Below are 57,391 nucleotides of genomic sequence, written 5' to 3'. Positions count from 1 at the left end.
GCATCTCCGTCATGTCCGTTTCGTCGTGTCCATTGAACACAGCTCTCGAACAGTCCTCGACTGGTTTGACCTGAGTCGCCTCGCTAAATTGACTAGTCATCGTGCTCGAACTCCTAAAGCTCAACCGGTATCGTCATGGCAGCTGCTTGGTGCCATCCTGTCCAATGCGCTAGCGGGCCCGGCAGAGCCAGCGAGCCGAACGCCCGCCAGCTCTGCTCAAGCGATGCATGCACTAAAGCGCTGCCACGGTGTCCTTCCCGGCTTGCACCTCGACCTCTTCTTCATCTTTTCGGTGCATGAGCCGGTACAGCAGAGGCAGCACCAGCAGCGTCAGCGCGGTCGAGGAAAGGATCCCGCCGATGACGACGGTCGCGAGCGGGCGCTGCACTTCTGCCCCGGTGCCGGTGGCCAGTGCCATTGGCACGAAGCCGAGCGAGGCGACGAGGGCAGTCATCAAGACTGGCCGCAGGCGGGTCAGCGCGCCCTGGACGATCGCATCGTCGAGCGGCATACCCTCCTCGCGCAGAGACCGGATGAAGGAAATCATCACCAAGCCGTTCAGGACTGCGACACCGGACAGGGCAATGAAGCCGACCGCCGCCGTGATCGACAGTGGAATGCCGCGCAGCGTCAGTGCGACGATGCCCCCGGTCAGTGCGAAAGGAATGCCGGTGAATACCAGCAATCCATCCTTCAGGTTGCCGAACATGACGAACAGCAGCGTGAGCACGAGGAACAGTGCCAGCGGCACGACCACTTTCAGACGCTGGGTCGCCGACTGCAGCTGCTCGAAAGTGCCGCCCCAGCTGGTCCAGTAGCCGGCCGGGATCTTGACCGACTTGGCGATCGCTGCCTGCGCCTCAGGGACGAAGCTGCCGACATCCCGGCCGCGCACGTTGGCACTGACGACGATGCGGCGCTTGCCGTTCTCGCGGCTGACCTGGTTGGGGCCAGGTGCGAACACCAGTTCAGCGACCTCGCCGAGCGGAACGTAGGAGGCTGTGCCGCTCTCGCCCAACGGCAGCGCGATCGGCAGGCGGCGCAATGCATCGATGTCGCTACGCAGCTCTTCGGGCAGGCGCACCAGGATGTCGAAACGGCGGTCGCCCTCGAACATGGTGCCGGCCTGGCGTCCGCCCGTCGCTGTAGCGAGGGCCGCTTGCACATCGGCGATGTTCAGGCCGTAGCGAGCCGTCTTTTCCCGATCGATATTCACCGACAGCATCGGCAAGCCGCCGGTCTGCTCGACCTTGACCTCGGCCGCACCAGGGATCTTCTGTAGTACTTCGGCAATCTGCTGTCCAGTCTTCGCCAGCACGTCCATGTCATCGCCGAAGACCTTGACCGCAACGTCGCTTCGCACGCCAGAGATCAGTTCGTTGAAACGCAACTGGATGGGCTGCGAGAACTCGAAGGCATTACCCACGTATTTCTCGGATTCTTTCTGGATCGCTTCGACAAGCGCGGCATGGGTCTTCTTCGGCGCCGGCCATTGCGATTCGGGCTTGAGCATGATGTAGCCGTCCGAAATGTTCTGCGGCATAGGGTCGGAGGCGATCTCGGCTGTGCCCGTACGCGCGAATATGCGGTCGATCTCCGGGAACTTCGCCTTCAGGCCAGTCTCGAGTTTCTCCTGCATGGCCAGCGATTCGGAAAGGCTGGTCGCCGGAATACGCAAGGCCTGGATCGCCAGGTCGCCCTCGTTCAGATTGGGGATGAACTCGCTCCCGAGGCGCGCGGCGAGCAGGCCGGACAGGACCACCAGCACGGCGCTGGATGCAAGCACGACTGAGCCATTACGCAGCACCTTGTCCAGCACCGGCGCATACCAGTCCTTGGCCTTGCTCATCAGGAGATTTTCCTTCTCCGCGACGCGCTTGCCAATGAACAGTGCAACCGCGGCCGGCACGAAGGTCATCGAAAGGATCATCGCGCCGGCCAGTGCCAGCACCACGGCGAAAGCCATCGGATGGAACATTTTTCCTTCGACGCCGGCCAACGCAAAGATCGGCAGGTAGACCACCATGATGATCAGCTGGCCGAACAGCAGCGGACGGCGCGCCTCGCGGGCTGCCGCGAACACCTCATGGAAGCGTTCGTTCAAGGTCAGCTCGCGCTTGTGGTGCTCCTGCGCATGCGCCAGGCGCCGCACACAGTTCTCGACGATAACGACCGCACCGTCGATGATGATGCCGAAGTCGAGCGCTCCGAGACTCATCAGGTTGGCACTGATCTTGTAGGTCACCATGCCCGAGAATGTGAACAGCATCGACAGTGGAATGACCAGCGCCGTGATGATCGCCGCGCGGATGTTCCCAAGGAACAGGAACAGGATCACGATGACCAGAATCGCGCCTTCCATCAGGTTCTTTTTCACGGTGGCGATAGCTTTGTCGACCAGGACGGTACGGTCGTAGACCGGCACTGCCTTGACGCCCGGCGGCAGTGTCTTGTTAATCTCCGCCATCTTGTCGGCCGCGGCCTGTGCCACCACGCGGCTGTTCTCGCCGATCAGCATGAAGACCGTGCCCAGCACCACTTCCTTGCCGTTGGCCGTTGCCGCACCGGTGCGCAGCTCGCGCCCCAGACCGACGGTCGCGACATCGCGCACACGGATCGGCACGCCCCGCACATTGCTGACGATGGTGTTGCGGATGTCGTCCAGGGTACGAACCTGGCCCGGTGCGCGGACCAGGAACTGTTCACCGCGGCGCTCGACATAGCCGGCGCCAACGTTGCCGTTGTTCCGCTCGATCGCTTCGACCACCGTGTTCATGGTCAAGCCATACGAACTGAGCTTGGCCGGGTCTGGCGTGACGTGATACTCCTTCGAGAAACCACCGATCGAATTGATTTCGGTGACGCCGGGAACCTGGCGCAGCTGAGGCTTGATGATCCAGTCCTGGACCTCGCGCAAGTCGGTCGGCGTGTAGGGCGTGCCGTCCGGCTTTTTGGCGCCGGGCGCGCTTTCGACCGTCCACAGGTAAATCTCACCCAAGCCAGTCGAAATCGGCCCCATGTTCGGCGTGACGCCTTCCGGCAAGCCTTCTTTCGCTTCCTGGATCCGCTGGTTGACCAGTTGGCGAGCGAAAAAGACATCGGTGCCGTCCTTGAAGATGACGGTCACCTGCGACAGACCATAACGCGACAGCGAGCGGGTCTGTTCCAGGCCAGGCAGCCCGGCCATGACGGTTTCGATCGGATAGGTGACGCGCTGCTCGACCTCGAGCGGCGAGTAGCCCTGGGCTGACGTATTGATCTGGACCTGGACGTTGGTAATGTCAGGGACCGCGTCGATCGGCAGCCGCTGGTAGTTGTAGACGCCGATGGCAGCCATTGCAAACACGGCCAACATGACGATCCATCGATGCTCGATGGCGGAGCGTATGATTCGTTCAAACATGGTTGTGCTCCTCAATCCTCGTGCTCGGCGCTGCCTTTACCCTGCTCCGCCTTCAGGACAAAGCTACCGGTGGTGGCATACACCGTCCCAGCGGACAAACCCTGCAGGATTTCCACGTGGTCCTTATCGGTCGCACCGACGACAACCGGTTGAGCCTTGAAGCCCTCCGGTGCCTGGATGAACACAACCGGCTTGTCCTCCACCGTCTGTAGCGCATCGCTTTGCACGGTGACGGCGGCGCGCTTGGCGCTCTGCACCAGCGACACATTGACGAACAGGCCGGGGCGCCACGCGAGCGACGGGTTCATGAGCTCGATGCGGGCGGTTGCGGAGCGGGTCTGTTCTCCGACCAGGGCGCCGACGTAGGTCACCTTGCCGGTCGCGCTAAGGTCGGCAGCGGCCGCCTTGACGGTGGCGGTTTCGCCGACCCGCACGACGTTAAAGTCCTTAGGCGTGACGACGACGTCGACCCATACATGCGACAGGTCCGACAGCAGGAACACGTTGGCGTCTTCCTTCAAGGCTTCGCCCAGGCTGATGTGCTTTTCGACGATGACGCCGTCGAAAGGTGCACGCAATTCATAGCGGTTCAGCGGGCCCTTGCCGGACCCGACGCCCAGCGCGCTCAGCTTGGATTGCGCATTGTTCGCCGCGATCCGCGCCTCTTCATAGGCCTGTTGCGCCTGCAGGTAATCCTGTTGCGCCGAGATCTTGTCTTCCCACAGTTTCTTTTCACGCGCGTAGGTAGTGCGCGCCAAGTCCAGGCGCGTCCTTGCCGCGTTCAACGTGCTGCGCAGTTCTGCCAACTCGGGACTGGAGATCACAGCCAGCACCTGGCCCTTCTTGACTGTCTGGCCGAGCTCCGCTTGCACCGAATCAGCGATCCCGGGGACGCGCGGCACAATGTGCGCGGTGCGATCCTGGTCGAAGCGGACTTCTCCAGGCAACTGTACGGACGCTTCGATCGTCTCCGGAGCGGCCGTTGCAAGCTTGATCCCCGCCTGCTGGATTTGCTGTGGCGTCAGTCGTACGAGCCCTTCCTCGCCCGCATGGTGCTCGCCCCCTTCTTTTGGTGCGGTTTTGCCGGCTACTGCCTGCGGTACTTCCTTCTTGCTTTCGGCGCCGGCAGCCTCGCCTGGCTCCTTCTTCCAGAACAGGATGGCGGCACCGAGTACCATGCCGACGGCGACGATCGCCACCACGGTCTTGGTCGATTTGTTTTGATTGATGGACTTCATTTGGATGTTCTTTCAGTGGAATTCACGCCGGCGTCCGCGACCGGGACGTAACGTTCAATGTCTGCGATCGAGCGGTAGCGGTCGGAGAGCGCGCGCAGGTACTGGGTCTTGGTCTGGAACAGCGTGCGCTGGGCGTCGAGTACGTCGGTAAACGCAAATTTCCCCATCTCGAAACCAGTCACCGCAGCGTCGTAAGCGCTTTGGGCCGCTGGCAGTACCTGGTCGCGCAGGGTGACTGTTTGCGTCGACGCCACCTCGGCGCGCTGGTAGGCATCGGCGAGCACCTGGGTGAGGCGTAGCTGTTCGACCTCGAGGTCGTCGCGGGCCTGGTCGGCACGGCGCAGCGCCGAGAGGATGTTGCCCTGGTTGCGATTGAATAGCGGCAGCGGCAACGACAGGCCGATCACGCCTTGGGTGCGGCCGAGCTCACGCTCGCGCTGAGAGCCGACCGTGACCGTCACGTCCGGAATGCGCTGCGCCCGCTCAAGCTTGACCTGAGCGTCACGCCCTGCTACCGCCGACTGCGCACGGCGCAGTTGCGGCGAGCTCGCCAGCCGTTCCGACAGCTCAGGCCAGGCAGGCAAGCGCCCGAAGGTGTCGGGCACCTGCAGCGGCTGGTCGAGCGGACGTGGGCTGGCCCACAGGGCGGTCAGCCGGCGCTTGGCCAGTGCCAGGTCGGCCTCGGCCTGGGCCAGTTCCAGCCGCACCGCAGCCTCGGCGACGCTCGAGCGGGTCTGCTCGACCGGCGAGATCTTGCCCGCAGTGACGCGCCTGCTGGTGACATCGGTGGATTTATGGGCTAGTTCAAGAGACGCCTGGGCCAGTGTGAGCCGCTCCTGCGCTGTCAGCGCGTCCATATAAGCGGTAATCACATCGGCGCGCAGTTCTGCTCGTTTCGCATTCACGTCGTCGATGGCGACGTTGCGCTCCTGTTCGGCCGCCGCAATGCGTGCGGCGCGTTTGCCACCCAACTCGATCACCTGATTGATCTGGGTCGTTTCGGTGCGCGTGTTGCGATCCGTTCCTTCGGAGAGGACAGACAGCTCTGGGTTTGGACGAGCGCCCGCTTGTTGTACCGCACCGTCGGCGATACCGATCGATCGTGTAGCGGACCGCAAGGCCGGGTTGGCGGATAGGGCCAGCTGAATCGCTTGATCCAGCGTGAGCGGTAAAGCCGAGACGGCCACTTGGGGTGCCGCTACAACAGGCGTAGAGATACTTTGCTGCCCGATAGCATGGGCAGCCGGAAACGCGGCCTGCAGCAGCAGGACCGTCGCTCCCAGCACAATGTGCTTGGATTGCATGATGACTCCGAAGACTATTAAGGGAAAATAGCCGGCGGCAGCCCCCACGCACCGTCAACGGTGCGCGGAAATGCGTTTCAGATGGAAAGTCGCAAAAAGGTCAGCCGCAGGATCAGGCGCGGCCGGTCCACTTGGGACGATATGGAGGGGAAGGAACTACGGAATCGGGAGAAACAAGCGCGGTGGCGACCGCGTCGCTGGCGTTCTCCATCTTGAAACAAGACTCAGCAAGATCCGGCGCTGCGAGCGCAATGTGCACGTAAGCGCAGTGAGCGTCGTGCGCAGTGACCTTCTTGGTCAGGGGAGACTTGTCCTTGGCAGCCAGTGACAACTCGTCGGCACTGCTGTTGTGCTGGTGATGACCAAAGTGATTCGACGCTCGGCCGGCCTCGTGCATGCAATAGGCACTGACGACGTTCCAGGTGAACTGGAAAGTCATCACTGCTAGCAAGATGAGAACGAAACGGCGGGCCATGGTCCGGTGAGTATATCTCATTATGAACCAAGGGACACGGTAAATCGCTGTTTGCGCAACGTCCAGATCCTCGCTCGCAGGCCTTCCCCCAAAGGGGACACCAATCGTCCGTGTATGTTGAGATGCCCTACGTTGGGACGACAAAACCCCGGACCCTGAGCCTAACACATTGCTATTCGGGGAGCAGCTCAGCCAAATCTCGGCACCCGCAATGGACTGCCTCTGAAAGACTAGCTTGTTCGGTAGGGTGCGCACCGGAAATTTACTACCGTCGCTGGGTCTTTCTGCGCGACCTATAGGTTCAATGTGCTCTAGAGCAAGCAAAATACCGCGACAGAGTCGATGCGTGTCCCTTGCGCCGTACTTACTGCGACGCCTGTAGAGTCTGGAACATCCAGTCATGCTTGATGTCTATTCACGTGTTCCTTCCCTGTAGGACGCACAAATGGCCCGCCGAACGAGAATGACAGAAAAAAAGCTGATCAACATGCTCAGTGCCGGTTATGGACAAGGGCATGGCGAAAACTATCGTCCATGGTTGAAAAATACTCGATCAGCAATTAGCAAGATCGGCACACAGTCTTCCGGAAGAGTACTTTATGGCCTGAAGCGTTCATGTGACTTCAAGTCTCGCCAGGAAAAGAAAATCGCCCGAGCTCTTCTGTGGCTTGGAGCAGTGGACGTTCGGGAACAGTTCCCGCTCTGGCCCTGGCCACATACTCACCCGCTCGTTGGGGCGCCCGGGGCCGAACAGCTTGTCCTTCCTGATGCTCCAGGACTGTTGGAGCTAGCCGAAAAGGCTGCCATTCCGCATGGAGTTTTCGTCGGCACCCGCCTCCCCTATGTCGCAACGACGGATTTTATGGTCACGGTACAGAGGAAACAGGTACCCGACTTGATTGCCATCGCTTGCAAAGACCGCGAAATTGTACTGAACGACGATCGGCTATCGAGGCCACTAGAGCGGCTTGAACTGGAACGGCTGTACAGCAACTATATAAAAATTCGACATGTAGTCGTCGATAGCGAAGTGTTCGGTAACGAACTGCTCGCAAACTTGGACTGGCTGATGCCTGATGAACACGTAGTGGCCGAACTCATCAAGGATCCGCATTTAGGCGAATTTCATGATCGTTTAAATGAAAAAGCATTTTCTATTTCTATCGATGAAGCTATCGAGGACGCCCGACAGCATCTCGGGTGGACCAGGAAGCTCGGTTGCTCTGCCTTTCGCTACTTTACGTGGATGCAAGAGCTCGATATAGACCTGACACAGCCCTTGTTGATGACGCAGCCCGCCCTGACGGGAGGAACACGCATTCGATCACTCTTGCAACGTGAATTATTTGGAGAGGTTGACCATGCAGGCCCATGAGACCTCAACTGCGGACAAGACTAACGCCAGCGGACACGAAGTGTGCGTCGGGCAGAACATGAATGAGCAGCTACGAATCGGAGACGTGTACGCGTCAACTGGCTCGGATAGCATGATCGAGCGCCCAACATTTCGGATTATTCACAAAAATCCGGCACACAACACGGCATGGGTCATTCGGCTTCCAGTAGTAGGAGATGGGGGCCGACACGTTAGGGCGCCAACCTCGCTTGCATACAGCGATCTCGTAAAACTGCTGATCGATAAAAAAATTACCAAGATCGAGCTCACCCCACCTGCAATTGTCATGTTGAGCGACGCAGAGATCCGCGCTAGATACTCAAATAAAGACGGATCTTGTCCGATCATTGACCGAAGAGACCAAAGATACGCGATACTTGAACGATTAGTAAAATCGCACTCAACCGGAGAGATACTGGAGTGCGGCTTAGCCACTGTATGGGTCAACGAACAAGCGAAACTGACCAAGAGATCCCGAGCGAAACTCTACGACGACCTGCATAGCTACTGGGCAGGAAATTCCTCAAAAAATGCTCTCATCCCTGATTATTGGCGCTCTGGGGGACCTGGTAAGGAGCGCAGCCAAAAAACGAAACTGGGCAGACCGAACGCAAAAGCGAGAGTTGACGTCAATGCAAACAAAGGGTACTTCCTGTCTGACGATGACAAGGAGAAGCTTAGCTACGGTTGGCGATACTTTCTAAGCGAAGGAAGGACCAGACCGCAGGCATATCTTGAAACCATGGGGGTTTTCTACAGCGAACGATGGGAAGTCCAGAACGGCATACAGATGCCTATCCTTTTGCATAGCGATCTTCGGCCAACCCCTGCGCAATTCGAACGATGGGGACCGGCAGGCGATCCACGTCTAACTGCCTCGAGAATACAACTAGGCGAAATAGATTGGGCGAAAAAATATCGCGGAATCTCGGGCAGTGCTGGAGACGGATTGACCGCGGTCGGAATGCAGGCAGTTTGTGACACAACCACGAATGACGCATACTTAAAATCGGTGACATCGCGCCTTAAAACCGTGGGCCCAGTTAACCGACTTTTGATTACTGAAAGCAGAAGTAATCTTATTATCGGCCTGCATTGCGGCTTCGACGCTCCCTCTGCGCGAACTTTTCTCTTAGCGGTAGCACATGGGGCTTCGAGCAAAGTTGATTTTTGCGCACGGTTCGGCGTAACGATCACTGAAGATGAGTGGCCTGCCTGCGCCGCCCGCACCTATCTGGGCGACAATGGCGAATATCGGAATGAACTGAGCCGGCAAGCACTTGACCAGTTCGGCGCTAGTATCGATAACATTCCTAGCGGTCAGCCACAATTTAACGGCGTGGCTGAATCTAAGCACCATCTTCTGCATGCCCGACTCGATCATCAACTGGACGGCACAACCCTTGGCCAGCCACGTCGGCGCGGGAAACCTCATCCAGCAATCAATGCTTGCGTCAATTATTTTGAATACATGCGTGAACTGATCCGCGAGATCTTGTATCACAACAACGAGGAACAGGTCCCACATCTTCTAAATTCCGAAATGCGACGTGCACAGGTAGTACCGACTCGGATTTCAATCTACCGCTGGCTTATTGAACGAGGTTATGTAGTCGATTTTGTTCCCGACGTCGTCACACTTCGTGCGCATCTTTACCCTTCCGTACCAGCGACGCTGACCGAGTCGGGGGTATACCTGCTTCGAGAAGATCGTGGCGAGCGGAGTGAACGAATCCCGAATGCAAGATATATGGCAGATTGCCTTGTTGAATCGGGACTTCTCGAGCAAGCGCGACGCAAAGGGCACCGCAAAATTACAGTTCGATCCGATCCAACAGATCCGCGGTCTGTGTGGTTTCAGATGGAGCGAGGCTTGGCAGAACTAAGAAATATCCATCCTGATCCGATCTTGTACAACCAAGCCACTATCGCGGATCTAGTTGCTATGAAGGATGAGGACAAGATTATAGAACTGGAAAACCGTGGGCTGGACGAGCAGAAGCGCATGGCTATCGTCACGAATCGACAAGCAATGCTTAGTCAGGCGCAGGCCGAAAAGCAGGGCGAATTGAAATCACTAGCTAAGCCAATGAGCAAGGCTGATCACTATCGTGACATCGGTAAAAACAGGCAGGACGAAGCAGCATTGTTAGCGACGCAACTGTCCCACTCTGCTTCTCAGGAAACACCGTCAAGCTCTTTGCCGGAGATAGAACCTAAAAAAGCACGAAACAAGTCCGTCAACGCGAATGATCGGGCACAACATGTGGACTTGGTTGACGAACCAGATGACGAAATCGTGAATCCAGCGCTCAAAGCACTAAGACGATTTATGCGGGGACAGAATGACCAATAATGAAAACGGTATAGCAACTGCAAGCCCGTTGGACTCCATCTACGGCGAAAACCCACTCCTTGATCCTTTAGGACCGAGGATCTCATTCCAACATCTTCCGCATCGGCTCATAAACCGGCCACTCGAAGGCTGTGAACTTGCGCGCTTAGACGCTTCAGCCAGGGAGGAACTGCTTGTCCTATACGAGCAAAATTTTGTACCTACTACTAGCGGCATTAATATTGTCGCTGCTCTCCAAAACCTTCATCGGGAACATTATTGGCATCGACATCCTGCCAATCCAAAAGCCCGGAGGGATCGATTTCAAATTGCACAGTTCACCAAATCGAAGGATTTCGACTCCGCCTCGGTGCCCTGGTTAAGTACCTCTGCACGTGGCATGATTATCAAAGGCATAACTGGAACAGGAAAGAGCGCAATTACTAATCGCTATACCGATTTGCTCAGCCAGCAGATATGCGAACATGCGAACGGAGTGATACCAGGATTTGAATATGTTAGGCAATTATCATGGATTAAAGTAGATATGAGCAACGACGGAAGCAGAGACGGCTTCTTAACATCCATTCTCATGGAGGTGGACAGACTTATTGATACAAATTACGCGAAACAATACTCCGGAAGGTTTTCAATCGATAAATTAGCCATCGTCGTCGGAGTTATATTAAGCACTCATCTTTGCGGCATGTTAATTATAGAGGAAGTCCAAGAAAAGAATTTCAACAACTCGAAATGGCGTAGCCAGTTGACAACCTTCTTCCTACGTATTCTCAACTTCGGGATTCCAATAGTTTTAATAGGAAACCCATTGGGCTTTACCGAACTGGAGAAATCGTCCCAGAATATAAGAAGACTGTCGAGTGGAGGGGTTTTTGAAATGCTTCCATCTTTGAACGGCGCAGATGACGATTTTCAAAATATTGTCGAGCATACCCTCTCGTTCAATATCATGGAGCGTCAAAATGAGCAAGCACATGAATATTTCCGGGACGTCGCGTTTTGCTATAGTGGTGGCATAACGGACTTTGTAGTACGTCTGAACACAGAAAGTCAGCTTATTGCTCTGAGGTCCGGAAAGAGCGAGGTGCTTCCCAAACACATTAATGCTGCCTTTTTGAGCTCTCGAATGGTTGCAAACCATCCGTTAATCAATGGACTGGTCAACCGAGATCCAAACATTCTTCGTACTTGCAACGATGTACCCGTCGAGCGCTTTCTAGAGATATGGCTGACTGAAAAGCAACCCTACGAAACGACTGGAACGAAGTCCGGGGCGATTCCGGATCAGTCTCCAGAAGGAACAAAAATAAGCCCTGGCGCCGGCAACATCGAGGATAAAAGCTCTTCAAAGATTGAGCGCTCCGCTCCCCCACTAAGCGAGCACCCGGTAGCTAAGCGTCTAAAAGCTGAGCAAACCCGTAAAACTAACAGACAAAAGAAAGCTGTTGAGAAGAAAGAGAAGTTGGGGCCAGACGATATCCGAGGAGATGGAGTCGGTGCTACTTTAATAGCAGGCTTGAAAGATCTGCTCAACCCAAAGAAATTAACTTAATTCATCTTACTCTTAGAGGGCCTCGCGGGGCATACGTATATAATACCCGCGCGCTTCAACCAGTATCTTGCAACGTCGTAAGGTAGATCGAGATCCCTTGCCGCTTGGGCTAGAGACTTTCCACCTGCCGCAACAAGCATTAGTAGTGCATCGACTCGGGGATCGGCGCGCGGATCAGTGGAAGGCACCATTGCAGACTTACATGAAACCTCGACCATTTCACTGTAGCAGTCCCAAAAATTAGGCCAATCTTCAAACAACAAAGCTTTTACCAGAAAGTGCTTCGCCGGATGCAAATGTGATCGTGGATTGCGAAGCAGTTTCGCGAGAAATCCACCGCTGCTTCCGTTCACAGATTCGATAAAACTAAATTCCGGAATGGCTCTAAGCTCTGCTGCTTGCCTTAAGAATTCTTGTCGCACATATCTGAAGCGGACATTTCCAGACCTCGTAAGCCACCCTGCTGCCTTTGCTCCACATAGGTAACTTTGCCTTAACGAATGTGGCTCAAGTTCTAAATTAGCGCAAGATAGAATTCCAGCTGCGAATTCGGCCAAACGTGTAAGCAATAGTGATTGATTGCTTAGCTGAACGGGAAGATATTTCCATTCATCGTCGCCTATAGTATGTGGCAGAACCCATTGCAACTTGTTGAGCGTCCTCGATTTTCCTGTCGACCGCATAAGCAGTTCATTATGCTTTGGACAAATCCAGACGGCAGGATGCTGATGAAGCAGATGCCAGTAGGCACCGCCATACGTATTAATTTCTTCCCGCATGCATGCAACACATGCTTTAAGCGGATGCGCGGCACCAATGCGACTTGATGGCAGACCAAGACGGAATTTTAAACGATCGATTCCTGCCCCCGCCAATGCTTCGACGCCGGCGTTAATTCTTTTTTCCGGCTGATAAGGAGCGTAAAATTTTAGTAAAGTTCGGTTATGAGATAGATAGGAGACATTCCCGAGCAGCCCTCTGGTCCGTGCTTCGAACGTGGACAAATGAGCTGGAAAATCGTGCAGCATAGCTGCATCACGCACTCCAAATAGTTGACAGCTAGTGGTCGATGCCAGTCGGTTTCCGCTCATGGAATGGAATCTGGCGCAGAGGCTATATAAAGTTTCACCCGGGAGAAACATCGGTAGAAACGATAACACTTCACCTTTTAATTCTTCAGATTTGTTCATGTTGCGCCGAATAAGTCTTATTGAAATCACGCCATAATATGTGGATTCACCAGCTTGCATTTGCGATAACTCAAAGTGGCTATACAGGATTTCATTTGGAACTCCTGTGTAAATTTGAGGAAAGATTTTTATCAAGCACAGTCTGAAATACAACTAGCGGGCGCCGGGCCTTAACACTAATGGAGTCACAATGTCCATTCCCTCACCTTATTCTGAACGGAAAGTTCTACCTTTTTTCCCCAGTGCTCCAGACGAAGCGTTGATCTTCTCGCGCTGTATCGCGTACCACCTATTGGCCTGCAATCGCTCCGTCCGCGCAAGCAAAATTATTTTGTTTGATAACGAGTACGCACGTTCCGTTGACCCGTTTGGCGCGAACCTTGGAAAGCTCATGCAGGTGTTGCCGCAAGAAGGTTTTGCGGTAGATCGTCTTTTCGAACATGCTACTCTGTTTGGGTTTTATAGCGCCCCCTTGTCGCCCGAACGAAAAAGACTTTGGCGAGACAACCAGCTTTCGGGCGATGCTCGTCTTATAAATAAGTTCATGACAGGCAGTTCCGGACAGAAGATCCGTCTAATTAAGGAGCACCTAAATTTTTGCAAGATGTGTAGACGCGACGATGAAATATCGTATGGGATAGCGCATTGGAGAACAGTACATCAGCTTCCTGGCGTGACCCACTGCCCGCTACATTTTATTCCACTTTGCGGTCTGTGCGCAAAATGTAGGCTCCCCACTGCCGCCGAAGACTCGTGGCATCCACCTAGCGAAACATGTCCTCATTGCGGGAGCTCTGCTTTTCTTGAGGACGATATGCCTCAACTGTCTGTACACTTGCGATTTGTTGAGTTATGCAATTTGGCTGCCCGTGGAATCCCAGCCGGACTCGCGAGCGCGGACCGAAAGCAGTTGTATTCTCAGTTTTATCAAAGGGCAGGCCGGTCAATAGATCAGCGCGTAGAAAAGCTGATCGAGGTTCTTTTAAAGCGTTGGGAGGTAGACAGCCTTGATTGCCTCCAATCTCTTCTGCAGGTAATGATAACTAGGAAGTTCTTGGCGCAGGCAATCACTTCTCAAGACACTACTCAGAGTCCTGGCGGACATTTAGCAGTTATCGCCGCGCTGGAAGCTGAAGGATATACACGCAAGAAGCGAAACGGGAAAAAACTCAAGCATGACGACCCGCCCACTCAAATTCTCTCAGACGAATGTCAGGCAATACTGGACGAGCTAGCGTGTAATGCATGCGCACTACTAAAAGCTATCGAACGAGTTTGTGATGTCCAAGGACTTCCGGCGAGGATTGGCACTATGCTAATAGACGGGACCCAAAACGATGCAACGCGGCAATTTCGAATAGATCAGTACCGAGGTGCCAGGCTACTAGTTGCGTTGGACGGCATCGACTTCAAGGCAGAAGGGATAGTTTTCTCATCCAATCTCAACGAGTCTGAATTCAATTTCTCTACCCTTCGTAGTGCCATGAAGTGGCATAAAGTGAGAAACGCTCACAGAGCTTCCATTCAGGATCTCTTGCTGCAGGGACAGTTGCAGCTCGGCGATTCTCGGGAAGCAATACTTCGATCTGTTATATGGAGCGGCAAAAATGACCCTGTGTGGCTTGGAAAGCTATTTAGCGCAGACGATCCGTTCAGCGAGAAAGCTAGAACAATGTGCCGAAAAAGTATCATCGATGCAATAAGGAATGGTTGCAGGATCCCGAGTTCGGTTCGACGCAGCGCCCCAATAGCGTTCGAATTATGTCGACTATTCGACGCATGCTGGCTTAATTCGACGATACCCCCCACGAAATACGAAGGACTATCGTTTGCAGACCGGCGAGCGCGTTGCCGAAGAATGATCACCATCGCTCTTGAAGCCGGGATCACAGATCGAGCAAACATGCCTAAGCGCGCAAAAAGATGGTGTCTTGAGAATGACCGCGAATGGCTGGAGCAGACCGTACCATGCAAATCCACGGGAAGACCTCTGCGGAAGCTCTGACTCTCTATGCTACCGATGCTCTCCTGTTTGTTCATTTTCAAGGAAACACCGCAGTGCTTCGAATGCTCGACGTTCAGCGTCTTGAGCACTTGTCACTCGAGATGGATCGGGAGCGGTCGAAAGTTTAAGAAAACCTGCTCAACCTCCCGCCTGGCAGCAAGCCAATCCTGAAGCAGTGTTCACGACTTTATTGTCCTGTTTGAGCTTCTATCCCGGTGTAACAGGCGACCTGCGCGCGCTCGGCCCCATCCGTGACTCGGACACGGCTCCCTTTCGCAGCGCAGCCCGTGTTCCCAACTTTATTATTTTCCGTGCCGGTCTGCAGATGCCTCAGGATGCATCTGTTCCGATCTTTATGATGTGCGAACGAGTGCAATTGATCCATCGTTCCTAGCGACTTTGTTCCGAACTTTATTAACGCGAAACAGTCGACACGACGACGGCCCGCTTCGGCGGGCCGTTGCCGTTTACGACCGGTGCAAATCAACGACAGCATCGATGTGTTTGAGTTGACCAAAGCCAATAAAGAAGGGATTCGCTCCTGACCGCATGTACCTTGGCGTTAAATACGCACACCTTTCCTTAGCGAGGAGATTCCGTGGACACGAAGCGATTCCTGATGGCCCTGTGCATCGGCGCAAGCGCCTGCGCCCTGACCGGCTGCGCCACGCCGCCCCACAAGACGGTGCTGACGACCGACAAGATTTATCCGGCAATCGGCCCTTATTCCCAGATGGTCGGATACGGCAATCTCATCTATATATCGGGCATCATTTCGCTGAACAGGACCGGCACCGCGATCGAGGGTACGACCATCGAAGAGCAGACGAAGCATGTGCTCGACTACATCGGCGCCGGGCTGGCCTCGCAGGGCCTGACTTATGACGACGTCCTGAACAGCACCGTCTACATGAAGGACCTGAACGAGTTCACGGCGATGAACGGCGTGTACGGCCAGTATTTCAGGAAGGATCCGCCGGCCCGCGCCACCATCGAAGTGGCGCGCCTGCCGCGCGACGCGAAAATCGAAATCGCCGTCGTCGCGGGGCGCCGCTAGCCCCGGGCCGCTGGCTGTTGCGGATTGTTGACTGTCAGTCACAAATACGCAACAGCCGGACCGGTCAATTGTCATGAAACTGTATCGGTTTGTCGATCTGCGCCAGCAATTGTGCCTCTTTGATATTTGCTCTTATACAATGAGAGATCAAGGAGAACTCACTCAATGTATCGCGTACTGTTGGTCGAAGACGATCCGCGTCTGGCGGAACTGGTCACGGAATACCTGTCCGGCTATGAATTTTCGGTTGATCTCGCCACGCGTGGCGACACGGCGCTCGAGCATTTCAAGCAGAGCGCGCCCGACATCGTCGTGCTCGACCTGATGTTGCCCGGCATGGACGGCATGGTCGTGTGCCGCCAGATCCGCGAACATTCCGACGTGCCGATCCTGATCCTGACGGCGCGCGAAGACACCTACGACGAAGTATCGGGCCTGGAACAGGGCGCGGACGACTTCGTCAACAAGCCGGTCCAGCCGCGGGTGCTGCTGGCCCGCCTGCGCGCCCTGCTGCGCCGCACCCAGGCCAAGGCGCTGGACACGCGGATGCTGGAGTTCGGCGGCTTGCGCATCATGACCAAGGACCGCAGCGTCACCTGGCGCGGCCAGCCTTGCGTGCTCAGCAATACCGAATACAAGCTGCTGCTGGTGCTGGCCGAGGCGGCCGGCCGGGTGCTGTCGCGCGACGAGCTGCTCAAGAAGATGCGCGGCATCGAGTTCGACGGCCTGGACCGCAGCATCGACAACTGCATCTCGAAGCTGCGCAAGAAGTTCGACGACAACTTGTCGGAAAAGATCAAGACCGTGTGGGGCGAGGGTTACCTGTTCTCGCCCTCGGCCTGGAATTGAAGGGGCTCACAAAAGCCGCAGGACAAGGCGCATGGTCGGAATTCAGCGGCCTCCCGAGACGTCGATGAAGCTGCCAGTCGTATAGGACGCTTCATCGGACAGCAGCCACAGGATCGCCCGCGCCACTTCTTCCGCTTCTCCTCCCCGCCCCATCGGCACCGACGATTTCAGGCGTTCGATGCGTCCCGGCTCGCCGCCGCTGGCGTGCATGTCCGTGTCGATCAGGCCGGGCCGCACGCCGTTCACGCGGATGCCCTCGTTCGCCGTTTCCTTCGCCAGCCCGATCGTCAGCGCGTCCAGCGCCGCCTTGGACGCCGCATAGTCGACGTATTCCCCGGCCGCGCCCAGCACGCCGGCGCGCGAAGAGACGTTGACGATCGCGCCGCCGCTGCCGCCGTGCCGCGTCGACATGCGCAGCACGGCTTCGCGCGCGCACAGGAAGCTGCCGGTGACGTTGGTGGCCAGGATGCGGCCGATGCGCGCCGCGTCCATCTGCTCGACCCGCATCTGGCGGGCCAGGATGCCGGCGTTGTTGACGAGGGCGTCGAGCCGGCCCCAGCGCGCGTCGACCTCGGCGAACATGCGCAGCACCTCGTCTTCCCGGGAGACGTCGGCCTGCACGGCGAAGGCGCGGCCGCCGGCGCTTTCGATGGCGCGCACGACCTGCGCGGCCGCATCGGCATCGCTGCGGTAGTTGACGGCGACCTGGTAGCCGCGCGCGGCGGCCAGCAGCGCGCAGGCGGCGCCGATGCCACGGCTGGCGCCGGTGATGAGGATGGTTTTAGTCATGCGCGCAAGAATAGCGCGCCTAGTCGAAGATGGGAAGAATCGCCAGCGGCGCATTGAAGGTGACGACCTGGCCGCGCTCGACGCCGGTCCCGAAACGCCAGATGACGGCGGGGAAGCCTTCGTCGGCATCGCCGGTCGTCAGCGGCAGCACCTGCTCGGGGACGTCCGGCCGGCGCAGGCGCGCCCCGCCCTCGGCCCGCTTCAGGAACACGAAACGCACGGCGGCGCACTGGCGCGCGCGCTGGGAGGCGTCGACGTAGCGCAGGAAGGCCAGCGCCTGGGTGCAGGCGGCGCGCAGGTCGGCCACGTCGTACATGCCGTCGGCGCGTACCGCGATCGACACCTGCGGGCGCATCGTGAAGCCGCCCTTGCGGCTCAGCGACAGCACGGCGTTCTCGTCGTAGGCGGCCTTCTGCAGCGGGAACACGGTGCGTCCCAGCGGATCGAGCGGCAGGCTCAGCTGGGTGGTCTTCCCGGACAGCAGGAGCTGCAGCCCTTCGGCCAGGGCGCCGCGCTCCCTGGGCAGCACCTGCAGCTGGCTCACCAGCAGGTTCTTGGGGCCGCCGTATTTCTCGAACGCGACCATCGCCCGGTAGGCATCCCGGTAACTCACGGCATCCCCGTCGCGCGCCTGTGCGCCGGCCGAACCGGCCGCCAGCAGCAGGGCAAGGGATACGATGAATTGTCGGGCAGGACGCATCGTCAGAATCGATAAGCGAAGGCGGTCGAAACCGTCAGGTTGGTGGACCGCTCGGTCAGCGGGCTATGGCGGGCGTCGCCCAGCAGGCGTTTGGCCTGCAGGTTCGAGGTCAGCATCCAGGAAGGGGTCAGGGTCCAGTGCCAGCGTGCGCCAAGCTGGACGTCCTGCACGCCGCCGCCCGGCGCGTAGGCGCCGAAGCGGCTGCGCCTGGCTTCCTCTTCGGTGACGCCGAAATACGTTGCGTTGTACTGGCGGTTGACGATGCCCACGCCTGCGCTCAGCGACACCCGATGGCGCTCGCCGTCGGCCAGGGCCAGGCGCTGGACGCCCAGCTCCAGGCGCGCGCCGTCATGGTCCCTGCCCGCGCCGGCCAGCAGGCTGGAGGTCAGGCGCCATTGCGGACTCAGGTACCGATTGTAGAAGGCCCCGGCTTGCAGGCGCGCACCGATCTCATCCATCCCGCCCAGGCCTGTCGGCGCCGTGCGCAAATTCTCGCCGGCGATCGGCAAGGGGCCGACGAAGCCGAAACCGCCGATCTCCCTGCCGCTGCCGGTGGCGTCACGGCCGGGCTTGACCGCCAGCAGCGGGCCGTACTCGACGGTCGGTGAATTCGACAGGTGCATGCCCGCGCTCATCCCGGAAATGAAGACCCCGTTGCTCCATTCGACCTGCAGCACCGGCAAGGCCGACACCTTGCGGCTGCCCGTTCCTTCGTAGCGTGGCGCCGACTGCACGCCCAGGCCCACGTACATGTCGCGGCTGCCGTCGGGCATCGGATTGACGGCCGGCGTCTGGGCGCGCGCGATGCCGCCGGCCAGCGAACCGGCCAGTGCGCCAGCACCCAGGACGAAGGAAAGAAACTTGTTCATATGCAGAGCCAAAGATTCGGGAAGACAACATTCTACGTGCTTGCCGCCCGTCCTCCTCTCTCCGACGAATAAAAAAAGCCCGCCTTCACTCGCGCATCAGGCGGGCCAAACGGAAAAACCTGATTTCTGCTCATCGTACGCAGGGTTGGCAAGCAAATCTCCCTCGACATGTCGGCCTTTTGTCTTCAATTTGTAAAACATCAACCTTATGATGCTTGCTCCTATACAATCCCGCCTATGAGCAAGTCGAACCATTTACGCGTAACCGGTAGTTACCCCGCTGGGGCGGCGGCGTGAACCGTCTGTTCTTCCGCTTCTTCATCCTGGTCATGCTGTCGATCACGGCAGCGACCTTCGTCGTCTATTTCCTGTTCGCGCGCCTGTTCGGCGATCCGCTGGACGACATCGCGCGGCGCCAGGCGTCGGCCCAGATCTTCCTGCTCGAACAATACGTGGACCAGGCGCCCGCCGACGAATGGCTCGGGCGCCTGAACAAGGTGCGCGAGGTATCCAAGGTGCATTTCGACCTGATCCCGCTGGACCAGGCCCGCAGTGCCCTGCCGCGCGGCACGCTGGCAGCCTTCGAGCGCGGCGAGATCGTGCTCGACCCGGCCCGCAAGACCTTCCTGCGGCGGGTCGACCTCGGCGGCGGGCGCTACATCGGCAGCAACGAGGAGGCGATCCGCGCCTCCAGCCTGCCGATCGACCTCGGCCAGGCGCTCCTGATGGAAGTGCTGCGCTACGTGGTGGTGGCGCTGGCGCTGCTGGTGCCGATCGCGCTGTGGTCGCGCTCGCACTGGCAGGGCCTGCAGATGCTGTCGCGGGTGGCGGACGAATTCGGCGCCGGCAAGCTGTCGGCGCGCGCCGCCATGAAGCCGTCGGATGCGGCCTATCCGCTGGCCGGACGCATCAATGCGATGGCCGGGCGCATCCAGGGTTTATTGGAATCGCAGAAGAACCTGCTGCACTCGGTGTCGCACGAATTGCGCACCCCGATCGCGCGCCTGGAATTCGCGCTCGAACTGCTCGCGGACCAGGCCGGCGACCCCAGATTGGCCAAGCGCATCGATGCGATGCACGGCGACCTGGCCGAGCTGAACGAACTGGTGAACGAATTGCTCTCGATGAGCAAACTGGACAACGTCTCCGCGCCGCAGCGCGCCCTGTTCGAGGTCGAGCCGGTGCTGCGCGAATGCGCCGACGGCTTGCATCCACGCCCGGCCAACCTGCACGTCGAACTCGGCGCCATGCTGGGCAGCGTCGACGGCGACCGCCGCCTGCTGGCGCGCGCGGTCGGCAACCTGCTGCGCAATGCCCAGAAATATGCGGCGCAGACGGTGGCGCTGAGCGCGCGCCGCCGCGGCGACCTGCTCGAGATCCTGATCGACGACGATGGTCCCGGCATTCCCGAGGAGGAGCGGGAGCGCATCTTCGAACCATTCTACCGGCTCGACCGCAGCCGCGACCGCGCCACCGGCGGTTTCGGCCTCGGGCTGTCGATCGCGCGCAAGGCGGTCGGACTGCACGGCGGCACCCTGCACGTGGAGCGTTCTCCGCTGGGCGGGGCGCGCTTTGCCATCAGCCTGCCGGACGGCGTCATCGCAGCCTAGAGGGGCTGGCAAAGCCCCATGGCGGCGATGCCAGCCCCTCTAATTCACTGGTTATTTCGACGCCGCCGCCTTGTCGACCAGGGCGTCGGCCACCTGCAGCGTGGCCCTGAACAGCTCCTGCGGGTTGTGCGTCTTCAGGGTGGCATTGGCCATCGACGGCGAGGTCATGTAGCGGCCGTCGACGACCAGGGTCGGCACCGAGTCGACCCCGTACGTACTGATCAGCTTGCTTAGCTGGCGCATGCGGGCCTGCACGCCGAAGGAGTTCCAGGCATTCAGGAAGGTCGCGCGCTCGATCCCGTTCTTCGAGACCCAGTCGATGATGGCCTCGTCCCTGTTCAGGCGGATGCGCTGCCGGTGCACGGCATCGAACACCTTGCCGTGCATCTCGTCGAGCTTGCCCAGCGCTTCCAGGGTCACGAACAGGTGGGCTTCCGGATCGTTCGGGCCGGTGAACGGCATGTGGATGCGGCGCACCTGGATGCGGTCGCCCTGCTTCCTGACCCATTCCTCGAAGCCCGGCTCGAGGCCGTTGCACACCGGGCAGTGGTACATGAAGAACTCGATCACCTCGACCTTCTTGCCGGCCGCCTGCACCGGCTGGGGCTGGGCGAGGGTCGTGTAGTCGACGCCGTTCTGCGGGCTGGCCGGCGAAGCGAAGGCGGGAGCGGCGGTGGCAGTGACGAGCAGGCAGGCAGCGGCGGCAAGGCGCAGTAGACGCATGGGCAATTCCTCGTGACGGGTTGACGGACAAGGCCTAGCTTAGCATTCTTTGCGGGAAAGATTGCCTTAAAGGAAACTCAGGGGCAAAAAAAATCCCGCCGGCGTGGCGGGATGCTGTCCTGATGCTTCAGCGGCGGCGGTGGGGCTCGGGCGGCGCTTCCGGCTTCACGTGGCTCACGCCGTACCACAGGTGTTCCCACCAGTGCTCGCGCGAACGCACGGTCAGCAGGCAACGCTGGTCGATCTCTCCTTTGAACAGCGGGTCCGCACACTTGTTCGTCATCAGGGCGTAACGCTGGTTTTCGGCATTCACCAACGTGATGCAGAGCCAGAAGACCATACCGACGAGCACCGCCACGATGCCCCAGGCCCAGTGGAGGTAATAACTGGTGTCGGTCAAGTCCTCGTCTTCCGGCTTGGACTTGTCGTAGATCTTCAGGATCTTGCCTTCTGCATCGCTCATTTCGTCTTGGCAGCCTTTGCAACCAGCGCGTCCATCACCTGCAGGGTGGCCTGGAACAGCTGCGGTTCATTATTCGTCTTGACCGAATTGTAAACCGTGGCCGGCGAGGTCTGGTACTTGCCGTCGATAACGACGGTCGGCACGCCATCGACCTTGTACTCATTGACGATCTGCGGCAGGCGGCGCAGCTTGGTCATCACGCCGAACGAGTTCCAGGCGTTGGTGAAGGTTGCGCGGTCGATGCCGTTCTTCGAGACCCAGTCGATGATCGCAGCGTCCTGGTTCAGGCGGATGCGGTCCACGTGCACGGCCTTGAACACCTTGGCGTGCATCTCGTCGACCTTGCCCAGCGCTTCCAGGGTCAGGTACAGGTGCGCTTCCGGATCGTTGGGGCCGGTGAACGGCAGGTGCACGCGCTTCAGGACGATGTTGTCACCCTGCTTTTTGACCCACTGTTCGAACTGCGGTTCCAGCGCGTTGCAGTGCGGGCAGTGGTACATGAAGAACTCGATCACCTCGACCTTCTTGCCGGCAGCCTGCACCGGCTGCGGCTGAGCGAGCGTCACGTATTCGACGCCGTTCTTCGGATCGGTCGGCGAGGCAAAAGCGGTGCTGGCGACGAGGCTGGCGGCAAGCAGGGCAAAACGCAGGGAACGCATAAGAATCCTTCTCGAATTGGTTGTGCAAACGACCGCGAGATTACCACTTTTTCGCCGGCCAACCTTAGTCACGGCTTATTTTTTGCAATGCTTACCGCTTGTTACACCGGTACCACCCAAGAGTTAACACTGGGGTCAGACTCCCGATTTTGGAAAAAGCCAGTAGGACATTTCCAAAAACCGGAGTCTGACCCCGGTTTGATTTGGATTAGAAGTCGTAGCGGGCCGAGAGCTTGAGCTGGCGGCCGTCGCTCGGGTAGATGCCCGAGCGGCAGCCGAAGGCGTTGCTGAAGTAATGGCGGTCGGCCAGGTTCAGGCCCGCGGCTGCGAGCTCCCATGGGCCCAGCTTGACGGCGTAGCGCGCGTCGAAGGTCACGTAGGACGGCATGCGCGCGGCGCAGCTGTTGTCGAAGTCGCTGCCGTAACGCTGGCGGTCGACCCATTGCGCGCCGAAATCGGCGCTCTGGCCATTGCCTGGCAGCCAGGCCAGGCGCGCCGTGACCACGTTCTTCGGCACCAGCACCATCTCGCGGCCGGCGTTCGGGCCTTCGGTGAAGGTGGCGTTCACGTGCTGCAAATGGGCGGTGGCGCGCCAGCCCGGCGCCAGCCGGGCCTCGGCATCGATTTCGACGCCTTCGCGGCGCGTCGGGTCGAGGTTGGTGTTGGCGAAGGCGGTCGGGTCGTAGAAGATTTCGTTGTCCAGCTTGTGGCGGAACACGCGCGCCGTGACCTTGCGCGCTTCATCGCCCCAGCTCGCGCCCAGCTCCAGGTCATGCGAGGTCTGCACCTTCAGCAGGCTGAGGCTGGTGCGGAAGCTGTTCTCGTCGACGTTGGCCACGCGGTAGCTCTGCCCTGCGCGCGCGCTCAGGGTCAGTTGCGGCAGCACGCGGTAGCTGCCCTGGGCTTCCCAGGCGTTCCGGGCCTGCGAACCGTTGTCCGGCGTGCCACCCATGATCGCGTCGACGTAGTCCTTGTCGAAGATTTCGCGGCGTGCGCCCAGGGCCACGCGCCCGTCGTGGGCCGGGTCGAAGCGCAGCTCGTCGCGCACGTAAAAGGCCTTCGATTTCTGGCTGGCGTCGGCCAGCGAATAATCCGCGGTGGTCTTGCGCTTCCAGTCGATCACGTCGATGCCGGTGACCAGCTCGTTCAGCATGCCGGCGCCCACGTCACGCAACCAGCGCGCGCGCGGCGAGAACTGGGTCTGGCGGCCCTTGTACTTGGTCACCGATGCGCTGGGGCCGAAGAAGTAGTTCGATTCCGCATCGCGCTCGCGGTGCGACAGCTCGGCCGCCAGGTCGACCGCACCCAGGCGGTATTCGGCGAAGGCGTTCACGCGGTCGGTGTCGAGCGAGCCGAAGTCGTTCGGGGTCTGGGTCTGGCGCGGGTTGGCCTCGAACTGGGCCAGGGTCAGGGAGCCCGGCAGGCGCGAGTCCTGGCGCGCGCTCTCCACCCGCACGCCGGCGCGGCCGCCCGTGTACGCGAGCTGCACGCCGGCCGCGACGCTGTCCTGTTTGAAGGCATTGTTGGCGCGGTAGTTGTCGTTGTCCTGGCGCGCCACGGCGACGTCGGCGCTGATGGCGCCCGCGGTGTGCGACAGGGAAGCGCGCAGGTCGCGCTCCTTGAATTGGCCGGCTTCGGCGAAGATGGAGCCATGCGTGCCCGGCTGGCTGCGCAGCGCCTCCTTGCGGGTCACGATCTGGATCACGCCGCCGGTCGCGCCCTCGCCGTACAGCACGCTGCTGCCGCCGCGCACGATCTCGATGCGCTCGACGGTGTCGATCGGGATGGTCGACAGCACCGCACTGGCCAGTTCGTTCTCGTTCAGGCGCACGCCGTCGACCATGATCACCATGTTCTGCGCGCCGTTGGCGCCGAAGCCGCGCAGGTCGAGTGCGAAGTCGGGCGAGGAGTCCAGGCTCTGGCGGCCGAACACGCCGCCGATCTTGCGGATGGCCTGGTTGACGTCGTTCACGCCGGCCTGTCGGATCTCGTCGCGGGTGATGACGGTGGCGCCGATCGGCTCGAGGGTGTCGGCGCTGGGAAAGCGGGCCCCGGTGATCACGACGGTCGCGGGGGCGGCCTCGTCGGCATGAACGGCGAAAGGAATGGATACGGCAATGGCGCAGGCCAGCGCGAGCGGCTTCTTGGAATTCATCGATGGATTAAAGTTCGATCGTTAGGCCGGCGCGCGTCCCCGCACACCGGCTCGTCACGGAAGCGCGGCAATGCGCCCGCTTCCCCCTGTCCTGGCCGGTATCCGGGCTCGCAAGACAGACTGCTCCACCTTCCTACGCGCAGGGCGCGCAGTGGTCATCGAAGCAGCCAGCCGCCATGAAGGCGGCGCTTGTTTACCGTTGCGGGGGCAGCACACGTTGGCGCGGCGCCGGGGGCACCTGCGCTCCGTGTTTCCCGTTTAACTGCACGCGCAGACCACGCGTGCGGGCACCAGAACCCGTGAATTATAAACCCAATAAGCAACATTCCCGGTCCATTTGTCGCCATGTGTGAGTTTTCTGACAGTGTTTTCGAATATAGTGTGAACACAAATACAACTTAACGAAATTCAATCCTTAGGGGACCTTTGCATGAGATTGAGTTCCACCGTACTGCGCACGGGCGCGCTCGCCGCCCTGCTGGCGGCAGGGGTCGCGGTTACCGCCGACCTGCTCGCCGAACCGGGTGGCCCGGCCGCCGCGCCGGCGCCGTCCCTCGACGGCATCGCCCTGGCGGCGCCGAACGCCGCCGCGGTGAGCGTTCCCAGCAGCCCGAACGCCTGGGGCGGCGCCCGCACCGGGCTCGAAGCGACGCTGTCCGACCGCGTCGTCCACTACGACATCGACGCCACGCTCGACCCAGTGAAGCACACGGTGACGGGCCGCGAAAAACTCACCTGGCGCAACCGGAGCAGCGTGCCGGTGAAGAGCGTCTACGTGCACCTGTACATGAATGCCTTCGAAGGCACGGGCAGCACCTTCTTTACCGAGAAGCGCGAGCGCGACTCCGGCTTCCGCTCCGGCGTCGAGATCAAGGATGGCGAATGGGGCCACATCGCCCTGCGCAGCGTCACCCAGGGCGAGGCCGCCGTGCCCTGGACCTTCGTCCATCCGGACAAGGGCCCGGCGACGGACCACACCGTGGTGCGCTTCGACCTGCCGGCGGCAGTGGCGCCCGGCGCCTCGACCACCTTCGACATCGACTTCCACACCCAGCTGCCGCGCGTGATGGCGCGCACCGGTTACTTCGGCACCTTCCACCTGGTCGGCCAGTGGTATCCGAAGATCGGCGTGCTGGAACTGCCGGGCGAACGCGGGGCCACGGCGCCGCGCTGGAACGCCCACGAATTCCACCTGAACTCCGAGTTCTACGCCGACTTCGGCAGCTTCGACGTCAGGCTGACGGTGCCGAAGGAGTACACGGTCGGCGCCACCGGCGAACCGCAGGGCGCTCCGCTCGAGAAGAACGGCATGCTGACCCACCGCTACGTGCAGGGCGACGTCCACGACTTCGCCTGGACCGCCGACAAGCGCAGCGCGAAACCGATGGTCGAGACCTGGACCGGCCCGGGCAGCCCGAACGTCACCGTCACCGTGCTGTATCCGCCCGAGTACGCGGCCAGCGCGGCGCCGGCCATGAAGGCGGCCAGGGATTCGCTGACCTACTTCTCGAACACGCTCGGCCCCTATCCCTACAAGACGCTGACCGTGGTGATCCCGCCGCACAACGCCGAGGAAGCGGGCGGCATGGAATACCCGACCTTCTTCACCGCCGAGGGCTATGCGCGGGTCGAGCCGGGCACCGCCACCCAGTACCTGCTCGACTTCGTCACCATCCACGAATTCGGGCACGGCTACTTCTACGGCCTGCTGGCGAATAACGAGTTCGAAGAGCCGATGCTGGACGAAGGCCTGAACGAATACTGGGACCTGCGCATGGTCCGCGAGCGCGGCCAGCAGGTGTTCGCCGGCACCCCGCTCACCCGCAGGCTCGGCTTCGCCCCGGCCTTCGATGCCTTCGCCGCCGAACGCACGGGCACCCCGCGCGCCGATCCCGCCGACGCGCCCGGCCAGAACGCCTACGACCGCCTGCAGGGCATCGGCCCGGTCTACAGCCGCACCGCGACCATGATGCGCGACCTCGAAGCGCGCATCGGCAAGGAGCCAATCGAACGCGCCTTCAAGGAATACTACCGGCGCTGGAAGTTCCGCCATCCGAGCACCGCCGACCTGCGCGAGACCCTGGCCGACGTCACCGGCCAGCGCGCCGCGGTCGAAGCCGTGTTCGCCCAGCAGGTCTATGCGGCGACCAGGGTCGACGACCGCATCGCCGACTTCAGCAGCCGCGAACAGCTGCCGCTGCCGGGCACGCGCCAGGCGGGCAGCGACTGGGTCGAGGACAAGCAGGCCGACCTCGACAAGCGCATCGAGAAGGACCGCGACGCCTGGAAGAAGGCGAACCCCAAAGCGAAGGAAGGGCTAGGCCCCTACCCCTTCCGCACCGAAGTGCTGGTGCGCCGCTACGGCGCCGCGGTGCCGCAGGTGCTGACCGTGAAGTTCGCCGACGGCAGCGCCGAGACCGTGCGCTGGGACGCCAACGAGAGCTGGCACAAGTTCAGCTGGACCAGGCCGGCGCGCGCCGTCTCGGCCGAACTCGACCCGCAGCGCCAGCACTACCTCGACGTCAGCAAGCTGGACGACAGCCGGACACTCCAGCCCGACGCCAGCGCCTCGCGCCGCTGGGGCATGGACGTCGCCGCCTTCATCGAATACCTCCTCACCCTGATCGCGACCGTATGATGAGCACCGACCAGACCCTCGACTCTCCTTCCCTGGCGCCGCAGAACAGCAGCGTGCGCCGCCGCAGCGGCCTGCGTCCGCTGTCCGGCGCCATGCGCGCCGCCCTGCAATGGCGCCTGATGCTGTGGTGGGCCGTGCTGCTGCTCCTGCCGACCCTCGCCGCCAGCCTGCCGGTATGGCAGATGCTGGGCGCGAACCTCGACCATTCCATCCATGCGCCCCAGCTGGCGGAGAAGCTCGACATGCTCGCCATCGCCGACCTGATGGGCAGCGCGCGCGAGCGCTTCGCCCCCGCCATCGGCAGCGGCGGCATCGTCGCGCTGGCGCTGACCCTGCTGCTGTCGCCGCTGCTGGCCGGGATGACCATCTACGCCGCGCGCGCCCCCAAACGCCCCGGCATGATCGACCTGCTGGCCGGCGGTGCCCAGCACTATGCGCGCATGTTCCGCATGCTGCTGTGGAGCGTCGTGCCGCTCGCGATCGCTGGCGTCCTGGCCGGCATCGCCTTCAAGATCGCCGGCAGGACGCTTGATACCGCGATCCTGGAAAGCGATGCCGAGCAGGCCTCGCGGCTGGCAATGATCTTCGCCGCGGTGGTGTTCGCGCTGGTGCACGCCACCATCGACGCCGGCCGCGCCCTGCTGGCCAACGAACGCCGGCGCCGCTCGGCCATCGTGGCCTGGTGGGGCGGCGTGCGGCTGATGCTGCGCCGTCCGTTCTCGCTGCTGGGCGTCTACGTGGCGGTCACCGGCATCGGCCTGGTGCTGGCCGCCCTGCTGGCGCTGGCCCGCCTGCAGGTGCCGGCGCTGGGCGCGGGCGGCACCGCCGCCGCCTTCCTGCTGACCCAGCTGGCGGTGCTGGTGCTGGGCTGGATGCGCAGCGCGCGGCTGTTTGCGATGATGGCGCTGGTGCGGGCACGGCCGCAGTAAGCGCCGGCTGGGCCGCGCACTGAACGTTTGTCGTCCCCGCGCAGGCGGGGACCCAAGTCCTGCTTGACTAGCCGTCACGCAAACCAACTTGGGTTCCCGCCTGCGCGGGAACGACGGGGTGACGCCCAGCGCGAGATCGACGGGTGCGCTACCATGGCGGCATCACCGTCCCACCAAGGAGCCGCCATGACCACCCGCCTGCCCACCTATTTCGTCTCGCACGGAGGCGGCCCGTGGCCGTGGATGAAGGACCAGTACGGCGGCGCCTACGACCGCCTGGAAGCGTCGCTGGTCGACATGAAGCGCCAGGCGGGCGCCCGGCCGAAAGCCGTGCTGGTGGTGACCAGCCACTGGGAGACCGACCAGTTCACGGTCTCGAGCGGCGCGGCGCCCGGCATGATCTACGACTACGGCGGCTTCCCGCCGCACACCTACCAGATCCGCTACCCGGCGCCGGGCGACCCGCAACTGGCCGCGCGCGTGGCGGACCTGCTGAACGGCGCCGGCCAGCCGGCCACGCTCGACCCGGATCGCGGCCTCGACCACGGCACCTTCTCGATGCTCTATCCGGTCTATCCGGAAGCCGACATGCCGGTGGTGCAGCTGTCGATCCGCCATGGCTACGACCCGTCCGTGCACCTGGCCGCCGGCCGCGCGCTGGCGCCGCTGCGCGACGAGGGCGTGCTGATCGTCGGCAGCGGGCTGTCCTTCCACAACCTGCGCCAGTTCGGCCCCGGCGGCGCGCTGGCCTCGCACGCCTTCGACACCTGGCTGCAGCACGTGCTGCTGGAATTGTCGCCGGCCGACCGCGAACAGGCCTTGCTGCACTGGAGCGAAGCGCCCTACGCGCGCCATGCGCACCCGCGCGAGGATCACCTGGTGCCGCTGTGGGTGGCTTTAGGGGCGGCCGAGCAGGAGCAGGCTGCCTGTGTGTATCATGAGGATGCGTTCTTCGGGGCGCTGACGGTGTCCAGTTTCAGATTCGGAAAAACCGCCTAAGTATCGGGGCTTCGAGAAACCGTAGCGAGCAGGGCTCAGTTTGGGTTGAGAAGCGCAGCCGTACTTACGGTACGGCGAGCATCGCAGACCCAAAATGTGCCCGCGCAGTAGGTTTATCGAAGTCCCCTCACGTACCGCGCTTGCCGCGGGCAGCCTCTTCGGCCTTGCGCGCCGCTTTCTCGGCCGCGATGCGGGCCTTCTCTTCCATCTCGATGCGGTGCTTCTCGAGCGCCACGGCGCGCGTCTCCGGGGTCTCCAGGCTGATGCGGCCCAGCGCCCCCTGGCGGTAATCCTGGAGCAGCACGTGGGCCGCCTTTTCGTAGTCGTAGTCGCCGCCGCGCACGCGGAAGCCGCGGCGTGCCGCCACGCCTTCGATCACACCGAAGCCGTCCATGCCCTCGGTCTTGAGGCCGTAGCGGGCGCTCAGGAGCTGCGGATAGCGCTCCAGCAGCAGCGCGCCCAGGAACTCGGCCACTTCTTCCTCGATCACGGCATTGGTGCCGATCGCATGGCTGGCGGCCAGCATCAGGCCGTCGCTTTCCATCGCGATCTTCGGCCACAGCATGCCGGGGGTGTCGACCAGCACCGTGAACTTGTCCAGGTAGATCTTTTGCTGGGCCTTGGTGACGGCCGGCTCGTCGCCGACCTTGGCCACGCGCTTCTTGAGCAGCGCGTTCATCAGGGTCGACTTGCCGACGTTCGGGATGCCCATGATCATGATGCGCAGCGGCTTGGTCGGTACGCCGCGGTGCGGGGCCAGCGTCTTGCACAGGTCGGGGATCCGCGCCACGTCGGACGGCTTCTTGGTCGTCATCGGATAGGCCGTCACGCCGTCCTGGGCATCGTACCAGGCGGCCCAGGCGGCGGTCGCCACGGGGTCGGCCAGGTCGGTCTTGTTCAGGACCTTCAGGCAGGGGCGCTGGCGGAACTTGCGCAGTTCCTCGACCATCGGGTTGCTGCTCGCCTGGGGCAGGCGCGCGTCCAGGACCTCGATGACCACATCGGTGTTTTCCATCTGCTCCGCGGCCTGCTTGCGGGCCGCGGCCATGTGGCCCGGGAACCATTGAATCGACATGCTTACTCTCAATAATCTGCGTACAAGACGCTATTTTACGCTGGAGAAGCTGGCGAGCTCCTGTTCGGTGAAGGTCGGGTTGGCCACGGCCTGGCGCAGCAGCTCCGCGAGGTCGCCGCGCCGCAGCAGCGCGAGATCCTCGTGCTGGCGCGCGAGCGTACGCTGGATCAGGGGGTGGGCCAGCAGCCTGGCTTCCTTTTTCGGCGTGTTCGGGACCACGCCCGTGAGGCGGATCGCCGCCTGGTCGGTGGCATCGTACTCGCGCCCGACCGCCGATTCGGCCTGGCTCGGCTGGTCCACCAGCAGGCAGCGGATCGCATAGGCCAGCGAGGCCAGCCCGTCCTCGGCCATCTGCGTCAGCAGGCCGCCTTCGGCCTCCTTCCCGGGAATCATGCGCATGACTTCGTCCAGCACCGCCGGCCAGGGCTGGCTGTCCGGGTCGTGCGCCAGGATGCATTGCCACAGCTCGGCGACGATCTCGCGCGCACGGCCCGCGGTCGCCGGCGCGTGGACGGCCGCGAAGCGCTCGCAGGCCGGCATCAGCCGCGTTGCGGCCGCCGTGGCGCAGGCCAGCCGCGCCGTCGGCGGGAGCGCCGCCAGCTCGGCCAGCAGGCCCTGCCCGTCATAGCTAAAACTTGTGGAATCTGCCATTCGCACATTTTACCGCGCTGTCGGCTTGACCCCGCATTCGCTCGGCGGCAGCGGCTGGCCGGGGTCAAAAGCCCGCAGCGCGTTGCCTGCCAGTGTGACGTCCCTGGCGAACTCGGTCAGGTAGCGGGTCCTTTCCTCGCTCTGCCATTCTTCATCCGAGAATCCCTTCAGTGGATGATTCTTGCCCGTAAATACCTTGCCTTCCAGGCGCGGCATCAGGGCCCGGTCGGGGTCCGTGTTTTCCTTCAGGAGGTAGCCGTCGACGTCGCGCAGGGTCAATGGCAGGGCCGCATTCTGGTCGCGCATCAGCTTGCCGAACATGGTCAGCCTGATCGCGTTGGGACCGGGGCCGAGCACGTCGTTGAAGGTCAGCAAGGCAAACGGCTTGCCGCGCGCATCGTCGACCCGGCCGCTGACGATGTAGCGCCCGGGCATGCGCACCTCCACGGGAAGGATGAAACTGAGCGAGCCGTTCTCGACCGCTTCGCGGATCTGCCCGGTCCAGACCGCCGGCAGCTCGGGCGTGTAGATCACGTCGAACATCACCACCCCGTTCCTGCCGTTGACGTTGTAGCTGACCTGGGTGCGGATGGTGCCGTTGAAACCCGCCAGGCCGGTCTGCGCCGGCGCCAGCACGCCGGCCCAGGCGCCGTCGTTCGGCACCGGGTCGGCGCCGCTGCCGTCATCCAGGAAGGGGATGCTCACCTGCGGACTCTGGCGCGTGCCCTTGTAGGTGATGCCTTGCGAAACGGCGCGGGTGATCACCAGCGGCTGCACCTGGCCGGCCGCGTCGACGGCGCGCAGCGAGAACGCGACCGCCTCGTTGGCGGCCATGTAGACGCGCGACTGCGAGGTCTGCAGCTGCACGCGGCTGTCCGTGCCGCCGCCCTGCAGGCGCATGGGGTGCATGTCGGTGACCGGCGCGTTCGGCGTATCCTGGTCGGCGTTTTCCGCGATCGGCCGCGACCCCGAAGGATACTGGCTGCCGTCGCGGTAGCTGCAAAAGGTGTGGTCGGCCAGCTGGTAGTTGTCGACCAGCTGCTGCCGGCGCTGCTTGCGGTCGTCGACGGCCGGCAGGCCCGGCTCGTCCACCGGGTGGAAGAAAGGCTGGCCCTGCGGCGCCGGGGCCTGGGCCGCCACGGCCGGCGCGGCCGGGGCGCCATGGCCCATCAGGCTCCAGACCAGGGCGGCCAGCAGCGCCAGCGCGCAGGCCGGCAATACCAGGCCGCGCAGCCAGGGCCGCGGTGCGGACCGCGGCTTCGCTGGCCGGCGGCCCTGCGGAGGCTTGTTAGAGGGCACTGTTCACCATCGCACTTCGGACGACGGAAACGATGCCTGCCCAGTTCCTGTTCGTGTAGTGGTTGTAGGCCTCGCTGTCGTCCCGGAACGAGACCGAGTGGTAGCTCCACTTCGCCCTGCCACCTTCGTTCGCGGCGGCGCCGAGCGTCAGGTCGTTGCAGAACCAGTCGCGGGGATTGCAGTAGGAGCCGCCGGAACTGCCCGCGACCCCGCCCGCGCTGTGGTAGGCCACCGCTTCGTCGTCCTGGCCCGGCAGGATCGCCGAATAGGAAGTGCCCTTGGCGCCGGCATACATGTAGAACCAGATGCCGCGCGTGGCGTTGTGGTCGTACATGGCGCGCGCGGTCGAGGTCTTCAGGTCCTGCGTGAGCGGATCGGAGACCGCCCAGGAGCCATAGTCGGCCAGTTCGGAACCGCCGGCGGCGCCGGCGGCGGTGCGCACCCACTTGATGTTCCAGCCGGTCTGCGAGGTACCGTCCGAATTGCCGCACACGCCCGACGAATTGGGCGTCGCGTTCTTCTTCATGCGTGCCGAGCCGCCGTAGTTGGCCAGGGTATAGCCGATCATCAGGTCGCCGGCGCTGTGGGTCGCGATGTAGCACCAGTTGCTGCCGGTGCAGAAGCAGTCCAGCGCGTCGCGGATGTGGTAGCTCTGCGAGGAGATGCTGTTGTAGCCGTCCCAGTTGGCGGCCTTCTTGTTGACGCCCGCCGCGGTCGACGACGGGCCCCAGTAGGTGAAGCTGTTGTAGTCGCCGATGGTGCCGCCGCCGTTGCGGCCGTTGATCCATAAGGTGTAGTTCGTTGCCGATGCCAGTCCCGAGGTCAGCCCGGCTGCGGCGAACAGGCATGACGCCAGTATCGTGCGTATCGCTCTCATCTCGTCCCCACTCGTTCGTTGTCCCTGGATTGCGTTCGCTGCCCGCCCGGCTGCACAGCAAGAAATCCGCATGGCCGTGCCACAGCCGAATCCAATGTAGATGGGGTGTATGTACGCGTCAATGACCGCACGAGCCAAATCGATACGTGTGGCGGAAACCGCAAACGCCGCATGGCCGGCGCGCAATGCGGATCAACGCGCGGTGCTGGCCATCGCACTTCGGACCACGGAGACGATGCCGCCCCAGTTCCCGTTCGTGTAATGGCCGTAGTCCTCGCCGTCGTCGCGGAAGGCGACCGAGTGGTAAGCCCACTTCGTGCTGCCGCCCTGGTTCGGCGCCGTGCCCAGGGTCAGGTCGTTGCAGAACCAGTCGCCCGGGTTGCACAGGGCCATGCCCGAACTGCCGGAGACGCCGCCCGCGCTGTGATAGGGCTCGACCTCGTCGTCCTGGCCCGGCAGGATGAAGGAATACAGCGCGCCCCTGGCGCCGGCATACATGTAGAACCAGATGTTGCGCGTGTTGTTGTGGTTGTACATGGCGCGCGCGGTCGTGGTCCGCACGTCCTGCACCAGCGGTTCCGAGGTGAACCAGGCGCCGATGTCCGCCAGCTCCGAGCCGCCGCTAGAACTGGCGGCGGCGCGCACCCACTTGATGTTCCAGCCGGTTTGCGTCCCGCCGCCGCCCCGGTTGCCGCACATGCCGACCGGATTGGGAATGGCGTTCTTCTTCAGCCGCGCCGAGCCGCCGTAGTTGGCCAGGGTGTAGCCGAGCAGCAGGTCGCCGGCGCTGTGGGTCGCGATATAGCACCAGTTGTTCCCGGTGCAGAAGCAGTCGAGGGCATTGCGGACGAGGTAGCTCTGGGTGGCGATGCTGCTGCGGCCGTCCCAGTTGACGGCCTTCTTGTTGACGCCCGCGGGCATCGAGGCCGGGCCCCAGTAAGTGAAGCTGTCGTAGTCGCCGACGATGCCGCCTCCCAGGCGGCCGTTGATCCACAGCGTGTAATTGGTGGCCGCGGCCAGCCGCGGGGTCAGTCCACATACGGCGAGCAGGCATAGCGCCGCCGCGAGGCGCAGCAGTTTCATATCCCCTCCAGTCGTGTTTGGTGTGGAGGTTAGATACTGCCGCGTTGCGCCGGTTCCGGAACGCGGTTTAATCCAGCTTCAATCCAGGTCGGCCAGCACCTTGACGTGCGCCGCCACGCTGCGGCCAAGTGCCGACAGGTTGTAGCCGCCTTCCAGGCAGCTGACGATGCGCCCGCCGGCGTGCCGGCGCGCGACCTCGACCAGCTGGCGGGTGATCCAGGCATAGTCGGCCTCGACCAGCGCCATGCCGCCCAGCTCGTCTTCCCTGTGGGCGTCGAAGCCGGCCGAGATGAAGATCATCTGCGGGCGGTGCGCATGCAGGGCCGGCAGCCACTGTTCCTGCACCAGCTTGCGCACCACCTCGCCGCCGCTGTAGGCCGGCACCGGGATGTTCACGCTGGTCGCGGTCACCGGGGCCGGCTCGGTGTACGGATAGAAGGGATGCTGGAAGAAGCTGGCCATCAGCACGCGCGGATCGTCGCGGAAGGACTCCTCGGTGCCGTTGCCGTGGTGGACGTCGAAATCGACGATGGCGACCCGCTCCAGTCCATGCACCTCGAGCGCGTGGCGGGCGGCGATGGCGACGTTGTTGAACAGGCAGAATCCCATCGGCTCGCCGGGCCGCGCATGGTGGCCGGGCGGGCGGATCGCGCAGAAGGCATTGTCGACCGCGCCCGCGATCACGTCGTCGGTGGCGGCCAGCGCCAGGCCGGCGGCGCGCAGGGCGGCCTGGTAGCTGTGCTTGCACAGCAGGGTGTCGCCGTCGAGCGGATAATGTTCGCCGGCGCCCGGCAGGTTGTCGCGCACCAGGTCGAGCGCGCCCTGGCTGTGGTTGCGCAGGATCGCATCGAGGCCGGCCGGCGCGCCGTCGCGGCGCTCGACCAGCCCATCCAGCCGCGCCAGGATCAGCTGGTCCTCGATCGCCTGCAGGCGCGCCGGCGTTTCGGGGTGCCAGTCGCCCATCTCGTGCAGGGAACAGTCCGGGTGGCTGTAGATTGCTGTGCTCATTGTGCTGCGCTCATCCGTATCACATGGATCGGCGTTCTCGCATAGAATCGAAATGCCGATAAAAAGATTGCCGATGGCGTTAATCTACCATGCGCCCCGGGTCGACGAGAAAAAGCCATCCATGTTCAAACAATTGCATTCCGCCGCACGCCAGGTCGGACAGATCGTGGTGGGCAAGGACCAGCAGGTCCGTCTTGCCCTCACCTGCCTGCTGGCCGGCGGCCACCTGCTGATCGACGACGTGCCCGGGGTCGGCAAGACCACGCTGGCGCACGCCCTGGCGCTCAGCCTCGGCCTGCGCTTCAACCGCGTGCAGTTCACCAGCGACCTGCTGCCTGCCGACGTGGCCGGCATCTCGGTGTACGAGCGCGAGAAGAACGGCTTCGTGTTCCACCCCGGCCCCATCTTCACCCAGGTGCTGCTGGCCGACGAGATCAACCGCGCCACGCCGAAGACCCAGTCCGGGCTGCTGGAAGCGATGGAAGAGCGCCAGGTCACGGCGGACGGCGTCACGCGCGCCCTGCCGGAGCCGTTCTTCGTGATCGCGACCCAGAACCCGGCGCACCAGATCGGCACCTTCCCGCTGCCGGAATCCCAGCTCGACCGCTTCCTGTTGTGCCTGTCGCTGGGCTATCCCGACGCCAGCGCCGAACGGGCCCTGCTGATGGGCGAGGACCGGCGCGCGATGCTGAAGACGCTGCAGCCGGTGATGCGCCCGGAAGAGCTGCTCGATGCGCAGCGCTCGCTGCGTGCGATCCACGCCTCGGGCGCGCTGATCGACTACCTGCAGGCCCTGGCCCAGGAATCGCGCTCCGGCAAGCTGTTCGCCGAAGGCCTGTCGCCGCGCGCCACCCTGGCCCTGCTGCAGGCGGCGCGCGCCTGGGCCGCACTGGAGGGGCGCGACCACGTGATCCCGGAAGACATCCAGACCCTGCTGGTGCCGGTCTGCGCGCACCGCCTGCGGCCGCTGAAGTCGGCGCACGGCGGCGGCGGCGCCAGCCGCGACCTGGTGCTGCAGCTGCAGAAGTCGGTGCCGGTCTGACATGAGGGACGCTGCCGTGGCCAGGCTGCCGCTCGGCGTCCGGGTGTTCGGCTGGCTGCGCGGACGGCGCAGCACCTGGCGCGAGCGCACCACCGCGCGCGACCGCGGCGAAGTCGAGCTGAACCAGCGCCGCGTGTATGTCCTGCCGACCCGCGCCGGCCTCGGCTTCGGCGCCCTGCTGCTGGCGTTGCTGGTCGGCTCGGTCAACTACAGCCTGGGGCTGGGCTTCGGCCTGACTTTCGTGGCCGCCGCCTGCGGGCTGGTCGACATGATCGCCGCCTACCGCAACCTGGCCCACCTGCACCTGCGGCCCGGCCGCGCCGGCGCCGTGTTCGCGGGCGAGGACGCACCGTTCGAACTGCTGCTGGCCAACCGCACGCGGCTGAGCCGGTTCGCGCTCTGGGTCGACGTCGATACCGCGACCGACCCGCGCCATGCGGTCGACGTGCCGGCGGGCGCGACCACCACCGTGGTGCTGTCCGGCGCCAGCAGCCGGCGCGGCTGGATGAAGGCGCCGCGCGTGCGCCTGGCGACCCGCTTCCCGCTCGGGCTGTTCAACGCCTGGAGCTACTGGCAGCCGGACAGCCGCGCGCTGGTCTACCCCTTTCCCGAGCAGGACGCGCCGCCGCTGCCGGTCAGCGGCCATCCGAGCCCGGACGGCGCCGGCAGCGCCGGCAGCGACGACTTCGCCGGCGTGCGCAGTTACCAGCCGGGCGATCCGCTGCGCCAGCTGGCCTGGCGCCACATCGCCCGCCTCGACCCTGCGCTCGGCGGCCAGCTGGTGACCAAGCAGTTCGAGGGCGGCGCGCTCGACGAGCTGGTGCTCGACCTGGACGCGCTGCCGCCGCGGCTCGACCTCGAGCTGAAACTGTCGCGCCTGGCGCGCTGGGTGCTGGAAGCGGAACTGCGGGCCCTGCCCTATGCGCTGCGCCTCGGCCGCCAGGCCATCGACGCGGGGCTCGGCCCGGCCCACCAGGCGGCCTGCCTGGAAGCCCTGGCGCTGTACGGCATCGTCGACGAGGCGCGATGAAAACGTTGCGTCCTTCGCTCCCGCGATTCTGGCAGCCGCTCCCGCGCGACAAGCAGGACACCCTGCTGCTGCTGGCGAGCACGGTGCTGGTGCTGCTGCCGCACACGGCCCACCTGCCGCTGTGGGTGACCTTGCTGTGCGGCGCCACCCTGGTCTGGCGCGCCCTGCTGACCCTGCTGGGACGGCGCATGCCGACCAACCTGGTGCTGGCGCCGCTGGCCGTCGCCGCGATGGCGGGCGTGCTGCAGACCTACCACACGGTGCTCGGACGCGACGCCGGGGTCGCCATGCTGGTGCTGCTGGTCGCCTTCAAGATGCTGGAGATGCACGCGCGGCGCGACCTGTTCGTGGTGGTGTTCCTGTGTTTTTTCCTGGTGCTGACGAATTTCTTCTACTCGCAAAGCATCGGCACCGCCCTGCTGATGCTGGTGTCGATCGTGGCCCTGCTCACCACCCAGCTGTCGTTCCAGCTCACCGGCGCGGTGCCGCCCTTGCGCACGCGCCTGCTGATGGGGGCGAAGATCCTGGCGCTGGCGACGCCGCTCGCGGCCCTGGGCTTCATCCTGTTCCCGCGCGTGAACGGGCCGCTGTGGGGCATGCCCGACGATGCCCACGGCGCCAGCACCGGCCTGTCCGACACGATGGCGCCGGGCCAGTTTTCGAGCCTGGCGCAATCCGACGATCCGGCCTTTCGCGTGAAGTTCGACGGCCCGCCGCCGGCCCAGCCGCAACTGTACTGGCGCGGCCCGGTGCTGGGCGCCTATGACGGCCGCACCTGGAGCCGGCTGACGGCCCGCTCGCACTTCGGCAGCAAGGCGCCGCAGCCGGTATCGATCTCGGTGCGTGGCGACGCGCTGCGCTACCAGGTCACGATGGAACCGTCGAACATGCGCTGGCTGTTCGCGCTCGAGATGCCGCGCGCCCTGCCGCAGCTGTCGAGCGGGACCGCCAGCGCCACCCCGGAGCTGGAACTGCAGGCTTCCAGCCCGGTGCGGGAGCGGATCCGCTACGACCTGGCCTCCTACGTGGACTTCAGCTTCCAGCCCGGCGACTCGCTGGACAACGCCTTCCAGTGGCTGCTGCTGCCCTACGGCCGCAACCCGAAGGCGCTGGCGGCCGGCCAGCGCCTGCGCCACGATTACCCGGAACCCCTGCAGCGGGTACAGGCGGTGCTGCGCCAGTTCGCCACGCAGGGTTATTCCTATACGCTGGAGCCGCCGCTGCTGGGGATGGATGCCGTCGACGAGTTCCTGTACGACACCCGCGCCGGCTTCTGCGAGCACTATGCCGGCGCCTTCGTGTTCCTGATGCGCGCGGCAGGGATCCCGGCGCGCGTGGTGACCGGCTACCAGGGTGGCGAACTGAACCCGATCGACGGCTACTTCACCGTGCGCCAGTCCGACGCCCACGCCTGGAGCGAGGTCTGGCTGGCGCGGCGGGGCTGGGTGCGCGTCGATCCGACCGCGGCGGTCGCGCCGGACCGCGTGCAGCGCAGCCTGGCGCGCGCGCTGCCGGCCCCGGCGCCGTTCGGCTTCGAGGGACTGGGGCGGCTGTTGCAGCCGGCTCCGGATTCGCTGCTGGCCAGGGTCCGGTTTGCGATCGGCGCCGCCAATAACGGCTGGAACCAGTGGGTGCTGAACTATGGCCCGCAGCGCCAGCATGCATTGATGGAAAGCCTTCAAGACAACTTGTTCAGCTGGCGCAGCGCGGCCTTGCTGGCCCTGGCATGCGCGGTGTTGCTGCTGGGCAGAAAATTGTCGCGGCGGCGGCGGGAGGACCCGGTCGATAGGCTATACTCGGCCTTGTGCCACCGCCTTGGCCAACTGGGCCTGCCGCGTGCGCCGGACGAAGGGCCGACGGCTTACGCCGCGCGCATCGCCGGCGCCGCCCTCGCCCCCGGGCCGAAGGCCGCCGCGGCCGAATTCCTGCGCCGTTACAGCGCCTGGCGCTATGCTCCGCCGGCGCAGCCGCAATCCCACGGCGCCGGCCTGCCGACTATCCTGAAAGAGTTGCTGTCCCGAGTTCGATGAAATCCTTTGTACCGCTGCTGCTTGCCCTCGCCATCGGCGCCGGGCAGGCCTCCAACGCCGTCGCCGCCTCCTCGATCCACCACACCGGCGCCAAGTCGGCGAAGGTGGCCAAGACCGCGAAGGCCACCAGGGCCGGGAAAGCCAAGGCCGCCAAGGCCAAGGCTGCGAAAGCCGCGCCGGCGCCGGTGCGCCCGGGCATCGACTACGATGGCGAACAGGTCAACTTCGGCGAATGGCAGGCGGTGCGCGATTTCGAGGACGAGATGGTGAGCCGCCATGGCTTCGATCGCGCCGGGCTGGACGCGCTGGTCGCCAAGGCCCGCTTCGTCGACTCCGCGGTCCAGCTGGTCAAACCGGCGCCGCCGGGCAAGCCGAAGAACTGGCAGGCCTACAGCGAGCGCTTCATCGAACCGATCCGCATCAATGCCGGGGTCCGCTTCTGGAACGACAACGCCGCCGAGCTGGCGCGCGCCGAAGCGCTGTACGGCGTGCCGGCCGAGATCATCGTCGGCATCATCGGCGTCGAGACCATCTACGGCCGCGATACCGGGCGCTTCCGCGTGGTGGATGTGCTGACCACCCTCGCCTTTGCCTATCCGGAAGCGCCGAACCGGCTCGACCGCATGGCCTTCTTCCGCAGCGAGCTGGAAAATACCCTGCTGCTGGCACGCAAGGAAAACATCGATCCCTTCTCCTTGCTGGGTTCCTTCGCCGGCGCGGTCGGCATGACGCAGTTCATGCCTGGCAATATCCTGAAATACGGTGTCGACTTCGACGGCGACGGCATCGTCGACCTGCGCAACTCGGCTTCCGACGCGATCGGCAGCGTGGCCAATTTCCTGGTCGCGCACGGCTGGGACCGCAATGCGACCGGTCCCGCGGTCTTTCCGGCCGACGTCGCGCCGAGCCTGGCCTGGCAGCCGCTGCTGGGCGGCCTGGAAGCGCGCTGGCAGCCGTCCGAGCTGCAGGGCGCCGGCGTCATTACCCGTACTTCCCTGCCGGAACAACGCCAGTACGGCCTGATCGATCTGCAGAACGGCGCCGATCCCACCGAGTACTGGGTGGCAAACACTAACTTCTTTGCTATCACAAAGTACAATCGGAGTTACTTTTATGCCATGTCGGTGGTCGAACTGGGCCGCGCGGTGCGTTTGTCGCGCGGTATTTAACCCTGAGTAACCAAAAACTTTGTATCCGTTTGTAACGATACAACAGTTATTATTGTTGAGCTAATGCAGTACTGACAATGACATACTCCCCGGGGTATGTCACTTTCCTCAAGCTAGTTCTCCGAGGAAACACCCTTCCTATCCCGATACCCCCACTCCTCTTGGCATTTCATCATGCCATTTGGAAACGTGCGGCAGCGCATCGAGAATTGCTTTACACTTAAGTTTAAATAAAAAGCAATTAATTTTTTAGTGAGTTTGTGAGAGAATTGCATTGCGGCTATTGTTGCAGCAGGACAACGAACTGAGCAAGTAGAGCTGGCCCTTATTGCTCTTAAGTACTAAATTAAAAATTAGTTGTATAATTTAGTAGAAATTTTCGAAACCTTTGTTGTACCTCAAAGCCGCCAGCGAGCTCCTTCAACCCAAAAATAGGAATAGTGACATCATGACGAACCAAGTCGGCATTGATATGAACAGCGATTCGGAGAATGACGAACTGCTGCAGTACAACCCGAACCGCCTGCTCGACACCCTGATCGAGAACCTGCGCCTGAAGAACGACGCAGCCCTGTCGCGCGCCCTCGAAGTGGCACCGCCGGTCATCTCGAAGATCCGCCACCACCGCCTGCCGGTCGGCGCTTCGCTGCTGATCCGCATGCACGAAGTCAGCGACCTGTCGATCCGCGACCTGCGCTACCTGATGGGCGACCGCCGTGCGAAATTCCGCATCAGCGACAAGCAGTTCAAGCCGAAGGACAAGGACACCAACGCCAGCGGCGCCGAGCAATAACCGTGGGGGCGACTACGGACGGCGGCAGATCATGCCGCCCTGCCGTCACCCGCAGCAGCACCTGAAGCAGCACCGATTCTTCCTCGTGAGGGGAGACACCCAGCGCCCAGACCTCGCGCCGGGATCAAGACATACACGCTTCGAAGCGTGACCTTCAGGCGGGGAACACACCCGTCGACAGATAACGATCACCGCGGTCGCAGACGACGAACACGATCGTCGCATTCTCCACGGTCTGCGAAATGCGCAGCGCGATTTCGCAGGCGCCGGCCGCGGAAATACCGCAGAAAATCCCTTCCTCGGCCGCCAGGCGGCGCGCCATCTGCTCGGCCGCGGCCTGGGTCACGTTCTCGACCTGGTCGACGCGCGCGCGGTCGAAGATCTTCGGCAGGTAGGCTTCCGGCCACTTGCGGATGCCCGGGATCGACGAACCCTCTTCCGGCTGGGCGCCGATGATGCGGATCGCCTCGTTCTGTTCCTTCAGGTAGTGCGACACGCCCATGATGGTGCCGGTGGTGCCCATCGCGCTGACGAAGTGGGTGACGCGGCCTTCGGTATCGCGCCAGATCTCGGGACCGGTGGTCTCGTAGTGGGCGCGCGGGTTGTCCTGGTTGGCGAACTGGTCCAGGATGATGCCCTTGCCGTCCTTCTGCATCGACTCGGCCAGGTCGCGCGCATATTCCATGCCGCCGGTCTTCGGGGTCAGGATGATCTGGGCGCCATACGCGGCCATGCTCTGGCGGCGCTCGATCGACAGGTTGTCCGGCATGATCAGGAGCATCTTGTAGCCGCGGATCGCAGCCGCCATCGCCAGCGCGATGCCGGTGTTGCCGCTGGTCGCTTCGATCAGGGTATCGCCCGGCTTGATCTGGCCGCGCTCCTCGGCGCCGCGCAGCATCGACATGGCGGCGCGGTCCTTGACGGAACCGGCCGGGTTGTTGCCTTCGAGTTTGCCGAGGATGACGTTGTTGCGGGCCGCGGCGTCCGCGCCCGGAATGCGAACCAGCTGCACCAGCGGGGTGTTGCCGATCGTGTCCTGGATGGTCTTGTATGCCATGGGTGTGCTTCTGCTTTCTTGCGATCTCAAAACGCCATTCTAATCCGAGATGCAATACGGCGTACGGGACGGGTCGGTGCCGTCATGAGTAAAAGCAAGCCCCAAATGAAAAGCCCCGCAGGCTGCGGGGCTCGGAGAGACGCCTCCAAGGCTCAGCTGGTGGCTTTCGGGTGGGCGTCCGATTTGGCGGCCTTGGCCGGCTTGGCGGCCTTCTCATCCATCTTGCCTTTCGCAGCGCCGGTGGAGGCTGCCATCGGGGCACCTTCCTTGGACTTGCCGTTCACCTGCAGGCCGGCTTCGGACAGCTTGGCGGCGCGCTTGTCGCCCACGCCCTTCACGCGCTTCTGGAAATCGGCCCAGTCCTTGAATTCGCCCTTGGCGCGTTCATCGATGATGGTCTTCGACATGGCGGGGCCGACGCCCTTCACCGAGTCCAGCGCCGCGGCATCGGCCTTGTTGACGTCGACCTGGGCAAAGGCAATGTTCATCGACGCCGCCAGCGCGACGATGGCAAGGAAGAGTTTCTTGATCATCTCTTATCTCCGTTGGTTGGTATAGGGGCGGCAGGCGCCGCCCGTATGTATTAACGGATAAGTACGCCAGGCGTTGACGCCCGGCGCTTATCAAAGATCAAGCGTTCAGGATTGGGAGCCGTCGGTGCGGCGGCGATGCGCAAACAGCTCGTCGCGGGTGACGGTGGCGGTGCCCAGCTTGCCGACCACGATGCCGCCGGCGCGGTTGGCGGTGGCCAGCGCTTCGGCCAGCGGCGCGCCCACGCCCAGCATCGCGGCCATGGTCGCGATCACGGTGTCGCCCGCGCCGGAGACGTCGAACACTTCGCGCGCGTCGGCATGGATGTGCAGCACCTCGGCGGCCGTGTACAGGCTCATGCCCTCTTCCGAACGGGTCAGCAGCAGGGCTTCCAGGCCCAGTTCCTCGCGCAGCTTCTGCGCCTTCTCGGTGAGCTGGTCCTCGGTCTTCCAGCTGCCAACGATGCGCTTGAGTTCGGACTTGTTCGGGGTCAGCATGGTGGCGCCCCGGTAGGGCGTGAAATCGTCGCCCTTCGGGTCGACCATCACGGTCTTGCCGGCGTCGCGCGCCATGCGGATCATCTCCGCCACGTTCACCAGGCTGCCCTTGTTGTAGTCGGAGAAGATGATGACGTCGTAGTCCGGCAGCACGGCCTTGAACTGGGTCAGCTTGTCGCGCAGCGTGGTTTCGCTGGGCGCTTCCTCGAAGTCGATGCGCACCATCTGCTGCTGGCGTCCGATCACGCGCAGCTTGACGATGGTGGAGATCGCCTCGTCGCGCTTCAGGTAGCTGTCGATGCTGGATTCGCGCAGGATCTGCTCGACCTCGTCGCCGGCCTCGTCGTTGCCGACCACGCCAAGCAGGCCGCAATGGGCGCCGAGGGCTGCCGCGTTGCGCGCGACGTTGGCGGCGCCGCCCAGGCGGGCTTCACGCTTCTCGATGCGCACCACCGGCACCGGGGCTTCCGGCGAGATGCGCGAGACGTCGCCGAACCAGTACCGGTCGAGCATGACGTCGCCCACCACCAGCAGGCGCACCTTCTCGAGTGCCGGCGCCTCGGCCTGGCGGTAGCTGTCGGTCGGCAGCAGGCGGCTTGGGATGTCTTGATGCATCGGCTGGCTCACTTGCTGGTCAGGACCGAACGGCCGATCCCGTGGTATTCGATGCCCAGGCCGGTCATCAGGGCCGGTTCGTAGAGGTTGCGGCCATCGATGACGACCGGATTGACCAGGCGCGCCTTGATCTCTTCGAAGTCGGGGCTGCGGAAGGCCTTCCATTCGGTGACGATCACCAGCGCCTCGGCGCCATCCAGCGCGTCCATCGGCGCGTCCTTGAACTCGATGCGGGCCAGCTTCTCTTCGCCGAGGTCGAGCTCGAGCACGCGACGTGCTTCCGCCATCGCCACCGGGTCGTGCACGGCGACGGTGGCGCCGCGCGCGACCAGTTCCTGCAGCAGCACGCGCGACGGCGCCTCGCGCATGTCGTCGGTGTTCGGCTTGAAGGCCAGGCCCCAGACCGCGAAGCGCTTGCCGGACAGGTCCTCGCCGAAGCGGGCCACGACCTTTCGGCCCAGCACATGCTTCTGGCGCTCGTTGACGGCTTCCACGGCGCTCAGGATCAGCAGGTCCTGGCCGTACTGGCGCGCGGTGCGCTCCATCGCCTGCACGTCCTTCGGGAAGCAGGAGCCGCCGTAGCCGGCGCCGGCGTACAGGAAGCTGTGGCCGATGCGCGGATCGGAGCCGATGCCGTGGCGTACCGCCTCGATGTCGGCGCCCACCTTGTCGGCCAGGTTGGCCAGTTCGTTCATGAACGAGATGCGGGTCGCCAGCATGGCGTTGGCGGCATATTTCGTGAACTCGGCCGAGCGCACGTCCATCCAGTAGACGCGCTCGTGGTTGCGGTTGAACGGCGCGTACAGCAGCTTCATCAGCTCGCGCGCGCGCTGGCCGCTCGGGCTGTCGTCGTGGCCGATGACGATGCGGTCCGGGCGCATGAAGTCCTCGACCGCGGCGCCCTCCTTCAGGAATTCCGGGTTCGACACCACGGTGAATTCGGTCTGGGCGCCGCGCGCGGCCAGCTCCTCGCGGATCGCGGCGGCGACGCGGTCGGCGGTACCGACAGGCACGGTCGACTTGTCGACGATGACCTTGAAGCCGTCCATGTGGCGCCCGATGTTGCGCGCGGCGGCCAGCACGTACTGCAGGTCGGCCGAACCATCCTCGTCCGGCGGGGTGCCGACGGCGATGAACTGCAGCTGGCCGTGGGCGACGCTGGCGGCGACGTCGGTCGAGAAATGCAGGCGGCCGGCGGCGCGGTTGCGCGCGACGACCTCTTCCAGGCCCGGTTCGTGGATGGGGATGCCGCCGTCGTTGAGCAGGTCGATCTTGCGCTGGTCGACGTCGAGGCAGAACACATCGTTGCCGAGTTCCGCGAGGCAGGCGCCGGTGACGAGACCAACGTAGCCGGTACCGATAATCGTAATCTTCATTTTCTTAATTCATGACATTGAGTTCTTCGGTGCGGCGCGGGGGATATGTCTCCCACTTGCTGCATCCCGGGCATTGCCAATAGTACTGGCGTGCCTTGAAACCGCAGTGGCTGCACTGGTAGCGCGCCAGCTTCTGCGTATAACCGTGGACGAGGTTCTTCACCATCGACAATTCTTCCCAGACGTTCGCCGGGGCATCCATCAAGCGTGCCTCAAGCAATTTATCCAGGCCAAGCAGCGTCGGATTACGGCGCAGCTCTTCCACCACCAGCTGTTTGGCAGCGTCCACGCCGTTCAGTTCGATGACGGCCTTGAACACCACCTCGATCAGATCAATGGATGACGCTTCCGCAAGGTAGGAGCGCAGCAGGTTGACGCCTTCCTGCGGCCGGCCCACTTTGCGGTAGCCGTCCATCAGGCGGGCCGCGACCAGGGCCACGTGGGGCACGCTCTGCTGCTCGACGCGGCGCCAGGTCTTGAGGGCGCCTTCGATGTCGCCCTGGGCGGTCTGGGCGTCCCCATACAGCATGGTCGCGCGCACGCTCTTGCGGTCGGCCTGCAGGGCCTTGTCCAGCAGCTGCATCGCATCGGCCGGCTGCATGTGGACCAGGGCATCCTGGGCCAGCTCGCAATAGAACTGCGCGATTTCCTTGTGCTGGGCGCCGGCGCCGGATTCCTGCAGGCCCTCGGCGGCGGCGATCGCGCGGCGCCATTCCTTTTCGCGCTGGAAGATCTCCAGCAAGGCGCGGCGCGCCTGCACGCCGTACTGCGTGTCGACCAGCAGGTTGAAGGTCTCCTCGGCGCGGTCCAGCAGGCCGGCCTTCAGGTAGTCCATGCCGAGTTCGTACTGGGCGTGCACCTGCTGCTCGATCGGCAGGTCGGGACGCGACAGCAGGTTCTGGTGGACGCGGATGGCGCGCTCGGTCTCGCCGCGGCGGCGGAACAGGTTACCGAGCGCGAAGTGCATCTCGGCCGTTTCCGGGTCGAGCTTGACGATCTCGATGAAGGCGTCGATCGCCTTGTCGGGCTGCTCGTTGAGGAGGAAGTTCAGGCCCTTGAAGTAGCCGCGTGGCAGGCTGCGCGATTCGGAGACGAGTTGCTTGATGTCGACGCGGGCGGCAATCCAGCCGAGGGCAAAAAAGACGGGGATGCCAAGCAGCCACCAGATTTCAAATTCCATGTGATTCTTGTTCTGTGATGACGACAGTTCAGCGCGGGGTGACGCTGTCGGGTTGCGGGGCGCTCGCGGCGGTGCCTGCGGCGCTCTGCAGGGCCTGGATGGTGTTCCTGTGCTGCGAGCTTTCGCGGCGGTGGCGGAACACGGTGGGCGTGACTGCCAGGATGCCGAGGAAGGCGCCGGCGATGAAGAAGGCCAGCAACATCAGCACCAGGGGTCCCCGCAATTCGTAGCCCAGGAAGAAATACAGATCCACCGGGTCGGTGTTCTTGAGGGCAAAGCCGAAGAAGAGGACGAACAGGATGCATCCGAGGATGGTGGAAACGATCTTCATCTCAATAGGTCCTGTGAGGAATGACGACAAAGGCGCAGTGTCGCATATTTGAAACGAGTTTTCAAAAGGCAGCCCCAAGAACGTCGTTCCCGCGCAGGCGGCAACCCAAGTTCGTAACGGATCGAGAAACTTGGATCCCCGCCTGCGCGGGGACGACGGTTTTTGCGCCGCAGGCGAAAAAAAACGGCATCCCCGGAAGGACGCCGTTTTTATCTGCCCGACGGCAGACGACTCAGTCTTCGATGATCGGTTGCCCGACCATCGCGTCGACCCGCTCGCGCAACTGCTTGCCCGGCTTGAAGTGGGGCACCCGTTTTTCGGGCACCATCACCTTGTCGCCGGACTTCGGATTGCGTCCGATGCGGGGCGGCCGGCTGTTCAGCGCGAAGCTGCCGAAACCGCGGATCTCGATGCGCTGGCCGGTCGCCAGGGCGTTGGTCATCGCATCGAGGATGGTCTTGACAGCGTATTCCGCATCTTTTGCCACCAGCTGAGAGTAACGCTCGGCCAGGCGGTTGATCAGCTCGGACTTGGTCATCTGCGCTTTTCCAGGTTATTAGCCTTTGTTGTCGAACTTGGCCTTCAGCAGTGCGCCCAGCGAGGTGGTGCCGGATGCAGCGCTGTTGTCCGAAGCCAGCTTCTGCATGGCTTCCTGGGTCTCTGCGTTGTCTTTCGCCTTGATCGACAGCTGGATGCTGCGAGCCTTGCGGTCGACGTTGATGACCAGGGCTTCGACCTTGTCGCCCACTTTCAGGTGGGTGCCGGCGTCTTCCACGCGGTCACGCGAGATTTCCGAAGCGCGCAGGTAGCCTTCGACTTCGTCGTTCAGGGCGATCACGGCGCCTTTCGGCTCAACCGACTTCACGGTGCCGGTGACCAGGGTGCCCTTGTCGTTCAGCGATGCGAAGTTGTTGAACGGGTCGCCTTCCAGCTGCTTCACGCCCAGCGAGACACGCTCGCGCTCGACGTCGATTGCCAGAACCACGGCTTCCAGCTCGTCGCCCTTCTTGAACTTGCGCACGGCTTCTTCGCCGGCTTCGGTCCACGACAGGTCCGACAGGTGCACCAGGCCGTCGATGTTGCCCGGCAGGCCGATGAACACGCCGAAGTCGGTGATCGACTTGATCAGGCCCTTGACCTTGTCGCCCTTCTTGTGGGTCATGCCGAAGTCGTCCCACGGATTCGCCTTGCACTGCTTCATGCCCAGCGAGATACGGCGACGCTCTTCGTCGATTTCCAGGACCATGACTTCGACTTCGTCGCCCAGCTGGACAACCTTGTTCGGAGCCACGTTCTTGTTGGTCCAGTCCATCTCGGACACGTGCACCAGGCCTTCGATGCCCTGCTCGACTTCCACGAATGCACCGTAGTCGGTCAGGTTGGTGACCTTGCCGAACAGGCGGGTGCCTTGCGGGTAGCGACGCGACAGGCCGGTCCACGGATCGTCGCCCAGTTGCTTGACGCCCAGCGAGACGCGGTTCTTTTCCTGATCGTACTTCAGGACCTTGGCGGTGATTTCCTGGCCGACGGTCAGGACTTCCGACGGGTGACGCACACGACGCCATGCCAGGTCGGTGATGTGCAGCAGGCCGTCGATGCCGCCCAGGTCGACGAACGCACCGTAGTCGGTGATGTTCTTGACGACGCCGGTCACCACGGTGCCTTCTTTCAGCGTTTCCATCAGCTTCGCACGCTCTTCGCCCATCGATGCTTCGATGACGGCGCGACGCGACAGCACGACGTTGTTACGCTTGCGGTCCAGCTTGATGACCTTGAATTCGAGGGTCTTGCCTTCGAACGGGGTGGTGTCCTTGACCGGACGGGTGTCGACCAGCGAACCCGGCAGGAATGCGCGGATGCCGTTGGTCAGGACGGTCAGGCCGCCCTTGACCTTGCCGTTCACGGTGCCGGTGACGATCTCGCCCGACTCCATTGCTTTTTCCAGAGCCAGCCACGATGCCAGGCGCTTGGCCTTGTCGCGCGACAGGATGGTATCGCCGAAACCGTTTTCCAGCGATTCGATGGCCACGGAAACGAAGTCACCCACGTTGACTTCCAGTTCGCCCTGGTCATTCTTGAATTCTTCGATAGGAATGAAAGCTTCCGATTTCAGGCCGGCGTTGACGATCACGAAGTTGTGATCCAGACGCACGACTTCGGCCGAAATAACTTCGCCCGAACGCATGTCTTGACGCGACAGCGACTCTTCGAAGAGTGCTGCAAAGCTTTCCATGCCGGTATCTTGATTTGCTGCAGTAGCCATGAGTTTTTTAAAGGTTAGCCAGCAGAACGGCGATATGCGCTCTGAACTGGGTCAGGTTGAAACACACCCGGGAACGAGACCCGGGCACCACTAGCTGTGCGCCCACCACTCAAGCACCAAAGCGACCGCTTCGTCCACGGTCATGTGCGAGGTATCGAGGAGATGCGCACCCTCTGCCGGAACCAGCGGCGCCACGGCGCGCTGGGTATCGCGCGCATCGCGGGACTGCAAATCCGCAAGCAGATCGTCCATATTAGCAGAAAACCCTTTGTCAATCAATTGCTTATACCTGCGTTGCGCACGGGCCTCAACGCTTGCCGTCAGGAAGACTTTCAGCCTGGCGCCGGGGAAGATCACGGTGCCCATGTCGCGCCCGTCGGCCACCAGGCCCGGCGTCTGGCGGAAGCCCAGCTGCAGGCCATACAGGGCCTGGCGCACGCCCGGCAGGGCCGCGATCTTCGAGGCCATGTTGCCGACCTCCTCGGCGCGGATGGCGTGGCTGACGTCTTCCGTGCCCAGGTAGATGTGGCCGCCGTTGAAGCGGGCCGGCAGGTGTTCGGCCACCTTGGCGAGCGCATGCTCGTCCGCGAGGTTGGTGCCGCGGCGCAGCGCCGACAGCGCGGTCAGCCGGTACAGGGCGCCGGAATCGAGCAGGTGGAAGCCCAGGTGGTCGGCCACCCGGTGGGCGACCGTGCCCTTGCCGGACGCGGTCGGGCCGTCGATGGTGATGACGGGGATGTTCGAATGTGGCATGCGTAGTTTATTTGTTCACGTCAGGATAAATCGTTCTTGGCGATCCCGGCAAACGTTTCGAAATAATCCGGGAAGGTCTTCGCCACGCACTTCGGGTCGTTGATGCGCATGGCGTTGCCGCGCCGCGCCTGGCCGTCCAGCGACGCCAGCGAGAAGCACATCGCCATCCGGTGGTCGTCGTAGGTATCGATGGTGGCCGGCGACAGTTGCCCGGGCGGGGTAATGCGGATGTAATCCTCGCCCTCTTCCACGATCGCGCCGACCTTGCGCAGTTCGGTCGCCATCGCGGCCAGGCGGTCGGTCTCCTTCACGCGCCAGCTGGCGATGTTGCGCAGCGTGCTGGTGCCGTCGGCGTACAGGGCGGCCACGGCGATCGTCATGGCGGCGTCCGGGATGTGGTTGAAGTCGGCGTCGATCGCTTTCAGCACGCCGTTCGAACGCGCCTCGATCCAGCTGTCGCCCTTCACGATCGTCGCGCCCATCTGCTCGAGCGCGTCGGCGAAGCGGACGTCGCCCTGGATGCTGTTGCGGCCCACGCCCTCGACCCGCACCGGGCCGCCGGCGATCGCGCCCGCCGCCAGGAAGTAGGATGCCGACGAGGCGTCGCCTTCGACGTGGATGCTGCCCGGGCTGCGGTAGGCCTGGCCCGGCTGCACGGTGAAGGACGACCAGCCGTCCTGCTCGACCGTCACGCCGAAGCGGCGCATCAGGTTCAGGGTGATCTCGATGTAGGGCTTGGAGATCAGCTCGCCCTCGACGGCGATGGTCACCGCGTGGTCCCGGGCCATCAGCGGCGCGGACATCAGCAGCGCGGTCAGGAACTGGCTTGAGACGTTGCCGCGCACCGACATGCGGGAAGCGGACAGCTGGCCGCGGCGGATGCGCAGCGGCGGGTAGCCCGGGTTGCCGGTGTACTCGATCCGGGCGCCGACCGCGTTCAGGGCGTCGACCAGGTCGCCGATCGGGCGCTCGTGCATGCGCTGCACGCCATGCAGGGTGTAGTCGCCGCCGATCACGGCCAGGGCCGCCGTCAGCGGGCGGATCGCGGTGCCGGCATTGCCCATGAAGAGGTCGGCCTCGCCGATGGGCAGCTGTCCGCCGGCGCCGTGCACGACGTGGGTGCGCTCGTCGCGCTGTTCCCAGCGGATGCCGAGCGACTTCAGGGCGTCGAGCATCACCAGGGTGTCGTCCGAGGCCAGCAGGTCGTGGATAGTGGTCGTACCCTCGCTGAGCGCCGCCAGCAGCAGCGTGCGGTTGGAGATGCTCTTCGAGCCCGGCAGGCGTACCGTGCCTTCGACGTGCATGACCGGCTCGAGATCGAGGTGTTCGGGGTAGATTTTGGACTGCGTCATAAGATTACTTTCCTGATTCCTGGTCCGGACTGAGCGGCTTTTCGAAGGCTTCGATCGCTTCGATCCATGCGCGCCGCGCACGCTGGGCATTGCCGTACACGGCTTCGAGCCCGGCAGCGTCGGAGGCCGCGAGGCGCGCGCGCAGGCCATGTAATTGTGCCAGATAGGCATCCAGCTCACCGAGCAGTGCATCGCGGTTGGCCAGGCTGATGTCGCGCCACATCTCCGGCGACGAGCCGGCGATGCGGGTGAAGTCGCGGAAGCCGCTGGCCGCATACTGGAACAGCAGGTCCGCATGCGGCTTGTTGGCGATGTCGTCCACCAGCGCATACGCCAGCAGGTGCGGCAGATGGCTGACGGCGGCGAATACCTTGTCGTGCTCGCCCGGCGTGAGGATGTGGATGATGGCGCCGCATGCGCGCCAGGCGCTGGCGACCTTGTCGATGCTGGCTTGCGGGTTTTCCGGCAGCGGCGTCAGCACGGCCTTCTTGCCGCGGTAGAGGTCCGGGATGGCGGCATCCGGGCCGTTCGATTCGCGCCCGGCGATCGGGTGGCCCGGCACGAACTGGACGATGCGTTCGCCGAGCACGGCGCGCGCACTCGCGACCACGTCCGACTTGGTGCTGCCGGCATCGGTGACGATGGTGTGCGGCTCCAGCCACGGCAGCAGCGCCCGCAGGATGCCGGCGGTCTGGGCCACCGGCGCCGCCAGCAGCACCAGGTCGGCGCCATGCAGGGCTTCCTCCGGGCTGGTATAGGCATGGTCGACAATGCCCAGCTGGAGTGCCCGCGCAAGGGCTTCGCCCGAGCGTTCGAGGCCGACGACGGTGCCGACCGCGCCGGCCGCCTTCAGGCCCAGCGCGAACGAGCCGCCGATCAGGCCGACGCCGACGATGACGACTTTATCGAACATTCAGCCGAGCGCCTTCTTGAGCGCCTCAATGAAACGAGCATTTTCCTCGGGCAGGCCGATCGAGATGCGCAGCCACTGCGGCAGGCCGTAGGCGCCGACCGGGCGCACGATCACACCCTGCTTGAGCAGCGCCACGTTGACGCGCGCGCCCGCGCCCTCGTCCTCGCCCACCTTCACCAGCACGAAGTTGCCGTGCGACGGCACGTACTCGAGCCCGAGTTCGTCGAAGGCGGCAGTCAGCTGTCGGTAGCCGGCGCGGTTGTTCTCGAAACCCTTCTGCAGGAAGTCCTTGTCGTTCAGCGCCGCGATGGCCGCGGCCTGGGCCAGGGAATTGACGTTGAAGGGCTGGCGGATGCGGTTCATCAGGTCGGTCACTGCCGGCTGGGCGATCGCGAAGCCGACGCGCAGGCCGGCCAGGCCGTAGGCTTTCGAGAAGGTGCGCGAGACGATCAGGTTCGGGAATCTGCGCACCCACTGGGTCGACTCGAACTGGTCCTTCTGCTCCAGGTATTCGTTATAGGCCTCGTCCAGCACCACCACGACGCTTGCCGGCACTTTCGCCAAGAAGGCCTCGATCTCGGGCGCCGAAATGAAGGTGCCGGTCGGATTGTTGGGATTCGCGATGTACACCAGCTTCGTATCCGCATCGATCGCGGCCGCCATCGCGTCGAGGTCGTGGCCGTAGTTCGTGGCCGGCACGACGATGCCACGTGCGCCCACGCCCTGGGCCGCCAACGCGTACACGGCGAAGGAATACTGCGAGTAGACCACGGCCTGGCCCTTCTGCACGAAGGCGTGGGCGGCGATCTCGAGGATGTCGTTGGAGCCGTTGCCGAGGGTGATCCAGTCGGCCGGGACGTCGTAGCGCTTGGCCAGCGCGGCCTTCAGCTCGAAGCCGTTGGCGTCCGGATAGCGGCCCAGCTCCGCGGCGGCGGCGGCCATCGCCTGCTTTGCCGAATCCGGAATGCCGAACGGGTTTTCGTTGGACGCCAGCTTGACGATATTGGCTTCATCCAGGCCGAACTCGCGGGCGACTTCGGAGATGGGTTTGCCTGCCTGGTAGGGGGCGATGGCGCGGACGTATTCTGGGCCGAATTGCGACATGGGGACTCTCGATGACTAATTAAAAATGGATTACAGGCCGACTGGATATGAACCAAGCACTTTGAAGAAAGCGGCATTCGCCTTCAGCTCGTCGAGCGCGCGCGCGACCGCCGCGTCCTGCCGGTGGCCTTCGACGTCGACGTAGAAGTAATACTCCCAGGTGCCGATGCGCGCCGGGCGCGATTCGAAACGCGTCATCGACACGCCGTGTTTCGCCAGCGGCGCCAGCAGGTTGTAGACGGCGCCGGCCTTGTTCGGCACCGCCAGCACCAGCGAGGTGCGGTCCTGGCCGGACGGGCCGGCGGCCTGGCGGCCGATCACGGCGAAGCGCGTGCGGTTGTGCGGGTCGTCCTGGATGTGGGCCTGGACCACGCCCAGCTTGTACTGCTCGCCCGCCATCTCGCTGGCGATCGCCGCCACGGTCGGGTCCTGGCTGGCCAGCACCGCAGCTTCGGCATTCGAGGCCACCGCGCGGCGCTCGATGTGCGGATGGTGCAGGTTGAGCCAGGCCTGGCACTGGGCCAGCGCCTGCGAATGCGCGCACACGACCGTCACGCCATCCATGCTGCCGGTCCTGGTCATCAGGCTGTGGTGGACCGGGATCGAGACTTCGCCGCTGATGATGGCGGTGGTGCCCAGCATCAGGTCGAGGGTGCGGTTGATCGCGCCTTCCGACGAGTTCTCGACCGGGACCACGCCATAGTCGGCGGTGCCGGCCTCGGTGGCGCGGAACACTTCGTCGATCGACACGCAGGGCAGCCCTTCGACGGCGCTGCCGAACTGCTGGAACACGGCCTGCTCGCTGAACGTGCCGGTGGGGCCGAGATAGGCGACCGTGACGCGCTTTTCCAGCGCGCGGCAGGACGACATGATCTCGCGGAAGATGGTCTGCACGTCCTGGTCCTTCAGCGGACCGGGATTGTTCTCGGCGACCTTGCGCAGGACCTGGGCTTCGCGCTCGGGCCGGAACACCGGCGCATTGGTCTCGGCCTTGACGTGGCCGACTGCCTGCGCCACCTTGCCGCGGCGGCTCAGGAGGTCGAGGATTTGCGCGTCGATCGCATCGATCTGTTCGCGCAGGGGTTGTAGTTTGTCTGTCATTGTTTGCTCGTGATTATGTGTTTGCTACCCGTCGTCCCCGTGAAGGCGGGGACCCAAGTTCTGTTCGCGTTTCGACTGCCCAACAAACTTGGCTCCCCGCCTTCGCGGGGACGACGGTTATCTTCCCGCAAACTCGTTCAAATAATCGACCAGGGCGTGCACGCCCTCGATCGGCATCGCGTTGTAGATCGATGCCCGCATACCGCCGACGGACTTGTGGCCCTTCAGTTGCAGCAGCCCGCGCGCCTTGGCGCCGGCCAGGAATTGGTCGTTCAGGGATTCGTCGCGCAGGTAGAAAGGTATGTTCATGCGCGAACGGCATTCGGGCGCCACGCGATTCCGGTAGAAATCGTCGGCATCCAGCGCCTCGTACAGCAGGCGCGCTTTTTCGATGTTCAGGCGCTCCATCGCGTCCACGCCGCCCAGCCGCTTCAGGTGGGCGAACACCAGGCCGGCGATGTAGATCGCGTAGGTCGGCGGCGTGTTCAGCATGGAGTCGGCGTCGGCCACCGCGCGCCAGTTGAAGACGCCCGGGCAGATCGGCAGCGCCTGGTCGAGCAGGTCTTCGCGCACGATCACCAGGGTCAGGCCGGCCGGGCCGATGTTCTTCTGGGCGCCGGCGAAGATCACGCCGTATTTCGACACGTCGATCCGGCGCGACAGGATGTGCGAGGACATGTCGGCAACCAGCGGGGTATCTCCCTGCACCGTCGGCACGAAGTTGAATTCGACGCCGTCGATGGTCTCGTTGGTGCAGACGTGCAGGTAGGCTGCGTCGCTGCTCAGCTTCCAGCTTTCCTGCGGCGGCACGGCGGTGAAGCCGCTCGGTTCGCCGGAGGCGGCCACGTTCACGTTGGCGTAGCGCCGCGCTTCCTTGATCGACTTGCTGGACCAGGAACCGGTCTGCACGAAGTCGATCGTCGCCGGTTGCGCCTTGCGGCCGGCGAGGTTCAGCGGCACCAGGGAATTCTGGCCCAGTCCCCCGCCCTGCATGAACAGGATCCTGTAGTTCGACGGGACGTCCAGCAGTTCGCGCAGGTCGGCTTCGGCCTGCTTGTAGATCGAGATGAATTCGGGGCCCCGGTGGCTCATCTCCATGACGGACATGCCGCTGCCGTGCCAGTCGAGCATTTCGGCGGCGGCCTGCTGGAGGACTTCCTTGGGGAGGACGGCTGGGCCGGCGGAAAAATTAAATACCTGGGTCATGCGATTCTCCGCATTATCGATTATCTGCGCCGGACGCTTCCGCACTCATGAGCTTTTGCAGGCGCGGCGCCATCACGCGCTGGCTGATGTCCATGGCTTCGCCCATGAGCCGCGGCATCGTCCTCAGCATCTTCTGCCCCACGGGCGACTGGTAGAAGGCGGTCAGCTGGCGGATCTCGTCGAGGGTATAGGTCTTCGCATACAGCGGCACGACTTCCGCCAGGATGTCGTCGATCAGGGACGGATCGGCCAACAGCGCATTGACGCGCGCCGTCATGGCGGGAAGCATTTCCTCCAGCTTCGCCAGCGCCGCCCGCTTCTGCTCCGCGCTCAAGCTGGCGTTCCGCTCGATGGTCTGCGTCGCCGAGGCGCGGATCTGCTCGGGCATGCGCTGTTTGACCTGCTCCATCGTCTGCACCATCAGCTCGCGCATCCTGACCGCGTCCAGCATCTGCCGCGTCGCCTGCGCGACGGCCGGATCGACCGCCGGCGCCGCCTGCGCAAACCCCGGAACCAGGCTGAAAACGAAGGCGGAAGCAATGGCGGCGAAATGCTTTTTCATGGAGGTCCTCTATGGCGGGGACCTCGATTTTCGCACGAAACTTGCAAAAAATCCTCATGCGGCCCGATTTTTCGCCGCAACGCAGCAAACCGCGGTAAACGCCGCCAAATAATCTATGGTCCCCCTCCTTTTTGCAAGCTGCTTTTCTTTGGCTATGATGTGAGTAGGCTTGCTCAAATCTATCCGGCGTTGTTGGAGACGAGCTCCGCGCCACGATGAGAGTTGCGCCTGTCGGTCCTAAAAAACGGCTCGGCTTGTAGTAGCCGATTTTTTTGTCAGGGTATCCGTCAGGCCGGTGTGCCGTTCACGTCATCCAGAGTCAGCAGTCGCAAAACCGGTAGGTGGTATTACAGTAAGCCCGGGAAGCCCTCACGCTCCAGCAGGTGTGGGGGCTTCTTTCGTTTCAAATGCCGTGTAGTGGGCGGCGATGGCCCAGGCAATCCGGGCCAGCTTGTTGGCCAGCGCGCAGGCGACGACGTTCGAATGCCGGCGTGTCAGCATCGCGCTTACCCAGCGGGCCAGCGGTCCTGAGTAGCGCGCCAGTCGCTGCATGTAAGCCCGCGCTCCCTGCACGAGAAGACGTCGCAGGTTCTTATCGCCGCGCTTGCTGATGCCCAGCAGGTTATTTCTGCCGCCTGTGCTGTACTGCCGTGGTACCAGGCCCAGCGAGGCGGCGAAATCCCGGCCACAGCGATATTGTTTGCCGTCGCCCATTTCGCTGGCCAATACGCTGGCCGTAATGGGGCCGATGCCAGGCACCGTCATCAGGCGCTGACCGAGGTCGTCTTCAGCCAATTGCCGCGTCAAGTCTTTCTCGATCTCGGCAATCTGCTCATCCAGGTACTTGAAGTGGGAATGCAGCCGCTGCAGGACTTGAACCAGGCGCGGCGGCAAATCGTGTTCGGCCAGAACAGCCGGCAAACGACGGATGATCGCGTAGCCAACCGGCAAACTGATGCCGAATTCGAGCAGAAAAGCGTGGATCTGGTTGCTCGTCTTGGTCCGGTCACGCACCAGCGATTCGCGTACGCGATGTAACGCCGACAGGGTTTGCTGGGCTTCGGTTTTCGGTGTCACGAAACGCATCGAGGGACGGCTGGCCGCTTCGCAGATCGCTTCGGCATCAACGAAGTC

50 protein-coding genes and 1 riboswitch (1 of these 51 cut by a window edge) are annotated in these 57,391 nt (G+C 63.1%); of the genes, 15 read left to right on the top strand and 35 right to left on the bottom strand.

The genetic code is table 11. The features are described from left to right. The 5 genes from AC3A6M_RS17050 to AC3A6M_RS17030 all read right to left on the bottom strand — a co-directional run. Nucleotides 1-13: the beginning of a DUF6328 family protein gene (locus tag AC3A6M_RS17050; protein ID WP_487853915.1), read on the bottom strand. Its footprint begins 452 nt before the window's first position; only the first 13 of its 465 coding nucleotides appear in the window; the start codon lies at nt 11-13; its stop codon lies off the left edge, out of view. A 219-nt stretch (nt 14-232) separates the two neighbouring features. Then, on the bottom strand, nt 233-3,403 hold the full coding sequence (locus tag AC3A6M_RS17045; RefSeq protein ID WP_258850360.1) for a CusA/CzcA family heavy metal efflux RND transporter: 3,171 nt from the start codon (nt 3,401-3,403) through the stop codon (nt 233-235). Between the two features lie 11 nt (nt 3,404-3,414). Further along, a complete protein-coding gene (locus AC3A6M_RS17040) occupies nt 3,415-4,641 on the bottom strand; it encodes an efflux RND transporter periplasmic adaptor subunit (RefSeq protein WP_487853914.1) in 1,227 nt (408 codons plus the stop codon). Further along, a complete protein-coding gene (locus AC3A6M_RS17035; protein ID WP_487853913.1) occupies nt 4,638-5,945 on the bottom strand; it encodes a TolC family protein in 1,308 nt (435 codons plus the stop codon). Before AC3A6M_RS17035 ends, AC3A6M_RS17040 begins: the two co-directional genes overlap by 4 nt. 112 nt (nt 5,946-6,057) lie before the next feature. Then, nucleotides 6,058-6,384 carry a hypothetical protein gene (locus tag AC3A6M_RS17030; protein ID WP_487853912.1) on the bottom strand — a complete coding sequence of 109 codons (327 nt, stop codon included), beginning with the start codon at nt 6,382-6,384 and terminating at the stop codon, nt 6,058-6,060. 481 nt (nt 6,385-6,865) lie between these two features. Between AC3A6M_RS17030 and AC3A6M_RS17025 the strand changes: the two genes are divergently transcribed. From AC3A6M_RS17025 to AC3A6M_RS17015, 3 genes are read left to right on the top strand one after another with little or no spacing between them, the layout of a single operon-like run. After that, nucleotides 6,866-7,795 (top strand): PDDEXK family nuclease, encoded by a 930-nt coding sequence (locus AC3A6M_RS17025; protein ID WP_487853911.1) that lies wholly within the window; start codon nt 6,866-6,868, stop codon nt 7,793-7,795. Continuing rightward, complete coding sequence (locus tag AC3A6M_RS17020; RefSeq protein ID WP_258850365.1) at nt 7,782-10,172, top strand: hypothetical protein; 2,391 nt, start codon at nt 7,782-7,784, stop codon at nt 10,170-10,172. Before AC3A6M_RS17025 ends, AC3A6M_RS17020 begins: the two co-directional genes overlap by 14 nt. Next, complete coding sequence (locus AC3A6M_RS17015; RefSeq protein WP_487853910.1) at nt 10,162-11,724, top strand: ATP-binding protein; 1,563 nt, start codon at nt 10,162-10,164, stop codon at nt 11,722-11,724. Before AC3A6M_RS17020 ends, AC3A6M_RS17015 begins: the two co-directional genes overlap by 11 nt. Here the strand turns inward: AC3A6M_RS17015 and AC3A6M_RS17010 are convergent. Beyond that, on the bottom strand, nt 11,721-12,974 hold the full coding sequence (locus AC3A6M_RS17010) for a TnsD family Tn7-like transposition protein (protein ID WP_487853909.1): 1,254 nt from the start codon (nt 12,972-12,974) through the stop codon (nt 11,721-11,723). The genes AC3A6M_RS17015 and AC3A6M_RS17010 overlap by 4 nt on opposite strands. Before the next feature lie 130 nt (nt 12,975-13,104). Here AC3A6M_RS17010 and AC3A6M_RS17005 point away from each other — a divergent pair, with 130 nt between their 5' ends. The 3 genes from AC3A6M_RS17005 (at nt 13,105) to AC3A6M_RS16995 (ending at nt 16,825) form a co-directional block, all read left to right on the top strand. Next, nucleotides 13,105-14,919 carry a TniQ family protein gene (locus tag AC3A6M_RS17005; RefSeq protein ID WP_487853908.1) on the top strand — a complete coding sequence of 605 codons (1,815 nt, stop codon included), beginning with the start codon at nt 13,105-13,107 and terminating at the stop codon, nt 14,917-14,919. Between the two features lie 619 nt (nt 14,920-15,538). Continuing rightward, on the top strand, nt 15,539-15,976 hold the full coding sequence (locus AC3A6M_RS17000; RefSeq protein ID WP_487854011.1) for a Rid family detoxifying hydrolase: 438 nt from the start codon (nt 15,539-15,541) through the stop codon (nt 15,974-15,976). Nucleotides 15,977-16,141: 165 nt separating this feature from the next. After that, on the top strand, nt 16,142-16,825 hold the full coding sequence (locus tag AC3A6M_RS16995) for a response regulator (protein WP_487853907.1): 684 nt from the start codon (nt 16,142-16,144) through the stop codon (nt 16,823-16,825). Between the two features lie 42 nt (nt 16,826-16,867). Here the strand turns inward: AC3A6M_RS16995 and AC3A6M_RS16990 are convergent, their stop codons facing one another. The 3 genes from AC3A6M_RS16990 to AC3A6M_RS16980 are packed head-to-tail and all read right to left on the bottom strand — an operon-like array spanning nt 16,868 to nt 19,183. Next, entirely contained in the window at nt 16,868-17,614 is a 747-nt protein-coding gene (locus AC3A6M_RS16990) for an SDR family oxidoreductase (protein ID WP_487853906.1), read from the bottom strand. A 19-nt stretch (nt 17,615-17,633) separates the two neighbouring features. Next, nucleotides 17,634-18,314 (bottom strand): hypothetical protein, encoded by a 681-nt coding sequence (locus AC3A6M_RS16985; RefSeq protein WP_487853905.1) that lies wholly within the window; start codon nt 18,312-18,314, stop codon nt 17,634-17,636. Nucleotides 18,315-18,316: 2 nt separating this feature from the next. Beyond that, a complete protein-coding gene (locus tag AC3A6M_RS16980) occupies nt 18,317-19,183 on the bottom strand; it encodes a MipA/OmpV family protein (protein WP_487853904.1) in 867 nt (288 codons plus the stop codon). Nucleotides 19,184-19,476: 293 nt separating this feature from the next. Between AC3A6M_RS16980 and AC3A6M_RS16975 the strand changes: the two genes are divergently transcribed. Beyond that, nucleotides 19,477-20,793 (top strand): ATP-binding protein, encoded by a 1,317-nt coding sequence (locus AC3A6M_RS16975; protein ID WP_487853903.1) that lies wholly within the window; start codon nt 19,477-19,479, stop codon nt 20,791-20,793. 51 nt (nt 20,794-20,844) lie between these two features. Here the strand turns inward: AC3A6M_RS16975 and AC3A6M_RS16970 are convergent, their stop codons facing one another. The 4 genes from AC3A6M_RS16970 to AC3A6M_RS16955 form a co-directional block, all read right to left on the bottom strand. Further along, nucleotides 20,845-21,516 (bottom strand): thiol:disulfide interchange protein DsbA/DsbL, encoded by a 672-nt coding sequence (locus AC3A6M_RS16970; protein WP_487853902.1) that lies wholly within the window; start codon nt 21,514-21,516, stop codon nt 20,845-20,847. Between the two features lie 127 nt (nt 21,517-21,643). Beyond that, on the bottom strand, nt 21,644-21,979 hold the full coding sequence (locus AC3A6M_RS16965; protein WP_487853901.1) for a hypothetical protein: 336 nt from the start codon (nt 21,977-21,979) through the stop codon (nt 21,644-21,646). Continuing rightward, on the bottom strand, nt 21,976-22,638 hold the full coding sequence (locus AC3A6M_RS16960) for a thiol:disulfide interchange protein DsbA/DsbL (protein ID WP_487853900.1): 663 nt from the start codon (nt 22,636-22,638) through the stop codon (nt 21,976-21,978). The genes AC3A6M_RS16965 and AC3A6M_RS16960 overlap by 4 nt, the downstream gene beginning before the upstream one ends. A 208-nt stretch (nt 22,639-22,846) precedes the next feature. Then, nucleotides 22,847-24,793: a TonB-dependent receptor gene (locus AC3A6M_RS16955; RefSeq protein WP_487853899.1), complete on the bottom strand. Its 1,947-nt coding sequence runs from the start codon at nt 24,791-24,793 to the stop codon at nt 22,847-22,849. Between the two features lie 76 nt (nt 24,794-24,869). Continuing rightward, nucleotides 24,870-25,103: riboswitch (cobalamin riboswitch) on the bottom strand. A gap of 120 nt (nt 25,104-25,223) precedes the next feature. On the opposite strand from AC3A6M_RS16955, the gene AC3A6M_RS16950 reads away from it, so the two are divergent. The 3 genes from AC3A6M_RS16950 to AC3A6M_RS16940 all read left to right on the top strand — a co-directional run bounded on the left by AC3A6M_RS16950 (nt 25,224) and on the right by AC3A6M_RS16940 (nt 29,359). Beyond that, complete coding sequence (locus AC3A6M_RS16950) at nt 25,224-27,431, top strand: M1 family metallopeptidase (RefSeq protein ID WP_487853898.1); 2,208 nt, start codon at nt 25,224-25,226, stop codon at nt 27,429-27,431. Then, nucleotides 27,428-28,360, top strand: coding sequence for a hypothetical protein (locus tag AC3A6M_RS16945; RefSeq protein ID WP_487853897.1), 933 nt, complete (start codon nt 27,428-27,430; stop codon nt 28,358-28,360). Before AC3A6M_RS16950 ends, AC3A6M_RS16945 begins: the two co-directional genes overlap by 4 nt. 186 nt (nt 28,361-28,546) lie before the next feature. Further along, entirely contained in the window at nt 28,547-29,359 is an 813-nt protein-coding gene (locus tag AC3A6M_RS16940) for a DODA-type extradiol aromatic ring-opening family dioxygenase (RefSeq protein WP_487853896.1), read from the top strand. A 127-nt stretch (nt 29,360-29,486) separates the two neighbouring features. Here AC3A6M_RS16940 and ylqF read toward each other — a convergent pair whose 3' ends face one another. The 6 genes from ylqF to AC3A6M_RS16910 form a co-directional block, all read right to left on the bottom strand. Beyond that, nucleotides 29,487-30,434 (bottom strand): ribosome biogenesis GTPase YlqF, encoded by a 948-nt coding sequence (ylqF, locus tag AC3A6M_RS16935; protein WP_487853895.1) that lies wholly within the window; start codon nt 30,432-30,434, stop codon nt 29,487-29,489. A gap of 30 nt (nt 30,435-30,464) precedes the next feature. Further along, entirely contained in the window at nt 30,465-31,085 is a 621-nt protein-coding gene (locus AC3A6M_RS16930) for a hypothetical protein (RefSeq protein ID WP_487853894.1), read from the bottom strand. 9 nt (nt 31,086-31,094) lie between these two features. Further along, nucleotides 31,095-32,384, bottom strand: a complete 1,290-nt coding sequence (locus AC3A6M_RS16925) for a choice-of-anchor X domain-containing protein (protein WP_487853893.1) — start codon at nt 32,382-32,384, stop codon at nt 31,095-31,097. Then, nucleotides 32,374-33,261, bottom strand: a complete 888-nt coding sequence (locus tag AC3A6M_RS16920; RefSeq protein WP_487853892.1) for a hypothetical protein — start codon at nt 33,259-33,261, stop codon at nt 32,374-32,376. The genes AC3A6M_RS16925 and AC3A6M_RS16920 overlap by 11 nt, the downstream gene beginning before the upstream one ends. A gap of 192 nt (nt 33,262-33,453) precedes the next feature. Continuing rightward, the gene (locus AC3A6M_RS16915) at nt 33,454-34,344 is read right to left on the bottom strand and encodes a hypothetical protein (protein ID WP_487853891.1); all 891 of its coding nucleotides are present in this window, start codon (nt 34,342-34,344) and stop codon (nt 33,454-33,456) included. Nucleotides 34,345-34,422: 78 nt separating this feature from the next. Beyond that, a complete protein-coding gene (locus tag AC3A6M_RS16910; protein WP_487853890.1) occupies nt 34,423-35,352 on the bottom strand; it encodes a histone deacetylase family protein in 930 nt (309 codons plus the stop codon). Nucleotides 35,353-35,473: 121 nt separating this feature from the next. Between AC3A6M_RS16910 and AC3A6M_RS16905 the strand changes: the two genes are divergently transcribed. The 5 genes from AC3A6M_RS16905 (at nt 35,474) to AC3A6M_RS16885 (ending at nt 41,416) form a co-directional block, all read left to right on the top strand. Then, nucleotides 35,474-36,394 (top strand): AAA family ATPase, encoded by a 921-nt coding sequence (locus tag AC3A6M_RS16905; protein ID WP_487853889.1) that lies wholly within the window; start codon nt 35,474-35,476, stop codon nt 36,392-36,394. Nucleotide 36,395: 1 nt separating this feature from the next. Further along, nucleotides 36,396-37,424: a DUF58 domain-containing protein gene (locus tag AC3A6M_RS16900; RefSeq protein ID WP_487853888.1), complete on the top strand. Its 1,029-nt coding sequence runs from the start codon at nt 36,396-36,398 to the stop codon at nt 37,422-37,424. Further along, nucleotides 37,421-39,454: a transglutaminase TgpA family protein gene (locus AC3A6M_RS16895; protein ID WP_487853887.1), complete on the top strand. Its 2,034-nt coding sequence runs from the start codon at nt 37,421-37,423 to the stop codon at nt 39,452-39,454. Before AC3A6M_RS16900 ends, AC3A6M_RS16895 begins: the two co-directional genes overlap by 4 nt. Further along, on the top strand, nt 39,451-40,623 hold the full coding sequence (gene mltB / locus AC3A6M_RS16890; protein ID WP_487853886.1) for a lytic murein transglycosylase B: 1,173 nt from the start codon (nt 39,451-39,453) through the stop codon (nt 40,621-40,623). The genes AC3A6M_RS16895 and mltB overlap by 4 nt, the downstream gene beginning before the upstream one ends. A 448-nt stretch (nt 40,624-41,071) precedes the next feature. Beyond that, on the top strand, nt 41,072-41,416 hold the full coding sequence (locus AC3A6M_RS16885) for a hypothetical protein (protein WP_487853885.1): 345 nt from the start codon (nt 41,072-41,074) through the stop codon (nt 41,414-41,416). A 154-nt stretch (nt 41,417-41,570) separates the two neighbouring features. On the opposite strand, the gene cysM is transcribed toward AC3A6M_RS16885, so the two are convergent. The 16 genes from cysM to AC3A6M_RS16805 form a co-directional block, all read right to left on the bottom strand. Continuing rightward, entirely contained in the window at nt 41,571-42,473 is a 903-nt protein-coding gene (gene cysM / locus AC3A6M_RS16880; protein WP_487853884.1) for a cysteine synthase CysM, read from the bottom strand. Between the two features lie 152 nt (nt 42,474-42,625). Beyond that, complete coding sequence (locus AC3A6M_RS16875) at nt 42,626-43,006, bottom strand: ComEA family DNA-binding protein (RefSeq protein WP_487853883.1); 381 nt, start codon at nt 43,004-43,006, stop codon at nt 42,626-42,628. A gap of 105 nt (nt 43,007-43,111) precedes the next feature. Then, on the bottom strand, nt 43,112-44,116 hold the full coding sequence (gene rfaE1 / locus AC3A6M_RS16870) for a D-glycero-beta-D-manno-heptose-7-phosphate kinase (protein ID WP_487853882.1): 1,005 nt from the start codon (nt 44,114-44,116) through the stop codon (nt 43,112-43,114). Nucleotides 44,117-44,124: 8 nt separating this feature from the next. After that, entirely contained in the window at nt 44,125-45,492 is a 1,368-nt protein-coding gene (locus AC3A6M_RS16865) for a UDP-glucose dehydrogenase family protein (protein ID WP_487853881.1), read from the bottom strand. Nucleotides 45,493-45,496: 4 nt separating this feature from the next. Further along, complete coding sequence (gene lapB / locus AC3A6M_RS16860; protein WP_442123666.1) at nt 45,497-46,672, bottom strand: lipopolysaccharide assembly protein LapB; 1,176 nt, start codon at nt 46,670-46,672, stop codon at nt 45,497-45,499. A 28-nt stretch (nt 46,673-46,700) separates the two neighbouring features. Beyond that, a complete protein-coding gene (locus tag AC3A6M_RS16855; RefSeq protein WP_487853880.1) occupies nt 46,701-47,003 on the bottom strand; it encodes a LapA family protein in 303 nt (100 codons plus the stop codon). A gap of 232 nt (nt 47,004-47,235) precedes the next feature. Further along, nucleotides 47,236-47,541 carry an integration host factor subunit beta gene (locus AC3A6M_RS16850; protein WP_008446215.1) on the bottom strand — a complete coding sequence of 102 codons (306 nt, stop codon included), beginning with the start codon at nt 47,539-47,541 and terminating at the stop codon, nt 47,236-47,238. Between the two features lie 18 nt (nt 47,542-47,559). Then, nucleotides 47,560-49,266 (bottom strand): 30S ribosomal protein S1, encoded by a 1,707-nt coding sequence (gene rpsA / locus AC3A6M_RS16845; protein WP_487853879.1) that lies wholly within the window; start codon nt 49,264-49,266, stop codon nt 47,560-47,562. Nucleotides 49,267-49,356: 90 nt separating this feature from the next. Then, nucleotides 49,357-50,019 (bottom strand): (d)CMP kinase, encoded by a 663-nt coding sequence (gene cmk / locus AC3A6M_RS16840; protein WP_487853878.1) that lies wholly within the window; start codon nt 50,017-50,019, stop codon nt 49,357-49,359. A gap of 20 nt (nt 50,020-50,039) precedes the next feature. After that, nucleotides 50,040-51,371: a 3-phosphoshikimate 1-carboxyvinyltransferase gene (gene aroA, locus AC3A6M_RS16835; RefSeq protein WP_487853877.1), complete on the bottom strand. Its 1,332-nt coding sequence runs from the start codon at nt 51,369-51,371 to the stop codon at nt 50,040-50,042. 4 nt (nt 51,372-51,375) lie between these two features. Further along, on the bottom strand, nt 51,376-52,284 hold the full coding sequence (locus AC3A6M_RS16830) for a prephenate dehydrogenase (RefSeq protein ID WP_487853876.1): 909 nt from the start codon (nt 52,282-52,284) through the stop codon (nt 51,376-51,378). Continuing rightward, nucleotides 52,285-53,388 (bottom strand): histidinol-phosphate transaminase, encoded by a 1,104-nt coding sequence (hisC, locus tag AC3A6M_RS16825; protein WP_487853875.1) that lies wholly within the window; start codon nt 53,386-53,388, stop codon nt 52,285-52,287. It lies immediately after the preceding gene. 30 nt (nt 53,389-53,418) lie between these two features. Further along, complete coding sequence (gene pheA, locus AC3A6M_RS16820; protein ID WP_487853874.1) at nt 53,419-54,489, bottom strand: prephenate dehydratase; 1,071 nt, start codon at nt 54,487-54,489, stop codon at nt 53,419-53,421. 117 nt (nt 54,490-54,606) lie between these two features. Then, the gene (gene serC, locus AC3A6M_RS16815) at nt 54,607-55,695 is read right to left on the bottom strand and encodes a 3-phosphoserine/phosphohydroxythreonine transaminase (RefSeq protein ID WP_487853873.1); all 1,089 of its coding nucleotides are present in this window, start codon (nt 55,693-55,695) and stop codon (nt 54,607-54,609) included. A 13-nt stretch (nt 55,696-55,708) separates the two neighbouring features. Then, the gene (locus tag AC3A6M_RS16810; RefSeq protein ID WP_487853872.1) at nt 55,709-56,257 is read right to left on the bottom strand and encodes a DUF2059 domain-containing protein; all 549 of its coding nucleotides are present in this window, start codon (nt 56,255-56,257) and stop codon (nt 55,709-55,711) included. Between the two features lie 369 nt (nt 56,258-56,626). Further along, on the bottom strand, nt 56,627-57,391 hold a 765-nt coding region (locus AC3A6M_RS16805; protein WP_487853871.1), incomplete at its 5' end, for an IS110 family RNA-guided transposase.

Source organism: Telluria sp. Soil_C_11 (genome assembly GCF_057657395.1).
This window is presented reverse-complemented; position numbering and strand designations above follow the sequence as displayed.

Coding starts and splice junctions, on each gene's coding strand:
- AC3A6M_RS17005 (WP_487853908.1), top strand. CDS start 13,105: ATGTCCATTCCCTCACCTTATTCTGAACGGAAAGTTCTACCTTTTTTC.
- AC3A6M_RS16920 (WP_487853892.1), bottom strand. CDS start 33,261: ATGAGAGCGATACGCACGATACTGGCGTCATGCCTGTTCGCCGCAGCC.
- rpsA (WP_487853879.1), bottom strand. CDS start 49,266: ATGGCTACTGCAGCAAATCAAGATACCGGCATGGAAAGCTTTGCAGCA.
- AC3A6M_RS17040 (WP_487853914.1), bottom strand. CDS start 4,641: ATGAAGTCCATCAATCAAAACAAATCGACCAAGACCGTGGTGGCGATC.
- rfaE1 (WP_487853882.1), bottom strand. CDS start 44,116: ATGCATCAAGACATCCCAAGCCGCCTGCTGCCGACCGACAGCTACCGC.
- AC3A6M_RS16965 (WP_487853901.1), bottom strand. CDS start 21,979: ATGAGCGATGCAGAAGGCAAGATCCTGAAGATCTACGACAAGTCCAAG.
- cmk (WP_487853878.1), bottom strand. CDS start 50,019: ATGCCACATTCGAACATCCCCGTCATCACCATCGACGGCCCGACCGCG.
- AC3A6M_RS16950 (WP_487853898.1), top strand. CDS start 25,224: ATGAGATTGAGTTCCACCGTACTGCGCACGGGCGCGCTCGCCGCCCTG.
- lapB (WP_442123666.1), bottom strand. CDS start 46,672: ATGGAATTTGAAATCTGGTGGCTGCTTGGCATCCCCGTCTTTTTTGCC.
- AC3A6M_RS16875 (WP_487853883.1), bottom strand. CDS start 43,006: ATGATCAAGAAACTCTTCCTTGCCATCGTCGCGCTGGCGGCGTCGATG.
- AC3A6M_RS16810 (WP_487853872.1), bottom strand. CDS start 56,257: ATGAAAAAGCATTTCGCCGCCATTGCTTCCGCCTTCGTTTTCAGCCTG.
- pheA (WP_487853874.1), bottom strand. CDS start 54,489: ATGACAGACAAACTACAACCCCTGCGCGAACAGATCGATGCGATCGAC.
- AC3A6M_RS16980 (WP_487853904.1), bottom strand. CDS start 19,183: ATGAACAAGTTTCTTTCCTTCGTCCTGGGTGCTGGCGCACTGGCCGGT.
- AC3A6M_RS17020 (WP_258850365.1), top strand. CDS start 7,782: ATGCAGGCCCATGAGACCTCAACTGCGGACAAGACTAACGCCAGCGGA.
- AC3A6M_RS16905 (WP_487853889.1), top strand. CDS start 35,474: ATGTTCAAACAATTGCATTCCGCCGCACGCCAGGTCGGACAGATCGTG.
- hisC (WP_487853875.1), bottom strand. CDS start 53,388: ATGTCGCAATTCGGCCCAGAATACGTCCGCGCCATCGCCCCCTACCAG.
- AC3A6M_RS16850 (WP_008446215.1), bottom strand. CDS start 47,541: ATGACCAAGTCCGAGCTGATCAACCGCCTGGCCGAGCGTTACTCTCAG.
- AC3A6M_RS16915 (WP_487853891.1), bottom strand. CDS start 34,344: ATGAAACTGCTGCGCCTCGCGGCGGCGCTATGCCTGCTCGCCGTATGT.
- AC3A6M_RS16995 (WP_487853907.1), top strand. CDS start 16,142: ATGTATCGCGTACTGTTGGTCGAAGACGATCCGCGTCTGGCGGAACTG.
- AC3A6M_RS17010 (WP_487853909.1), bottom strand. CDS start 12,974: ATGCAAGCTGGTGAATCCACATATTATGGCGTGATTTCAATAAGACTT.
- AC3A6M_RS16955 (WP_487853899.1), bottom strand. CDS start 24,793: ATGAATTCCAAGAAGCCGCTCGCGCTGGCCTGCGCCATTGCCGTATCC.
- AC3A6M_RS16940 (WP_487853896.1), top strand. CDS start 28,547: ATGACCACCCGCCTGCCCACCTATTTCGTCTCGCACGGAGGCGGCCCG.
- AC3A6M_RS16855 (WP_487853880.1), bottom strand. CDS start 47,003: ATGAAGATCGTTTCCACCATCCTCGGATGCATCCTGTTCGTCCTCTTC.
- AC3A6M_RS17035 (WP_487853913.1), bottom strand. CDS start 5,945: ATGCAATCCAAGCACATTGTGCTGGGAGCGACGGTCCTGCTGCTGCAG.
- AC3A6M_RS16960 (WP_487853900.1), bottom strand. CDS start 22,638: ATGCGTTCCCTGCGTTTTGCCCTGCTTGCCGCCAGCCTCGTCGCCAGC.
- mltB (WP_487853886.1), top strand. CDS start 39,451: ATGAAATCCTTTGTACCGCTGCTGCTTGCCCTCGCCATCGGCGCCGGG.
- serC (WP_487853873.1), bottom strand. CDS start 55,695: ATGACCCAGGTATTTAATTTTTCCGCCGGCCCAGCCGTCCTCCCCAAG.
- AC3A6M_RS17000 (WP_487854011.1), top strand. CDS start 15,539: ATGGCCCTGTGCATCGGCGCAAGCGCCTGCGCCCTGACCGGCTGCGCC.
- AC3A6M_RS16930 (WP_487853894.1), bottom strand. CDS start 31,085: ATGGCAGATTCCACAAGTTTTAGCTATGACGGGCAGGGCCTGCTGGCC.
- AC3A6M_RS17030 (WP_487853912.1), bottom strand. CDS start 6,384: ATGACTTTCCAGTTCACCTGGAACGTCGTCAGTGCCTATTGCATGCAC.
- aroA (WP_487853877.1), bottom strand. CDS start 51,371: ATGACGCAGTCCAAAATCTACCCCGAACACCTCGATCTCGAGCCGGTC.
- AC3A6M_RS17045 (WP_258850360.1), bottom strand. CDS start 3,403: ATGTTTGAACGAATCATACGCTCCGCCATCGAGCATCGATGGATCGTC.
- cysM (WP_487853884.1), bottom strand. CDS start 42,473: ATGGCATACAAGACCATCCAGGACACGATCGGCAACACCCCGCTGGTG.
- AC3A6M_RS16865 (WP_487853881.1), bottom strand. CDS start 45,492: ATGAAGATTACGATTATCGGTACCGGCTACGTTGGTCTCGTCACCGGC.
- ylqF (WP_487853895.1), bottom strand. CDS start 30,434: ATGTCGATTCAATGGTTCCCGGGCCACATGGCCGCGGCCCGCAAGCAG.
- AC3A6M_RS16895 (WP_487853887.1), top strand. CDS start 37,421: ATGAAAACGTTGCGTCCTTCGCTCCCGCGATTCTGGCAGCCGCTCCCG.
- AC3A6M_RS16900 (WP_487853888.1), top strand. CDS start 36,396: ATGAGGGACGCTGCCGTGGCCAGGCTGCCGCTCGGCGTCCGGGTGTTC.
- AC3A6M_RS16945 (WP_487853897.1), top strand. CDS start 27,428: ATGATGAGCACCGACCAGACCCTCGACTCTCCTTCCCTGGCGCCGCAG.
- AC3A6M_RS17015 (WP_487853910.1), top strand. CDS start 10,162: ATGACCAATAATGAAAACGGTATAGCAACTGCAAGCCCGTTGGACTCC.
- AC3A6M_RS17025 (WP_487853911.1), top strand. CDS start 6,866: ATGGCCCGCCGAACGAGAATGACAGAAAAAAAGCTGATCAACATGCTC.
- AC3A6M_RS16910 (WP_487853890.1), bottom strand. CDS start 35,352: ATGAGCACAGCAATCTACAGCCACCCGGACTGTTCCCTGCACGAGATG.
- AC3A6M_RS16885 (WP_487853885.1), top strand. CDS start 41,072: ATGACGAACCAAGTCGGCATTGATATGAACAGCGATTCGGAGAATGAC.
- AC3A6M_RS16985 (WP_487853905.1), bottom strand. CDS start 18,314: ATGCGTCCTGCCCGACAATTCATCGTATCCCTTGCCCTGCTGCTGGCG.
- AC3A6M_RS16990 (WP_487853906.1), bottom strand. CDS start 17,614: ATGACTAAAACCATCCTCATCACCGGCGCCAGCCGTGGCATCGGCGCC.
- AC3A6M_RS16830 (WP_487853876.1), bottom strand. CDS start 52,284: ATGTTCGATAAAGTCGTCATCGTCGGCGTCGGCCTGATCGGCGGCTCG.
- AC3A6M_RS16970 (WP_487853902.1), bottom strand. CDS start 21,516: ATGCGTCTACTGCGCCTTGCCGCCGCTGCCTGCCTGCTCGTCACTGCC.